56 protein-coding genes and 2 tRNA genes (2 of these 58 cut by a window edge) are annotated in these 54,888 nt (G+C 67.9%); 25 read left to right on the top strand and 33 right to left on the bottom strand.

Going from position 1 to position 54,888, the window contains the following annotated elements; translation table 11 throughout:
* The 11 genes from GH815_RS04805 to GH815_RS04755 all read left to right on the top strand — a co-directional run.
* Positions 1-129, top strand: partial view of a sulfite exporter TauE/SafE family protein gene (locus GH815_RS04805; RefSeq protein ID WP_153747608.1) — the 3' end only. It extends 696 nt beyond the left edge of the window; 129 of the gene's 825 nt are visible here — the last part of the coding sequence; its start codon lies off the left edge, out of view; the stop codon is at positions 127-129.
* An 83-nt stretch (positions 130-212) separates the two neighbouring features.
* Positions 213-989 carry an enoyl-CoA hydratase-related protein gene (locus GH815_RS04800; RefSeq protein ID WP_153747629.1) on the top strand — a complete coding sequence of 259 codons (777 nt, stop codon included), beginning with the start codon at positions 213-215 and terminating at the stop codon, positions 987-989.
* Positions 990-1,229: 240 nt separating this feature from the next.
* Positions 1,230-1,559 (top strand): STAS domain-containing protein, encoded by a 330-nt coding sequence (locus GH815_RS04795; RefSeq protein ID WP_153747607.1) that lies wholly within the window; start codon positions 1,230-1,232, stop codon positions 1,557-1,559.
* 3 nt (positions 1,560-1,562) lie between these two features.
* A complete protein-coding gene (locus GH815_RS04790; protein WP_153747606.1) occupies positions 1,563-1,931 on the top strand; it encodes a response regulator in 369 nt (122 codons plus the stop codon).
* Positions 1,928-3,865, top strand: a complete 1,938-nt coding sequence (locus GH815_RS04785) for a chemotaxis protein CheA (RefSeq protein ID WP_153747605.1) — start codon at positions 1,928-1,930, stop codon at positions 3,863-3,865. Before GH815_RS04790 ends, GH815_RS04785 begins: the two co-directional genes overlap by 4 nt.
* Positions 3,865-4,335, top strand: coding sequence for a chemotaxis protein CheW (locus GH815_RS04780; protein WP_153747604.1), 471 nt, complete (start codon positions 3,865-3,867; stop codon positions 4,333-4,335). Before GH815_RS04785 ends, GH815_RS04780 begins: the two co-directional genes overlap by 1 nt.
* Before the next feature lie 2 nt (positions 4,336-4,337).
* Positions 4,338-5,978, top strand: a complete 1,641-nt coding sequence (locus GH815_RS04775) for a methyl-accepting chemotaxis protein (RefSeq protein WP_153747603.1) — start codon at positions 4,338-4,340, stop codon at positions 5,976-5,978.
* Positions 5,975-6,451 carry a chemotaxis protein CheW gene (locus GH815_RS04770; RefSeq protein ID WP_153747602.1) on the top strand — a complete coding sequence of 159 codons (477 nt, stop codon included), beginning with the start codon at positions 5,975-5,977 and terminating at the stop codon, positions 6,449-6,451. Before GH815_RS04775 ends, GH815_RS04770 begins: the two co-directional genes overlap by 4 nt.
* Before the next feature lie 17 nt (positions 6,452-6,468).
* The gene (locus tag GH815_RS04765) at positions 6,469-7,359 is read left to right on the top strand and encodes a CheR family methyltransferase (RefSeq protein WP_153747601.1); all 891 of its coding nucleotides are present in this window, start codon (positions 6,469-6,471) and stop codon (positions 7,357-7,359) included.
* A 1-nt stretch (position 7,360) separates the two neighbouring features.
* Positions 7,361-8,485 carry a protein-glutamate methylesterase/protein-glutamine glutaminase gene (locus tag GH815_RS04760; protein ID WP_153747600.1) on the top strand — a complete coding sequence of 375 codons (1,125 nt, stop codon included), beginning with the start codon at positions 7,361-7,363 and terminating at the stop codon, positions 8,483-8,485.
* Positions 8,482-10,140: a hypothetical protein gene (locus GH815_RS04755; protein ID WP_153747599.1), complete on the top strand. Its 1,659-nt coding sequence runs from the start codon at positions 8,482-8,484 to the stop codon at positions 10,138-10,140. Before GH815_RS04760 ends, GH815_RS04755 begins: the two co-directional genes overlap by 4 nt.
* A 41-nt stretch (positions 10,141-10,181) precedes the next feature.
* On the opposite strand, the gene gltA is transcribed toward GH815_RS04755, so the two are convergent.
* Both gltA and gltX read right to left on the bottom strand, forming a co-directional pair.
* Positions 10,182-11,477, bottom strand: coding sequence for a citrate synthase (gene gltA / locus GH815_RS04750; RefSeq protein WP_153747598.1), 1,296 nt, complete (start codon positions 11,475-11,477; stop codon positions 10,182-10,184).
* 81 nt (positions 11,478-11,558) lie between these two features.
* Positions 11,559-12,965 carry a glutamate--tRNA ligase gene (gene gltX, locus GH815_RS04745; RefSeq protein WP_153747597.1) on the bottom strand — a complete coding sequence of 469 codons (1,407 nt, stop codon included), beginning with the start codon at positions 12,963-12,965 and terminating at the stop codon, positions 11,559-11,561.
* Between the two features lie 83 nt (positions 12,966-13,048).
* Here gltX and GH815_RS04740 point away from each other — a divergent pair, with 83 nt between their 5' ends.
* Positions 13,049-15,073 carry a ComEC/Rec2 family competence protein gene (locus tag GH815_RS04740; protein WP_343030661.1) on the top strand — a complete coding sequence of 675 codons (2,025 nt, stop codon included), beginning with the start codon at positions 13,049-13,051 and terminating at the stop codon, positions 15,071-15,073.
* Positions 15,074-15,080: 7 nt separating this feature from the next.
* Here the strand turns inward: GH815_RS04740 and lexA are convergent, their stop codons facing one another.
* From lexA to GH815_RS04710, 6 genes are all read right to left on the bottom strand, one after another.
* Entirely contained in the window at positions 15,081-15,773 is a 693-nt protein-coding gene (lexA, locus tag GH815_RS04735; RefSeq protein ID WP_153747595.1) for a transcriptional repressor LexA, read from the bottom strand.
* 86 nt (positions 15,774-15,859) lie between these two features.
* Positions 15,860-17,032: a molybdopterin molybdotransferase MoeA gene (locus tag GH815_RS04730; RefSeq protein ID WP_153747594.1), complete on the bottom strand. Its 1,173-nt coding sequence runs from the start codon at positions 17,030-17,032 to the stop codon at positions 15,860-15,862.
* A complete protein-coding gene (gene moaC / locus GH815_RS04725) occupies positions 17,029-17,508 on the bottom strand; it encodes a cyclic pyranopterin monophosphate synthase MoaC (protein ID WP_153747593.1) in 480 nt (159 codons plus the stop codon). The genes GH815_RS04730 and moaC overlap by 4 nt, the downstream gene beginning before the upstream one ends.
* Entirely contained in the window at positions 17,508-18,317 is an 810-nt protein-coding gene (gene trpC / locus GH815_RS04720; protein ID WP_153747592.1) for an indole-3-glycerol phosphate synthase TrpC, read from the bottom strand. Before trpC ends, moaC begins: the two co-directional genes overlap by 1 nt.
* A complete protein-coding gene (trpD, locus tag GH815_RS04715; protein WP_153747591.1) occupies positions 18,314-19,333 on the bottom strand; it encodes an anthranilate phosphoribosyltransferase in 1,020 nt (339 codons plus the stop codon). The genes trpC and trpD overlap by 4 nt, the downstream gene beginning before the upstream one ends.
* Positions 19,330-19,911, bottom strand: a complete 582-nt coding sequence (locus GH815_RS04710; RefSeq protein ID WP_153747590.1) for an anthranilate synthase component II — start codon at positions 19,909-19,911, stop codon at positions 19,330-19,332. The genes trpD and GH815_RS04710 overlap by 4 nt, the downstream gene beginning before the upstream one ends.
* 154 nt (positions 19,912-20,065) lie before the next feature.
* On the opposite strand from GH815_RS04710, the gene GH815_RS04705 reads away from it, so the two are divergent.
* On the top strand, positions 20,066-21,685 hold the full coding sequence (locus GH815_RS04705) for a divergent polysaccharide deacetylase family protein (RefSeq protein WP_153747589.1): 1,620 nt from the start codon (positions 20,066-20,068) through the stop codon (positions 21,683-21,685).
* A gap of 6 nt (positions 21,686-21,691) precedes the next feature.
* Here the strand turns inward: GH815_RS04705 and GH815_RS04700 are convergent, their stop codons facing one another.
* The 6 genes from GH815_RS04700 to gyrA form a co-directional block, all read right to left on the bottom strand.
* A complete protein-coding gene (locus GH815_RS04700; RefSeq protein WP_153747588.1) occupies positions 21,692-22,435 on the bottom strand; it encodes a proteasome-type protease in 744 nt (247 codons plus the stop codon).
* A gap of 23 nt (positions 22,436-22,458) precedes the next feature.
* The gene (locus GH815_RS04695) at positions 22,459-23,256 is read right to left on the bottom strand and encodes a transglutaminase family protein (RefSeq protein WP_153747587.1); all 798 of its coding nucleotides are present in this window, start codon (positions 23,254-23,256) and stop codon (positions 22,459-22,461) included.
* 5 nt (positions 23,257-23,261) lie between these two features.
* Entirely contained in the window at positions 23,262-24,203 is a 942-nt protein-coding gene (locus GH815_RS04690; RefSeq protein ID WP_153747586.1) for an alpha-E domain-containing protein, read from the bottom strand.
* Between the two features lie 5 nt (positions 24,204-24,208).
* Entirely contained in the window at positions 24,209-25,630 is a 1,422-nt protein-coding gene (locus GH815_RS04685; protein WP_153747585.1) for a circularly permuted type 2 ATP-grasp protein, read from the bottom strand.
* 143 nt (positions 25,631-25,773) lie between these two features.
* Positions 25,774-25,950 carry a hypothetical protein gene (locus tag GH815_RS04680; RefSeq protein ID WP_153747584.1) on the bottom strand — a complete coding sequence of 59 codons (177 nt, stop codon included), beginning with the start codon at positions 25,948-25,950 and terminating at the stop codon, positions 25,774-25,776.
* Between the two features lie 25 nt (positions 25,951-25,975).
* Positions 25,976-28,726: a DNA gyrase subunit A gene (gyrA, locus tag GH815_RS04675; protein WP_343030660.1), complete on the bottom strand. Its 2,751-nt coding sequence runs from the start codon at positions 28,724-28,726 to the stop codon at positions 25,976-25,978.
* 193 nt (positions 28,727-28,919) lie between these two features.
* Here gyrA and GH815_RS04670 point away from each other — a divergent pair, with 193 nt between their 5' ends.
* Positions 28,920-29,189, top strand: coding sequence for an usg protein (locus GH815_RS04670; RefSeq protein ID WP_343030659.1), 270 nt, complete (start codon positions 28,920-28,922; stop codon positions 29,187-29,189).
* Positions 29,190-29,200: 11 nt separating this feature from the next.
* Here the strand turns inward: GH815_RS04670 and GH815_RS04665 are convergent, their stop codons facing one another.
* Both GH815_RS04665 and GH815_RS04660 read right to left on the bottom strand, forming a co-directional pair.
* On the bottom strand, positions 29,201-29,671 hold the full coding sequence (locus GH815_RS04665) for a disulfide bond formation protein B (protein WP_246176316.1): 471 nt from the start codon (positions 29,669-29,671) through the stop codon (positions 29,201-29,203).
* A gap of 14 nt (positions 29,672-29,685) precedes the next feature.
* Positions 29,686-30,264, bottom strand: a complete 579-nt coding sequence (locus tag GH815_RS04660; protein WP_153747582.1) for a YqaA family protein — start codon at positions 30,262-30,264, stop codon at positions 29,686-29,688.
* 122 nt (positions 30,265-30,386) lie between these two features.
* Between GH815_RS04660 and GH815_RS04655 the strand changes: the two genes are divergently transcribed.
* Positions 30,387-30,470: transfer RNA gene (locus tag GH815_RS04655), tRNA-Leu, on the top strand.
* A 206-nt stretch (positions 30,471-30,676) separates the two neighbouring features.
* On the opposite strand, the gene GH815_RS04650 is transcribed toward GH815_RS04655, so the two are convergent.
* From GH815_RS04650 to GH815_RS04635, 4 genes are all read right to left on the bottom strand, one after another.
* Positions 30,677-31,861, bottom strand: coding sequence for a vWA domain-containing protein (locus tag GH815_RS04650; RefSeq protein WP_153747581.1), 1,185 nt, complete (start codon positions 31,859-31,861; stop codon positions 30,677-30,679).
* A gap of 42 nt (positions 31,862-31,903) precedes the next feature.
* Complete coding sequence (locus GH815_RS04645; protein WP_153747580.1) at positions 31,904-33,268, bottom strand: DUF2927 domain-containing protein; 1,365 nt, start codon at positions 33,266-33,268, stop codon at positions 31,904-31,906.
* Positions 33,268-33,720 carry a GNAT family N-acetyltransferase gene (locus GH815_RS04640; RefSeq protein ID WP_246176315.1) on the bottom strand — a complete coding sequence of 151 codons (453 nt, stop codon included), beginning with the start codon at positions 33,718-33,720 and terminating at the stop codon, positions 33,268-33,270. Before GH815_RS04640 ends, GH815_RS04645 begins: the two co-directional genes overlap by 1 nt.
* A gap of 123 nt (positions 33,721-33,843) precedes the next feature.
* Positions 33,844-34,680 (bottom strand): AAA family ATPase, encoded by an 837-nt coding sequence (locus GH815_RS04635; protein ID WP_153747579.1) that lies wholly within the window; start codon positions 34,678-34,680, stop codon positions 33,844-33,846.
* A 189-nt stretch (positions 34,681-34,869) separates the two neighbouring features.
* Here GH815_RS04635 and dksA point away from each other — a divergent pair, with 189 nt between their 5' ends.
* Both dksA and GH815_RS04625 read left to right on the top strand, forming a co-directional pair.
* Positions 34,870-35,292, top strand: coding sequence for an RNA polymerase-binding protein DksA (gene dksA, locus GH815_RS04630; protein WP_153747625.1), 423 nt, complete (start codon positions 34,870-34,872; stop codon positions 35,290-35,292).
* A gap of 20 nt (positions 35,293-35,312) precedes the next feature.
* Complete coding sequence (locus tag GH815_RS04625) at positions 35,313-36,509, top strand: FAD-dependent monooxygenase (protein WP_153747578.1); 1,197 nt, start codon at positions 35,313-35,315, stop codon at positions 36,507-36,509.
* Positions 36,510-36,647: 138 nt separating this feature from the next.
* On the opposite strand, the gene xth is transcribed toward GH815_RS04625, so the two are convergent.
* From xth to GH815_RS04605, 4 genes are all read right to left on the bottom strand, one after another.
* On the bottom strand, positions 36,648-37,427 hold the full coding sequence (xth, locus tag GH815_RS04620; RefSeq protein WP_153747577.1) for an exodeoxyribonuclease III: 780 nt from the start codon (positions 37,425-37,427) through the stop codon (positions 36,648-36,650).
* A gap of 82 nt (positions 37,428-37,509) precedes the next feature.
* Positions 37,510-38,154, bottom strand: a complete 645-nt coding sequence (locus tag GH815_RS04615; RefSeq protein WP_153747576.1) for a cytochrome b/b6 domain-containing protein — start codon at positions 38,152-38,154, stop codon at positions 37,510-37,512.
* A 3-nt stretch (positions 38,155-38,157) separates the two neighbouring features.
* Entirely contained in the window at positions 38,158-38,616 is a 459-nt protein-coding gene (locus GH815_RS04610) for a c-type cytochrome (protein ID WP_153747575.1), read from the bottom strand.
* Positions 38,617-38,811: 195 nt separating this feature from the next.
* The gene (locus GH815_RS04605; RefSeq protein ID WP_153747624.1) at positions 38,812-39,135 is read right to left on the bottom strand and encodes a HesB/IscA family protein; all 324 of its coding nucleotides are present in this window, start codon (positions 39,133-39,135) and stop codon (positions 38,812-38,814) included.
* Between the two features lie 86 nt (positions 39,136-39,221).
* Between GH815_RS04605 and GH815_RS04600 the strand changes: the two genes are divergently transcribed.
* The 7 genes from GH815_RS04600 to GH815_RS04570 all read left to right on the top strand — a co-directional run bounded on the left by GH815_RS04600 (position 39,222) and on the right by GH815_RS04570 (position 45,887).
* On the top strand, positions 39,222-40,400 hold the full coding sequence (locus GH815_RS04600) for a deoxyguanosinetriphosphate triphosphohydrolase (protein WP_153747623.1): 1,179 nt from the start codon (positions 39,222-39,224) through the stop codon (positions 40,398-40,400).
* Between the two features lie 63 nt (positions 40,401-40,463).
* On the top strand, positions 40,464-42,209 hold the full coding sequence (gene argS / locus GH815_RS04595) for an arginine--tRNA ligase (RefSeq protein ID WP_153747574.1): 1,746 nt from the start codon (positions 40,464-40,466) through the stop codon (positions 42,207-42,209).
* A gap of 78 nt (positions 42,210-42,287) precedes the next feature.
* Positions 42,288-43,229, top strand: a complete 942-nt coding sequence (locus GH815_RS04590; RefSeq protein WP_153747573.1) for an SPOR domain-containing protein — start codon at positions 42,288-42,290, stop codon at positions 43,227-43,229.
* The gene (locus GH815_RS04585; RefSeq protein WP_153747622.1) at positions 43,229-44,242 is read left to right on the top strand and encodes a glycoside hydrolase family 3 N-terminal domain-containing protein; all 1,014 of its coding nucleotides are present in this window, start codon (positions 43,229-43,231) and stop codon (positions 44,240-44,242) included. The genes GH815_RS04590 and GH815_RS04585 overlap by 1 nt, the downstream gene beginning before the upstream one ends.
* The gene (locus GH815_RS04580) at positions 44,235-45,038 is read left to right on the top strand and encodes a segregation and condensation protein A (protein ID WP_153747572.1); all 804 of its coding nucleotides are present in this window, start codon (positions 44,235-44,237) and stop codon (positions 45,036-45,038) included. Before GH815_RS04585 ends, GH815_RS04580 begins: the two co-directional genes overlap by 8 nt.
* Positions 45,035-45,679: an SMC-Scp complex subunit ScpB gene (gene scpB / locus GH815_RS04575; RefSeq protein WP_153747571.1), complete on the top strand. Its 645-nt coding sequence runs from the start codon at positions 45,035-45,037 to the stop codon at positions 45,677-45,679. Before GH815_RS04580 ends, scpB begins: the two co-directional genes overlap by 4 nt.
* A 16-nt stretch (positions 45,680-45,695) precedes the next feature.
* The gene (locus GH815_RS04570) at positions 45,696-45,887 is read left to right on the top strand and encodes a hypothetical protein (RefSeq protein WP_153747570.1); all 192 of its coding nucleotides are present in this window, start codon (positions 45,696-45,698) and stop codon (positions 45,885-45,887) included.
* 10 nt (positions 45,888-45,897) lie between these two features.
* Here the strand turns inward: GH815_RS04570 and GH815_RS04565 are convergent, their stop codons facing one another.
* Positions 45,898-47,271, bottom strand: coding sequence for an aminotransferase (locus GH815_RS04565; protein WP_153747569.1), 1,374 nt, complete (start codon positions 47,269-47,271; stop codon positions 45,898-45,900).
* Between the two features lie 120 nt (positions 47,272-47,391).
* Here GH815_RS04565 and GH815_RS04560 point away from each other — a divergent pair, with 120 nt between their 5' ends.
* Positions 47,392-48,360, top strand: a complete 969-nt coding sequence (locus GH815_RS04560) for a LysR family transcriptional regulator (RefSeq protein ID WP_153747568.1) — start codon at positions 47,392-47,394, stop codon at positions 48,358-48,360.
* A gap of 5 nt (positions 48,361-48,365) precedes the next feature.
* On the opposite strand, the gene GH815_RS04555 is transcribed toward GH815_RS04560, so the two are convergent.
* The 8 genes from GH815_RS04555 to GH815_RS04520 all read right to left on the bottom strand — a co-directional run.
* Positions 48,366-49,451 carry a 2'-deoxycytidine 5'-triphosphate deaminase gene (locus GH815_RS04555; protein ID WP_153747567.1) on the bottom strand — a complete coding sequence of 362 codons (1,086 nt, stop codon included), beginning with the start codon at positions 49,449-49,451 and terminating at the stop codon, positions 48,366-48,368.
* A gap of 97 nt (positions 49,452-49,548) precedes the next feature.
* Positions 49,549-49,625 (bottom strand) — tRNA-Pro (locus GH815_RS04550).
* 55 nt (positions 49,626-49,680) lie between these two features.
* Entirely contained in the window at positions 49,681-50,730 is a 1,050-nt protein-coding gene (locus tag GH815_RS04545; RefSeq protein ID WP_153747566.1) for a MerR family transcriptional regulator, read from the bottom strand.
* A 12-nt stretch (positions 50,731-50,742) separates the two neighbouring features.
* On the bottom strand, positions 50,743-51,054 hold the full coding sequence (ihfA, locus tag GH815_RS04540; RefSeq protein ID WP_153747565.1) for an integration host factor subunit alpha: 312 nt from the start codon (positions 51,052-51,054) through the stop codon (positions 50,743-50,745).
* 107 nt (positions 51,055-51,161) lie between these two features.
* Positions 51,162-52,133 carry a beta-ketoacyl-ACP synthase III gene (locus GH815_RS04535; protein ID WP_153747564.1) on the bottom strand — a complete coding sequence of 324 codons (972 nt, stop codon included), beginning with the start codon at positions 52,131-52,133 and terminating at the stop codon, positions 51,162-51,164.
* A gap of 2 nt (positions 52,134-52,135) precedes the next feature.
* Positions 52,136-53,239, bottom strand: a complete 1,104-nt coding sequence (gene plsX, locus GH815_RS04530) for a phosphate acyltransferase PlsX (protein ID WP_153747563.1) — start codon at positions 53,237-53,239, stop codon at positions 52,136-52,138.
* A 31-nt stretch (positions 53,240-53,270) separates the two neighbouring features.
* Positions 53,271-53,480, bottom strand: coding sequence for a 50S ribosomal protein L32 (gene rpmF, locus GH815_RS04525; RefSeq protein WP_153747562.1), 210 nt, complete (start codon positions 53,478-53,480; stop codon positions 53,271-53,273).
* A 197-nt stretch (positions 53,481-53,677) separates the two neighbouring features.
* On the bottom strand, positions 53,678-54,888 hold the 3' portion of the coding sequence (locus tag GH815_RS04520) for an MFS transporter (protein ID WP_153747561.1). 16 nt of this gene lie beyond the right edge of the window; the window shows 1,211 of its 1,227 coding nt (coding positions 17-1,227); the start codon falls outside the window, past its right edge; it ends in the stop codon at positions 53,678-53,680.

Raw genomic sequence — 54,888 nt, 5'->3', positions numbered from 1 at the left:
ACGCTGCTGACAACGCCGCTGGGCGTGCGGCTTGCCCACCGGCTGGACCCCAAGCCCTTGCGCCGGGTCTTTGCGGTTTTTGCCATCGTGGTGGCGGGCAACATGCTGCGCAAGGCCGCTGGCTTCTGAGCGGGCCGCGCCGCTGCGTCCCGCTTTCCATCCCCGCCCGCCGCGCTAGTCTGGCGCCAGGGTGCAGCGTGAGGAAACCGGCCATGGTCTATGAGGTGATCGAGTACCGCGCGGCGGACGGGATCGGGGTGCTGACGCTGAACCGGCCCGAGGTGATGAACGCGCTGAACACAAGGATGCGGGCCGAGATCCTGGATGCCGTGCGCCACGCGCCCGAGGATGCCCGCGTTCTGGTCATCACCGGGGCAGGGCGGGCCTTTTGTTCGGGGCAGGATCTGGGCGACGGGGCCAATGTCGCCGATATCGACCTGGAACGCACCCTGCGCGACGAATACGAACCGATGCTGCGCGCGATCTTCGATTGCCCGATCCCGACCATTGCGGCGGTGAATGGCCCGGCGGCGGGGGCGGGGGCGAACCTTGCGCTGGCGGCGGATGTGGTGATCGCGTCCGAGGCGGCGATCTTTCTTCAGGCCTTTACCCGGATCGGGCTGATTCCCGATGCGGGCGGCACCTATTGGCTGCCGCGGCAGGTGGGGTTTGCGCGCGCGATGGGGGCGGCACTGTTCGCCGAGCCCGTGCCCGCGCGTCAGGCCGCCGATTGGGGCATGATCTGGGAGGCCGTGCCCGAAGATGGCTTTGCGACACATTGGCGCACCCGCGCGACCCAACTCGCGCAGGGGCCGACCGTGGCCTACGCCAAGCTCAAGCAGGCGATCCGCCAGTCCTATGCAAATGACCTTGAAGGACAATTGTCGCTTGAGGCGTCCTTGCAGGGCGCGTGCGGCGCGACCCGGGATTTCAAGGAGGGTGTCGTGGCCTTTCTGGAAAAGCGCCGCCCGCGCTTTGAAGGGCGCTGAGCAGCCCGGATCGCACCCGCCGGATCACGAAATGACCACGGGCGCGCCATTCTTTGCCTGAAACACTGCTGGATCATTCGTTTCGCGCCCCTGTCGGCGTGCCTGTCCTGTTGTCGCAAACAGGTCGCGACGCGGAAAGGTCGATCAAATCGACCACGTTTTCGCGCCGTTCCGGGGACGGCATTAGGACTGCGTTAATTTGCACTGCGTAGTCATCTTTGAATTGAAAAGGGGGTTTGCATGTCCTCTGAACTGCTGCACGAGCTATCTGGAATTGATCTAGGCCGCGCGGACGAAATTGCGCCGCTTCTGTCCGCAGAAATCGCAGCGGGCGGCGATTACCGGATCGTTACCTCGGACTGGGCGCGCTGCGATCTGGCCGGGATCGCGGTGCTGCTTTCGGCACTGGTCACCGCCGCACAGCGCGGCGCACGCCTGTCGGTGGTGATGCCGTCGGGCGGGCTGGTCGAGACAAGGATGCGCGCCTGCGGCATCGACCCCGCCCGGCACCTGCACTTCGACGGGACTTGCGCGACGGGCCTTCCCCTCGAACAGAGTCAAGGAGTTTGACGCATGTCCAAGACCATTCTCATCGTCGACGATTCGCCCTCGGTCCGGCAGATGGTGCGCAAGGCGCTGACCGGCGCGGGCTATCAGGTGATCGAGGCCGGCGATGGCGAACAGGCGTTGTCCGAACTTGACCGCGCCCGCCCCGATGCGATCCTGACCGACCAGAACATGCCGCGGATGGACGGGCTGACCTTCATCCGCACCTTCCGCACCCGCCCGGCCGCGCGCGGCGTGCCCATCGTGTTCCTGTCGACCGAAACCCGCGACGACCTGCGCCAGGAGGCCAAGGCCGCCGGTGCGCTGGGCTGGATGACCAAGCCCTTCGATCAGACACAGCTTCTGAGTGTCGTCAAAAGGATGGTGGGGGCATGACCGGGGACGACGATGCCGATGCCGTCTTCCTTGCCGAGGCGGCGGATCTTCAGGCCGGGATCGAGCGCAACCTGCTGAACCTTGCCGATGCGCCGGATGATCGCGCGCTGATCGACGCGCTGTTTCGCGACCTGCACACGCTCAAGGGATCGGGTGCGATGTTCGGCCATTCCGAACTGGCGCAGTTCCTGCATGGCTTCGAAACCGCGTTCGAGGGGTTGCGCGCGCCGGGTGGCCGGGCGGGCGAGGCGCTGATCCGTGTCGCGCTGACCGCCTGCGACCAGATCGGCGCGCTGCTGGCCGATCCGCTGGCCGCAAGCCCCGGCAATGCCCCCATCCTTGAGGCGCTGGCCGCTGCGCTTGGCGGCCAGGACGCTGCCGCAGCCCCCGCGGGCGAGGGGTGGCGCATCGTCTTCGGCCTTGGCCCCGATGCGCTGGGGCTCGGGCTGAACCTGCCCGCGCTGCTGGACGAGCTTGGGGATCTTGCGCCGGGACGGGTGCAGGTTGGCTGCGACCTGTCTGCCCTGCCGCCGCTTGACGCGCTGAGCCCGCAGGCGCCGCCGATCACATGGACCGTGCTGATCGCGGCCCCGGTAGAGCGCGCCGCGATCGACGAGGTGTTCCTGTTCCTTCAGGACCAGTTGAGCCTGACCATCGAGCCGCTGGGCGGCGTACCGGCCACGACCGCGCCAGATGCCGCGCCCGACGCCGCCCGCGCCAGCCCCGAAAAGCGCTCCGCCGGGCCGGGCGATCACACCACGATGCGCGTGGCCACCCAGCGGCTGGACGAGATCATGGACCGCGTGGGCGAACTGGTGATCGCCGAGTCGCGGCTGCATGACCTGTCGCTGGCACTGCGCGACCCCACGCTGATGGCGGTGGCCGAGGATATCCGCCGCCTGGCCGCGGGCATGCGCGAAACCACGATGTCGATCCGCATGGTGCCCATCGGCAACCTGTTCGGCCGCTTTCGCCGGCTGGTGCATGACCTGTCCCAGCAACTGGGCAAGCCCATCGAATTCGTCTCGACCGGCGGCGAGACCGAGTTGGACAAGACGGTGATCGAGGTTCTGACCGACCCGCTGGTGCATATCCTGCGCAACGCCGCCGATCACGGGCTGGAAACGGGCGAGGACCGGGTTGCCGCGGGCAAGTCGCGCTCTGGCACGATCACGCTGAGCGCGACCCATGCCGGGGCCGAGGTGCATATCCGCATCCATGACGACGGTCGCGGGCTGAACGATGACCGCCTGCGCGCCCGCGCCATCGAGCGCGAATTGCTGCCGCCGGGCTCGACCGTCACCGGCCCCGATCTGTACCGGCTGATCTTTGAACCCGGCTTCTCGACCGCCGCCACGGTGACCGAGCTTTCGGGCCGCGGCGTGGGCATGGACGTGGTGCGCAGCGCCATCCAGGGCCTGCGCGGGCAGATCGATGTGGACAGCGAACCGGGCCATGGCACCACCGTCACGCTGCGCCTGCCGCTGACGCTGGCCATTGCCGACGGGCTTCTGGTCGAGGTGGGGGGCGAGCGGTACTCGATCCCGGTCTCGGCGGTCGAGGAATGCGTGGAACTGCCGCCCGATCTGGTCGCGAGCGAGGGCCGCTCGAACTTTCTCGATATCCGCGGCGATCTGGTGCCCTTCCTGCGGCTGGCCGATGTGTTCCAGACGCCGGGTCCGCGGTCGCAGTTCCAGAAGGTCGTGATCGTTGCCGGGACGAATGGCCGGGTGGGGCTGGTGGTCGACCGGATCGTGTCTAACGCCCAGACCGTCATCAAGCAGCTTTCGCGCGTTCATGCCGGACTGAAATCGTTCTCGGGCGCCACGATCCTTGGCGATGGCAAGGTCGCGCTGATCCTGGATGTCGGGCACCTGATCTCGCTGGGCCGGACGCTCGAGGACCGGACCCGCCTCATGGAAGGAGCCGCCTGATGCAGGTCGTGACCCTGACCCTTTCGGGCGAGACGCTGGCCGTTCCGACCCGGATGCTGCACGAAATCCTGGAACCCGTGCCGGTGACGCGGGTGCCGCGCGCCGGGCGCTTTGCCTCGGGGCTTGTCAATGTCCGCGGGGCGGTGATCCCGCTGACCGATCTGCGCGTCGCGCTGGGGATGAAACAGGCCGAGCCCGACGAACATACCCGCATGCTGGTGCTGGACGTGCCCGTGGCGGGCGAGGCGACCACGGTCGCGGTCATCGCCGACCGGGTGCTTGACGTGACCGAAATCGACGATGCCGCGGTGGGCGACATCCCCGAGGTGGGCATGAAATGGCCCCCCGAATTCCTGTCCGGCATCGCCCGAACCGATACCGGTTTCGTGATCCTGCCGGATCTGGAGCGGATCTATGCCGCCTCGCTTTCCAATGCCCCCGGCACCCCCCAATTCGAGAAGGACCTCTGAAAATGCGCCTTACGATCAAAGTCAAACTCGCCGCCGCCTTTGCGGCGCTTGTCGCGATGTCGGCGGTCGGCATCGGGCTTTTGCTGATGGATCTGTCGAACCTGAACAGCCGTCTGGACGGGATCGTCCAGAACGAGGCCAAGCGCATCGAACTGACCCAGACCATCGTCGCCGAGCAGTTGCGCGTGCAGCGCAACGTGCGGGAATACCTGCTGTCGGACGATGCCGCCGTCAGGGAGCAGATCAAGGCCGCCCTGACCCGCGGGCGCGAGGCGCATGGCAGATATGTCGAAGAATACCGCGCGCTTGCCACCGCAGAGGGCCGCGCCGATGCCGATTCCTATCTGGGTGCCTACGCCACGCTCAGCGGGATCTCGGGCCGCGCCATGGAGCTGTCCGATGCAGGCCAGCAACAGGATGCCTACCGGCTGGTGGCCGGCGAGGGGCAGCAGATCTGGCATCAGATGGAGGCGATCCTGGACAGCATGTTGCAGCGCAACCTTTCGATGATGGGCGTTTCCGTCGCCGCGGCGCGCGGCGAGTATGAAAGCGCCCGCCTGCTGGCCCTGACGCTTCTGGCGGTGGCGACGCTGCTCGGTACCGGCATCGCGACCTGGATCCTCGTCTCGATCGGCCGCGGGCTGAACCGTGCCAATGTGCTGGCCCGCGCGGTGGCCGATGGCGACCTGACCCAGACCGCCGAGGCGCGCGGCAATGACGAGATCACCGATCTGCTGGGCGCGCTGAACCGGATGGCGGAAAAGCTGCGCTCGGTCGTGACCGAGGTCAACGGCGCCGCGCGCAATGTTTCGTCGGGGGCCGAACAGATGGCCGCGACCTCGGAAGAACTGAGCCAGGGGGCGACCGAACAGGCGTCCTCGACCGAGGAGGCGTCTGCCTCGATGGAGCAGATGGCCTCGAATATCGAAAAGAACGCCGAGAACGCCAACGAGACCGAGAAGACCGCGCGCAAGGCCGCCGTCGATGCCCGCGAAAGCGGCGCGGCGGTCCGCCAGGCGGTCGAGGCGATGCAGACCATCGCCGAAAAGATCATGGTGGTGCAGGAGATCGCGCGCCAGACCGACCTGCTGGCGCTGAACGCCGCGGTCGAGGCCGCGCGCGCGGGCGAACATGGCCGCGGCTTTGCGGTCGTCGCCTCCGAGGTGCGCAAGCTGGCCGAACGCAGCCAGAGTGCCGCGGGCGAGATCTCGTCGCTGTCGGCCAGCACGGTCAAGTCGGCCGAGATGGCGGGCGAGATGCTGGCCAGCCTCGTGCCCGATATAGAGCGGACCTCGCAGCTTGTCACCGAGATCTCGCGCTCGAACCAGGAACAGGCGACCGGCGCGAGCCAGGTCAACATGGCGATCCAGCAACTCGACAAGGTCGCGCAGGAAAACACCTCGGCCTCCGAAGAGTTGTCGGCCACCGCCGAGGAACTGGCCAGCCAGGCCGAGCAGCTGCAATCCGCGATCGGCTATTTCCGGGTGACCGACGCCAAGGCTCCAGCGCGTGCGCCCGCGCCCGCCCGCAAGGCGCCCGCGAAGAAATCCAAGCCGATGGGCTTCGATTTCGATCTGGGCAAGGAAGGCGACGAGCTGGACGCGCAGTTCATGCGCGACTGGAAGAAAGAGAGCGCGGCATGACCGGGATCGGCCAGGTCGTGACCCTGGGCGTCGGGGACGAGCGGTTCGCCGTTCCCGTCGGCCGGGTGCAGGAAATCCTCGACCGGCGGCGGATCACGCGCATTCCCAACGCGCCCGCGCATGTCATGGGCGTGATCGACGTGCGCGGCGCGGGCGTGTCGGTGGTGGATCTGCGTGCGGTTCTGGGCCTGCCGCGTGCGGCGGATGACGACGCGACGCGCATTGTCGTGCTCTGGGTCGAGACCGGCGAGCGGCGCGCGCAGGTCGCGCTGCGTACCGACCGGGTCTTTGAGGTGGCGGCGTTCGACAATGACCGCGTCGAGCCGGTGCCCGAAGCCGATCTTCTGCACTGGGACCACCGTCTGGTCCGGGGCATCGGACGGCGCGAGGGCGAATTCGTCACGCTGCTCGACCTGGACCGGCTGTTTCTGGCCTATCCCATGGCGGCCCCCGCCAGCCACGCGGTGGCCTGATCCGAAGGATGGCAGACATGGCCGAAACCCTGAACCCCGAACGCCCCGCCCCCGAGGCAGCCCCCCTGCGCCCGCAGGCCGGGGCCGGGGACGATGCCTTCGGACGCTTCGCGGCCTTTGTCGAGGCCGAGATCGGGGTCCGTCTGCCGCCGTCCAAGCGCATGATGGTGGCCGGGCGGTTGCGCCGGCGGATGACCGAACTGGGCCATGCCACGCTGGACGACTATATCCGCCACCTGTTCCGCGATGGCGCGCTGGAGGCCGAGCGCACCGAGATCTTTGACGCGGTGACCACGAACAAGACCGACTTCTTCCGCGAGCCCGCGCATTTCCGCCACCTTTCGGACAGCGCGCTGCCCGAGGCGATCGCGCGGCGGCGCGACGGTCGCCAGCCGGTCAAGCTGTGGTCCGCCGCCGCCTCGACCGGGGCCGAGGCCTGGACGATGGCGATCTGCGCGGCCGAACATGCCCGCGTCAGCGGCCCGTTCAACTGGGCGATCCTGGCCACCGACATCAATACAAGGGTGATCCGCGACGCCCGCCGCGCCGTCTATCCCGATACGATGCTGGCCCCGGTGCCTCCCGACCTGCGCGCGCGCTGGATGATGCGCGGCTGCGACGACCAGAGCGGACAGTGGCGCATCGTGCCCGAACTGCGCCGCCACGTCTGTTTCGCGCAACTGAACCTGCTTGATGCAAGCTATCCGCTGGAACGCGATATCGACATCGTCTTTCTGCGCAACGTGCTGATCTATTTCTCGGCCGAGGATCAGGCCCGGATCGTCGGGCATGTGGCGGGTCATCTGGTGCCCGGCGGCATCCTGTATCTGGGCCATTCCGAATCGATGATCGCGCAAGGCGCGGCGCTGGTCCAGATCGCACCGGCGACCTTCAGAAGGGTGGACTGACATGACCGGCTCGGCCCCGAAAGACCCCGTTCGCGTGCTCGTCATTGACGACAGCGCCTCGATCCGGATCGCCTTCAAGAAGCTGATCGCCGAGGATCCGGGGCTTGAGATGATCGGGGCCGCGGCCGATCCGTTCCAGGCCGCCGAGATGATGCGCGAGCGGCTGCCCGATGTGCTGCTGCTGGATCTTCAGATGCCGCGGATGGACGGGCTGACCTTCCTGAAAAAGATCATGTCCCAGCGCCCGATGCCGGTTGTCGTGATCTCGTCCTTTACCGAGGCGGGCTCGCGCGAGTCGCTTCGGGCGCTGGAACTGGGCGCGGCCGAGGTGCTGGCCAAGCCCCGCATCGCCACGGCCGAGGACCGGCGCGAGGCGGCGATCCGGCTTTGTGACGCGATCCACGCGGCCTATCAGTCCGGTTCGGGCAGGCGCGGCGCGCGGCGTGATGCGGCGCGGCTGCGGGTTCTGGCCCCCGGGGAACGGTTCAGCGCCGATGTGATCCTGCCGCCCGCGCCTGCGCCGCGGGGTTTTGCGGGGCCGCCGGTGATCGCGATCGGCGCCTCGACCGGCGGCACCGAGGCGGTGCGCGAGGTTCTGGAAAAGCTGCCCGTCGGGCTGCCGCCGATCGCCGTGGTGCAGCACATGCCCGAACATTTCACCCGCGCCTTTGCCGACCGGCTGAACACGCTTTGCGCCATTTCCGTCAAGGAGGCCGAGGATGGCGACGTGCTGGTTCCGGGGCAGGCGGTGATCGCGCCCGGCGACCGGCACCTGGTCTTGCGCCGCGTGGGCAAGGGGTATCGCGCCGAACTGCGCAGCGGCCCCTGCGTGTCGCGCCACCGGCCATCGGTCGATGTGCTGTTCCGCTCGGTCGCGCAGGCGGCGGGGCAGGGCGGGCTTGGCGTGCTGCTGACCGGGATGGGCGATGACGGCGCCGCCGGAATGGCCGAGATGCGCGCCGCGGGTGCCTGGACCATCGCCCAGGACGAGGCATCCTGCGTGGTCTATGGCATGCCCCGGGCGGCCGAGGAACTGGGTGCGGTCTGCCAGAGCCTGGCCCTGGACCGGATCGCGCGCGAGATCACCGCGCGCATGGGGCGCGACGAACGACAGGTGGCTTCATGACCGCGCCGCTGTTTCATCCGCTTCGCCCTGCGCCGCCCCGGTCCGATGGCGCGGCGCTTGACCTGCTGCGGGCCGAGCTTGAGCGGGTGTTCCTTGCGGCGGGCGAAACGCTGATGTCGATGGAGGCGCGGTGCTCCGAACTGCGCGCGCCCCTTGGCGAACTGGTCGAACATGCCCCCGTCGTGATCGAGGCGGTGGATCTGTACGCCCGGCAGCTTGCGCAATCGGTGCATGGCCTTGACGATGTTCTGGGCCGGAGCAATGTCGATATCGACGGGCTGCGCCAGCGGGTCGATGCGCTGAACGGCTCTGTCGCGATTGTCGTGCGCACCATCAAGATGATGCAGTTCGTGGCGACCAATGCCCGTATTCAGGTGTTCTCGCTGCGTCCGCGCCATGCCCGGCTTGAAAGTTTCGCCGACAATGCCCGCGCGCTGCTTGACCGCTGCTGCGTGATCCTGGCCGAGGTGCAGAAGATCAGCGACGAGGTTTCTGCCCAGTTGCGGGTGCTGGCCCGGCGCCGCCTGCCCGATCTGCGCGCCGAGGTGGCGGGCCTGCGGCCGGGATTCGAGGCGCTGGGCGGCGCGGTCGCGGTGTTTCGCGACGACCGCCGCAACGAAACCGCGTTCGGCCGCCCGCTTGCGGCCCATCTCGACCGGCTTCAGCAGGAATTCGACGATGTCATCGTCCGGCTTCAGACCGGGGACCGGGCCAGTCAGCGGATCGACCATGCCGGCCAGATCCTTGCGCGTGCCGATGCCGAGGCTGCGGCGCTGGTCGGGCTCGCCGATGCGCAGCTTGCCGGGGCTTTCATGGATCTGCGCGATGAAACCGCGACGATCACCGCGACGCTGGCCGACAGCGTCCACCAGTTCGAGGAGATCGCAGGCACCGGCAGCGGCGCATCGGTGAACGAACGGCTGCATGCCTTTGCGCTGCTGGTGGCCGAGGTCGAGCGGGCGCGCGATGCGGTGCATGCAATCCGCGGCCGCCGCGAAGTGATGCTTGACACGGCCGGGGCGGTGCTTGAACGAATGGCCGATCTCAGGCGGGTTCTGGGCGATGTCTCGTCGCTGGCCGAGGATCTGCGGCTTGTCGGCACCAATGCGGTTCTCGCCTGTGCCGAGCTTGGCGACGAGGGCGAGGCGCTCAAGGAAATCGCCAGCCAGTTGCGGCTGCTGGCCTCTGATTCCGCTGCGCAACTGCGGCAGGTCCGCGATGCGCTGGCCGCCAATGACGCGCGCACCTCTGATTTGATCGGCGACATTCAGGACGGCGCCGCGCGGACCATTGCCGAGGTCGAGGGCGCCGGAGAGGGATTGGCGCGCGATCTGGACCGGGTATGTCAGGCCGGGAAGGTTGTGACCGAACGCACCGGCGCGCTTGCCGCCTCGCTGCGGGCCACGGTGCCCGGCACCTGCGAGGCGATGCAGGCGCAGGTTGCGCGGCTTGCCGGGTTGGTCGGTCCGACCGATGCCGACCCCGCGCCGCCCGTTGCCGGCCCGGAATTCGACGCGATCCTGGATGCGATCTGGGCGGGCTATTCGATGGATGCCGAGCGTGACATCCATCGCGCGTTCTGCCTTGCCCACGGGCTTGACCTGCCGCCCGATGTCAGCGCCGGACCGGCCGAAGAACTGGACATCTTCTTCTGAGGCGCGGCGCCGGGGTGGGCGCCGCGCGGGTTCACCACCGCTCAGCGGTCCTCGACATCGACATAATCGCGCCGCGTCGGCCCGGTATAAAGCTGGCGGGGACGGCCGATCCGCATGTTCGGGTCGGCGATCATTTCCTTCCACTGCGAAATCCAGCCCACCGTGCGGCTGACCGCAAAGATCGGGGTGAACATCGAGGTGGGGAAGCCCATCGCGTCAAGGATGATGCCCGAGTAGAAATCGACATTGGGATAGAGCTTCTTCGAGACGAAATACTCGTCCTCGAGCGCGATCTTTTCCAGTTCCTTGGCGACCTTCAGCGTCTCGTTGTTCTCGATGCCCAGAAGGTCCAGCACCTCGTCGGCGGATTGCTTCATCACCTTGGCGCGCGGGTCGAAATTCTTGTAGACCCGGTGGCCGAAGCCCATCAGCCGGAACGGATCGTCCTTGTCCTTGGCGCGCTTGATGTATTCGGGGATGCGCTCGACCGTGCCGATCTCGCGCAGCATTTCCAGACAGGCCTGGTTCGCGCCGCCATGGGCCGGACCCCACAGACAGGCGATCCCGGCCGCGATGCAGGCGAAGGGGTTCGCCCCCGAGCTTGAGGCCAGCCGCACCGTCGAGGTGGAGGCGTTCTGTTCGTGATCGGCATGCAGCGTCAGGATCCGGTCCATCGCGCGGGTCAGGATCGGGTCGACCTCGTATTCCTCGCAGGGCACGGCAAAGCACATGCGCAGGAAGTTCGAGGCATAGTCCAGATCGTTGCGCGGATAGACGAAGGGCTGGCCGACGGAATACTTGTAGGCCATCGCCGCGATGGTCGGCACCTTGGCGATCAGCCGGATCGAGGCGACCTCGCGCTGCCAGGGATCGTTCACATCGGTCGAGTCGTGGTAGAAGGCCGACATCGCGCCCACCACGCCCACCATGACCGCCATCGGGTGCGCGTCGCGCCGGAAGCCGGTGAAGAAGCGGTGCATCTGTTCATGCACCATCGTATGCCGCGTCACCCGGCTTTCGAAATCCTCAAGCTGGGCGGCGGTGGGCAGTTCGCCGTACAGCAGCAGGAAGCAGACTTCGAGGTAATGCGATTTCTCGGCCAGTTGGTCGATCGGATAGCCCCGGTGCAGCAATTCGCCCAGATCGCCGTCGATGAAGGTGATCGAGCTTTCGCAGGACGAGGTCGAGGTAAAGCTGGGATCGTGGGTGAACACCCCCATCTGGCCGTAGAGCTTGCCGATATCCACCACATCGGGGCCAGCGGTCGGGCTGAGCACCGGCAGGTCGATCGACTTGCCGTCCAGCGTCAGTGTCGCGGTTTTCTTGCCGTCTGCCATGAAGTCCCTCTCCTGTCGCGCGCGGGCCGCTTGGCGCGGCTCCGGCATTGTCCCTGGGGGTGGCAGGCGGCCGTTCGCGGCTCAGCAACCCCCGGCATCGGCCAGCCGGGCAAGCGTTTCCTCCCGGCCGATGACCAGCATCATGTCGAACACGCTGGGCGATACACTGCGCCCCGCGAGTGCTGCGCGCAGCGGAGCGGCGAGCTTGCCGAGACTGGTTCCGTGGGCCTCGGCCACCTGCTTGACCGCCGCTTCCAGCGCGTCGCGTTCCCAGCTAGCACTTCGCAGATGCGGCGTCAATTCCGCCAGTATACCACGGGATACATCATCCAGCGCCTGCGCCGCCTTTTCGTCCGGCACAAGCGGCCGAGTGGCCAGCACGAAATGCGCCTTTTCAATCAGTTGCGGAAAGGTCTTTGCACCGGATTTCAACAGGGGCAGGGCGCGCGCCAGACCGTCCCGTTGCGGTTCCGTCAGGGCGGGCTGGGCGGTGGCGGCCAGAAACGCCTCCAATTCGTGCAGCAGCGCAGCGTCCGGCATGGCGGCGATATGCTGGCCCGACAGGTTTTCCAGTTTCCTGAAGTCGAGCCGGGCGGGCGAGCGGCCGATTCCCTCCAGCCCGAACCAGCCCTGCGCCTGGGCATCGGTGAAGAATTCGTCATCGCCATGCGACCAGCCCAGCCGGGCCAGGTAGTTGCGCATCGCCGCCGCCGGGTAGCCCATCGCGCAATATTCCTCGACCCCCAGCGCGCCGTGGCGCTTGGACAGCTTCTTGCCGTCGGGTCCGTGGATCAGCGGGATATGCGCCCAGACCGGCACCGGCCAGCCCATCGCGTGATAGATCTGCATCTGGCGCGCGGCATTGTTCAGGTGGTCGTCGCCCCGGATCACATGGGTCACGCCCATGTCGTGATCGTCCACCACCACCGCCAGCATGTAGGTCGGCGTGCCGTCCGAGCGCAGCATCACCATGTCGTCAAGCTGGTCATTGCCGATGGTCACGCGGCCCTGCACCGCGTCCTCGATCACGGTCACGCCCTCGCGCGGGGCCTTGAGCCGGATCACGAAGGGCGCATCGGGATGGGTTGCGGGGTCGGCATCGCGCCAGGGGCTCTGGAACAGGGTCGAGCGGTTCTCGGCCCGGGCGGCCTCGCGGAAGGCCTCGATCTCGTCCTGGGTGGCGAAGCATTTATAGGCATTGCCCGAGGCCAGCATCTGATGCGCCACCTCGGCATGACGGGGGGCGCGCTCGAACTGGCTGATCGCCTCGCCATCCCAGTCGAGCCCGAGCCAGCGCAGCCCGGTCAGGATCGCCGCCGTCGCCTCGGGGGTCGAGCGGGCGCGGTCGGTATCCTCGATCCGGAGCAGAAACCGCCCGCCGTGGCCGCGCGCGAAAAGCCAGTTGAACAGCGCCGTCCGGGCACCGCCGATATGCAGGAAGCCCGTGGGCGACGGGGCGAAACGGGTGACGACCTGCGTCTCGGACATGCGCCTTAACCTTTTGTTCATCATGATGGAGATAGCGTTGCCGCCTGTCTAGGAGATCGGCCGGGAGAGGACAAGCATTGGGGGTGCTCGGCGCGCTCGAGGCCCGCAGGGGCCATCTGTTCCCCTGGGTGCCGGTGCTTCTGGCCCTTGGCATCGGGGCCTATTTCGCGCTGCCCACGGAACCCTCTGCCGCGATGCTGGCCGCCTTGGCGGGCGGTGGCGCGGTGCTGCTGCTGGCCGCGTGGAAGGGGCCGGAACGCTGGGGGCCGGTGCTGATCGCGCTGGCGCTGGTGGCCTTTGGCGTCGTGCTGGCGGCGGGGCGGACGCAGATGGTCGCGGCGCCCAAGCTGGATTACCGCTATTACGGCGTGGTCGAGGGGCGGGTGGTGGCGCTGGACCGCTCGATGTCGGACGCGCCGCGGATCACGCTGGATCAGGTCTGGCTGGAGCGCGTGCCCGCCCATCGCACGCCCGAACGGGTGCGCGTGTCGCTGCACGGGGCGGCGGGCATCACCGATCCCGCGCCCGGCACGCGGATCGCGATGATGGCGCATCTGTCGCCGCCCTCGGCCCCGGCCGAGCCCGGCGGCTTCGACTTTCGCCGCCATGCCTGGTTCGAGCGGCTGGGCGCGGTGGGCTATGCGCGCAGCCCGGCGGTGGCGCTTGATCCGCCCGAGGGGGGGCTGACGCTTGTGGTGCAGCGGGCGCGGATGGCGCTGTCGGGCACGCTGCGCGCGCGTATCCCGGGCGATCAGGGGGCCTTTGCCGCCGCGATCCTGACCGGCGACCGTTCGGCGATTTCGCGTGCGTCATTGCAGGCGCTGCGGGATTCGAACCTTGCGCATCTTCTGGCGATCTCGGGGCTGCATATGGGGCTGCTGACCGGGGTGGTGTTCGGCGTGCTGCGCTTCGGCTTCGCGTTGATCCCGCCGCTTGCCCTGCGCCTGCCGACGAAAAAGCTGGCCGCAATCGGCGCGCTGGCGGCGGGGGCGGTCTATCTGGCGTTGTCGGGCGGCAATGTCGCGACCGAACGGGCCTATGTGATGGTGGCGGTGGTGCTGGTCGCGGTCCTGGCCAACCGGCGCGCACTGACGCTGCGGGCGGTGGCGGTGGCGGCGCTGATCATCCTGGCGATGGCGCCCGAAAGCCTGACCCAGGCCGGGTTCCAGATGTCCTTTGCCGCGACCACGGCGCTGATCGCGATCTTTGGCGCCCTGCGCGAGTGGCCGCAGGATCGCTGGCGCCCGCCGCGCTGGCTGAACGGCGTGCTGGTGGTGGTGATCTCGTCGGGGGTTGCCGGTTTCGCAACCGCGCCTTTCGGGGCGGCGCATTTCAACCAGATGTCGCAATACGGGCTTCTGGCCAACGTGATCTCGGTGCCGCTGATGGGGCTGCTGGTGATCCCGGCGGCCGTGGCCGCGGCCTGTCTGGCGCCCTTCGGGCTGGCGGGGCTGGCGCTGGAGCCGATGCGCTGGGGCATCGCCTGGATCCTTGGCGTCGCCAACTGGGTTGCGGGGCTGGAGGGCGCGGTCTGGCCGGTGGTGACGCCGGGGCCTGCGGTGCTGCCGATGATCGCGCTCGGCGCGCTTTGGGTGATCCTGTGGTCGGGCCGGGCGCGGCTGGCGGGGCTTGTGCCGATCCTGCTGGCGCTGGTGCTGTGGGTTCAGACCGAACGCCCCGCGCTGCTGATCGCCGAAAGCGGCGGGCTTGTGGGCGCGCTGGGGCCCGAGGGGCGGGCGCTGTCGAAACCCGGCGGCGATGGATTCGTCGCGGGGTCGTGGCTGGAAAACGATGGCGACCGGGTCACGCAGGAAATGGCCTTTGCGCGGCCGGGGCTGGCGGGCGAACGCGGGCTTCAGGTGGCCGAGGTGGCGGGCGAGCGGTTCATCCTGATTACCGGCCGCGGCTGGGCCGACAAGGTCGCGCCGGCCTGCGCCGAAGGCTGGGTGATCGTGCCGCAGAATGTCCGCGATGCGCCCGAGGGATGCCGCCTGCTGGATCAAGGGGCGCTGGCACGATCCGGCACGCTGGCGGTCTATCCCGGCCCGGACGGCCCGCGCCTTGTGCCCACGCGGCCCGAACGGGGCAGCCGCCCATGGACGCGGTAGCGGCGGCTCAGTAGCTGCGGATCAGCCCGACCAGACGGCCCTGCACCTTGACCCGGTCCGAGGGCAGGATGCGGGTTTCATGGGCCGGGTTCGCGGCCTCGAGCGCGATCATGTCGCCCCGGCGGCGAAAGCGTTTCAGCGTCGCCTCCTGATCGTCGACCAGCGCGACCACGATCTCGCCATTCTCGGCGGTGGTCTGTTCGCGGATCACCACGACATCGCCATCGTTGATCCCCGCCTCGATCATCGAATCGCCCTTGACCTCAAGCGCGTAATGCCGCCCGCGGCCCGTCAGCATGCTGCCCGGCACCGCGACATGATGCGAGACATGGGAAATCGCCTCGATCGGCGTACCGGCCGCGATCCGGCCCATCAGCGGCACCTCGAGCGCGCCTGCGGATTCCACATCCATCGCACCGGGCAGCGGGGCGGGCGGCGGGCCGTCGCCCTCGATCACCATGGGGCGGAAGCCCCTGGCCTCCAGCGCCTCGGGCAGACGGACAATCTCGATCGCGCGGGCGCGGTGGGCCAGACGGCGGATGAAGCCGCGTTCCTCAAGCGCCGTGATCAGCCGGTGGATCCCCGATTTCGAGCGCAGATCCAGCGCCTCTTTCATCTCGTCGAAAGAGGGGGGCACGCCGTCGCGCTGCATCCGCTTGTGGATGAATTCCAGCAGGTCGAGTTGCTTGCGGGTCAGCATGGGACATCCTCGCCATGGGCCTGTTCCCCCATGTTCTAGGCATGTTCCCGTTTTGTGTCAAGTTCGCCCGGCGCAATGCGGCCCGGTCAGAGCGGCAGATAACCCACCTTTTCGCCCGCACGGCGGGGTCCGTCGCCCGGGGGGCGCACGATCAGTGCGTCGGCCTCGGAAAGGATCGTCAGAAGCGCGCTGTCCTGCCGGTCGAAGGGGGCAAGCCCGTCCGCGGTGATCCGGGCGCGCATGTAATGTTCGCGCGGGCCGTTGGCGTCCAGATCGCAGGCCAGCCGCCCGGTCAGGCGCGGGGCGGGGGCGGCGGGCAGGCCCTGCATCACGCGCAGCGCGGGCAGCAGGAACAGATGCGCGCAGACCAGCGCCGAGACCGGGTTGCCGGGCAGTCCGATCATCGCCGCCTTGCCCATCCGGCCTGCCATCAGCGGCTTGCCCGGCCGCATCGCGACCTTGTAGAAGGATTGTTCCATGCCCAGACCGGCCGCCACCTTGCCGACAAGGTCGTGATCGCCCACCGAGGCGCCGCCGATGGTCACGATCAGATCGGCCCCCTCGGCCAGCCCGAAGACGGTTTGCAGCGAGGCTTCGGTATCGCGCGCGATCGGCAGAAGCCGCCCGATGCCGCCCTCGGCCTCGACCATGGCCTTGAGCCCGAAGCCGTTGGACGCGACGATCTGGTCGGGACCCGGCGCCTCGCCCGGCATCACCAGCTCGTCGCCGGTGGCGATGATCGCGACATCGGGGCGGCGGTGGACGGGCAGGGCGGGCAGGTTCATCGCGGCGGCCAGCGCCAGATCGGCAGACCGCAACCGGCGCGGCGCAGGTATCGTGTCGCCCAGCGTGAAATCGGCGCCCGCGGGGCGGATGTTGGTGCCGCGGTCCAGCCGTTCGCCCAGCGTGATCCGGTCGCCCGCGCGCGTGACATCCTCCTGGATCACCACGCGCGCGGCACCGCGCGGCACCGGGGCGCCGGTGAAGATGCGCACCGCCTGCCCGCGGCCAAGCGTGCCGCCAAAGCCTTCGCCCGCGCGCGACAGGCCGATCACGTCCAGAACGGCGCCGGGCCGGGCATCGGCTTCGGCAATCGCGTAGCCATCCATGGCCGAGGTGTCGAAGGGCGGCTGGGTCAGGCGGGCGGCGACCGGGCGGGCCAGCACGCGGCCCGCAGCCTGCGCCAGCGGCACATCCTCGACCGGCAGGGGGGCGACCAGGGCGCAGACCCGGGCAAGGGCCTCCTCGACCGTGATCATGCGCCGGCCTCGTAGCGGCCCGACTTGCCGCCCTCCTTGAGCGTCAGGCGGATGCCGCCGATCTCCATGCCCTTTTCGGCGGCCTTGAGCATGTCGTAGATCGTCAGCGCCGCGACCGAGACGGCGGTCAGCGCCTCCATCTCGACGCCGGTCTGGCCGGTGGTGCGCACGGTCGCGGCGATGCGGATGCCGGGCAGCGCGGGGTCGGGGGTCAGGTCGAGCGCGACATTGGTCACCGGCAGCGGATGGCAGAGCGGGATAAGTGCTGCGGTCTGCTTGGCGCCCATGATGCCCGCCAGCCGCGCCACGCCCAGAACATCCCCCTTGTTCGCCCGGCCTTCGCAAACGATATCAAGCGTTTCCGGCGCCATCCTTATCCATCCCTCGGCCATTGCCAGCCGTGCGGTCACGGGCTTGCCGGACACATCGACCATATGCGCCCGGCCCTCGGCGTCGAAATGGGTAAGACCCGCCATCAATGCGCGCCCATCGCCGGATTGGCCAACAGCGCCCGGGTGGCGGCGGTGACATCGGGCTGGCGCATCAGGCTTTCGCCGATCAGGAAGCTGCGCACGCCATAGCGCGCCATCTCGGCCAGATCCTCGGGGCTGTTCAGCCCGGATTCGCTGACGATCTGGCGCCCCTCGGGCACGCGGCGCACAAGTTGACGCGTTGTATCAAGACTTGTCTCGAACGTGTTGAGATTGCGGTTGTTTATGCCGATAAGTCCGGATTTCAGCACGCAGGCCCGGTCAAGCTCTGGGGCGTCATGCACCTCGATCAGCGCATCCATGCCCCACTCGGTCGCGGCAGCTTCCAGTTCGGCGGCCTGGGCGTCCGAGACGCTGGCCATGATGATCAGGATGCAATCCGCCCCCAGCGCGCGCGCCTCGGCGACCTGGTAGGTGTCATACATGAAATCCTTGCGCAGACAGGGCAGGCCGACCGCCGCACGCGCCGCTTCCAGATACGCCTTGGCACCCTGGAAGGACGGCGTGTCGGTCAGCACCGAAAGACAGGTCGCGCCGCCCGCCTCATAGGCCCGGGCCAGTGCGGGCGGGTCGAAATCCTCGCGGATCAAGCCCTTGGACGGGCTGGCCTTCTTGATTTCGGCGATCAGCCCATAGCCGCGCTGCGCCGCCCGGTGCAGGGCCGCCGCAAAGGGGCGGACGGGAGGCGCGGCCTTTGCCGCGGCCTCGACCTCGGAGAGCGGATGCGCGGCCTTGTCGGCGGCGATTTCCTCCAGCTTGTAGGCCTTTATGCGGTCGAGGATGGTCTGGCTCATGCCGTCTCCGATGTGATCTGGGCAAGTCCGCGCACCTTGGCTTTCGCGGCGCCGGAATCTATGCTTTCGGATGCCATTTCAACGCCTTCGCGCAGGGTCTTTGCGTGGCTTGCGACGACCAGCGCGGCGGCGGCGTTCAGCAGCACCGCGTCGCGATAGGCGGACGGTTCGCCGTCCAGCAGCGCGCCGAAGGCGCGGGCGTTGTGTTCGGGGGTGCCGCCGAGGATCGCCTCGAAGGGGTGTTCGGGCAGGCCGGCCTCCTCGGGGTGCAGCTCGCGTTCGGTCACTGCGCCGCCCTCAAGCATCGCGACATGGGAAATGCCCGAAATCGCAAGCTCGTCGGTGCCGTCGCTGCCATGGACCAGCCAGGCCGCTTCGGAGCCCAGCGCCGCCAGCGTCTCGGCCATCGGGCGGATCAGCGTGCGGGAAAAGGCGCCGGTCAGTTGCCGCTTGACCCCCGCGGGGTTGGTCAGCGGGCCGAGGATGTTGAAGATCGTGCGCGTGCCAAGCTCGGCGCGGGTCGGGCCGACATGCGCCATTGCCGGGTGGTGCATGGGCGCCATCATGAAGCCGATGCCGACCTCTTTCAAAGCCTTTTCAACAATTTCCGGCCCGATCATCACGTTGATGCCAAGCTGGCTCAGCGCATCTGCCGCGCCCGATTTCGAACTGAGATTGCGGTTGCCATGCTTGGCCACGGGCACGCCCGCCCCCGCCACGACAAAGGCCGCCGCGGTCGAGATGTTCAGCGTGCCCTTGCCGTCGCCGCCGGTGCCGACGATGTCCATCGCGCCCTCGGGGGCGGTCACCTTGCGGCATTTGGCGCGCATCACGGCGGCGGCGGCGGCGAATTCGTCCACCGTTTCGCCGCGCGTTCGCAGCGCCATCAGAAGCCCGCCGATCTGGCTGGGCGTCGCCTCGCCGTCGAACAGGGCCTGAAACGCGATCCGCGCCTCGTCCCGGGTCAGCGGGCGGTCGGCGGCAATGCCGATCAGCGGTTTCAGCGCATCGCTCATGCGGGCTCCTTCACGGTTTGCAGGAAGTTCCTGAGCAGCGCATGGCCATGTTCCGAGGCTATGCTTTCGGGGTGGAACTGCACGCCATGGATCGGCAGCGTGCGGTGGCGCAGGCCCATGATCGTGCCGTCCGCCAGCCAGGCATTGGCCACAAGGCAATCGGGCAGGGTTTCGCGTTCGACGATCAGCGAATGATAGCGCGTGGCCTGGAATGGCGAGGGCAGCCCGGCAAAGACGCCGGTGGCGTCATGCTCGATCCGGCCCATCTTGCCATGCACGATCTCGCCGGCGCGCACCACGCGGCCGCCGAACGCCTCGCCGATGGTCTGGTGGCCGAGGCAGACGCCCATCAGCGGCGTTGCGGTCTCGGCCGCGGCTTTCGTGAGCGCGAGGCAAATCCCCGCCTGTGCCGGATCGCAGGGGCCGGGCGAGAGCACGATGGCCGAGGGGTTCAGCGCCATCGCCTGCTGCACATCCATCGCATCGTTGCGCACCACCGTCGCCTCGGCGCCCAGTTCGCCCAGGTAATGCACGAGGTTCCAGGTGAAGCTGTCGTAATTGTCGATCAGAAGAAGCATGGTCGCGCCACAAGCGAAAGGGGGTGAACCCGGGTGCGGGTCGGGCTATACATGCTCAGAGCGGTGCGCCCCGGTCAAGGGGCGGCGGCGCGGGCAAATCCCCGCGCGAGGCAGAAGGCAAGAAGCGGCAAGCCGCATACCGAAGGAGTGCAGCATGGGCAGGGGGCTGTTCGGCGGGATCGTCTGGGGGATCGTGGTCACCGGGCTGGTTCTGGTCGTGGCGGTGCTGGTCGTTCCACCGCCCGCAGGCACGCGGCCGTCCGGACCGGATGCGCCAGCCATGCCCGGGCTTGCCAGCCGGCCCGAGGCGCCGCCCTCGCAGACGCTTGCGCCCGCCGACATGCCCGAGCCCTTGCCCCGGCCGGTGCTGGACCGGCCCGCCATCGTGGCCGCGCCGGGAACCGCGCCTGCCACCGATATCGAATTGCCGCCCGGATCCGAGTTCAACCGCCGCCCCCCCGACCAGGAGGCCAGCCTGCCCGAGACCGATACCGGTCTGCCCGGCGCGCCCCCGGTGCGCGGCCCCGAGCCCGGCGGTGCCCCGGTCGAGGCGCCGCAGCTTGACACCGCGCCCATCGCCGCGCCTGCGCCGGTGACGACGGGCCCCGACGGGCTGGCGCCCCCGCTTTCGGCCGAGGCGCCGCCCGATCTGGCGGCGGATGAGCCTGTCCTGCCATCGCCTGCGGCCACTGGGCCGGTCGCGCTGCGCCCGACGCCGCTGCCCGCCGCGCCGTCCCGGGAGGCTGCGGCAGACGGTCCGGCGGCAGAGGGGGCCGCGATCCCGGCCGAACCCGAGGATCGCGTGGCCGCAGAACGGCCCGCCCCCGCAGAGACCGAAGCGGCCATCGCGGCGCAGGCACCCGAAGCGGCGCTGCCGCGCGTGCGCCCGTTGCCCGCCGCGCCCGAAGCCCCGGCCGAGGGCAGCGGCATGGCCGCTATGCCCGAGACCGCCCCGGTGGGCGCGCTGCGCCTGCCTGCGCCCGAAGGCGGGATCGCGCTGCCCGGCCCCCGCATCGGCCAGCCCGCTGCGCAGGCCCCCGAGCCCGAGGCCCCGGCGGAAGACGTGGCCGAGGTTCCAACCGCCGCCCCGCGCGAGGGGCTTGGTGCGCTGGCCCGCAACGCGGTGGCGTTCCAGCCCGCGCCGGGGCGTCCGCTGTTCTCGGTGATCCTGATCGACGCGGGCGAACAGGGGCTTGAGCGCGCGGCGTTGACGACCTTTTCCTTCCCGGTGACCTTTGCGGTCGATCCGGCCCGCCCCGATGCCGAGGAGGCGATCGCCGCCTATCGCGCCGCGGGCTACGAGGTGGTGGTTCTGGCCACGGGGCTGCCGCCCGGTGCGACGCCCGCCGATCTGGAGGTCACGCTGGCCGCGCATCAGGCGCCGCTTGAGCGGGCAGTGGCGGTGATGGATGTGGCCGGGGCCGGGTTTCAGGATGACCGGGCGCTGACAGCGCAGATGGTGGCCTTTGCCGGGGAAACCGGGCATGGGCTGGTCAGCTATGACCGCGGGCTGAACAGCGCGGCGCGGCTGGCGGGACAGGCGGGGGTGCCGCAGGCGACCGTGTTCCGCCTGATCGACGAGGCCCGCCCGAACGCGCCGACGATCCGCCGGATGCTTGACCGCGCGGTGTTCAAGGCGCGGCAGGATGGCCATGTCGTGATGGTCGGGCATAGCTACGCCGACACGGTGACCGCGCTTTATTCCTGGGCGCTGGAGGCCGAGGCCCAGGCGGTGACGCTGGCGCCGATCTCGGCGGTGCTGCGCCGCCGCTGAGCCCGCCTAGACCTGCGGGCAGGGGTCGAAATCGGGCAGGCTGTCCAGCGCGGTCTTGAGCGCCTCGCCCCAGCCTGCCGAGATCGCCTGATAATAGGGCGCGTCCGCCGCGATGCGGATCTTGGGCTCCAGCATCAGGCTGTCGGCCTTGTAGAGTTGCAGATCGAAGGGCGGGCCGACCGAGAGGTTGGCCTTGACCGTGCTGTCGAAGCTGACCAGCAACAGCTTGACCGCCCGTTCGAAGTTCATCGTCCGGTCGAAGGCGCGCACCAGGATCGGGCGGCCATATTTCGTCTCGCCGATCTGGAAGAAGGGCGTGTCGCTGCCGGCCTCGATGAAATTGCCCTCGGGATAGATCAGGAACAGCCGCACCGGGCCGCCCTTGATCTGGCCCGCCAGGATCAGCGTGGCGTTGAAGGTGGTGTCGGCGCGCTGCCCGGCATCGGCATGGCTTGCAATCACGGTGCGCAACGTGTCCGCCACCAGCCGCGCGGCCTGGAACATCGAGGGCACCTCGTAGATCGAGGGGTCGCGCTCGCCATGGGCCTTGGTGCGCTCGTCCAGCAGGCTGACCACGGCCTGGGTGGTGGCCAGGTTGCCCGCGGTCATCAGGATCAGCACGCGGTCGCCCGGCACCTCCCAGGTAAAGAGCTTGCGGAAGGTCGAGATGTTGTCCATCCCCGCATTGGTGCGGGTATCGGCCATCATCACCAGCCCGCAATCCAGCATCATCCCGACGCAATAGGTCATTGCCCGTCCCGTTTCCTGCCCAGCTATTGCTGCGCGACTTCGATTTCGACCGACAGCGCCTCGCCCGCGCCGCCGATCCGCGTGCCGGTTACGGGTGCCGCCTCGGCATAGTCAAGCCCGGTGGCGACGCGCACATAGCGGATATCGGGCGAGATGCCGTTCGACACGTCGAACCCGACCCAGCCCAGCCCCTCGACATGGGCTTCGGCCCAGGCATGCATCGCGTCCTGACCGTCGCGGTCGTCCATGCGCAGATAGCCCGAGACATAGCGTGCCGGAAAGCCCATTTCGCGGGCGCAGGCGATGAAGACATGGGCGTGGTCCTGACAGACCCCGCGGCCCTCGGCCACGGCTTCCTCGGCGGTCCAGTCGGGATGCGAGATGCCGGTCTCGTAGGCGACGGCGCCCAGGATCCGCCGCGACAGCCCGTGCAGCCGGTCAAGATCGGTGCCGCCCTCGACCTCGCGCAGAAGCGCCCGGCAGCCCGTGCCCGCCCGCGTGCGCGCCGTCGCCCGGCGGTAAAGCCAGAGCGGCGCGGGGCCGCGATGGGGGCCGACGACGCCATGGGTCTCGGCGATCTCGACCTCGCCTTCGGAGCGCACGGTCAGTTCGGTTGCGTCGCGCTCGAAGCTGATGAGTTCGACGACATTGTGGTGGTGATCCTCGAAGGACAGTTCCTTGCGGCCACCCTCGACCGAGGTTTCCCAGCGCAGGACAGTCTGCTGGCGGCTGGTCTTGGGCGTCTTGCGCAATTGCTGCAAGCCGTAGGTCACCGGGTTCTCGAAGCGGTAGCGGGTGGTGTGGCTGATCCTCAGGCGCATCGCACTCACTCGTAGAACCGGTAGTCGATTTCGATCTGATGTCCCAGCGCGGCCAGCGCGGCAAGGATGTCCTGAAGGTATTCATGCAGCCCGTACTCGAAGATCGAGTCGATGTCATGCGACATGAACCGGCGCATCAGCGTATCCACCTGGGCGTGGCAGGGATGGCGCAGCCCGTAATCCGAGGCGAGATATTCCAGATTGTCGCGGATCTTGGTGATCGAGAAGCGCAGGCTGCGCGGCATCCGCCGGTCGAGGATCAGGAAGCGGGCGATATCCACGGAACAGGCCTGGTTGCCATGGACCATGCGAAAGCCGCCCCGCGCCGAGACCGCGCGCAGGATCGTTTCCCATTGCACGTTGTCGATGGAACTGCCGACAGAATTCACCGAGGGCAGCAGGACGTAATATTTCACGTCGAGAATGCGCGCGATGTTGTCGGCGCGTTCCAGATAGGTGCCGATCCGGGCAAAGTTGAAGATGTCGTTGCGCAGCATCGTGCCCTGCGTCGTGCCGCGGACAAGGGCGGTGTGCTGCTTGATCATGTCGATCACGGCGGGCAGGTCGCGTTCGTTGACCTTGCGGGCCAGCCGTTCGCGCACCTGCATGTAGCAGCGGTTCATCGCCTCCCACACGTCATGGGTCAGCGCGGTGCGCACCAGCCGCGCGTTCTGGCGTGCCGCCGAGATCGCCGACAGCACCGAGGACGGGTTGTCCCTGGCGCGCAGCATCCAGTCGATCGCGGCCTCCTTGGTGACCTCGTCATGGCGTTCGAGAAAGCCGTCTGCGACGCCCGCGGTCTGCATGATCGACAGCCATTCGCCATCCGAGCTTTCCAGCCGGGTCAGCGCGATGCGCTGGCCGGTCTCGACCAGGCGCGAGGTGTTCTCGGCCCGTTCGAGAGAACGATACATCCAGAACAGGCCATTTGCGGTCTTGCCCAGCATGCGGCTCAGTCCTCCAGCACCCAGGTATCCTTGGTGCCGCCCCCTTGCGAGGAATTCACCACAAGCGATCCCTTCTTCAGCGCCACCCGCGTCAGCCCGCCGGGCGTGATGTTGATGCCGTTCGGGCCGACCAGCACGAAGGGGCGCAGATCCACATGGCGCGGCGCCAGCCCGTTGCGGGTAAAGATCGGCACGGTCGACAGCGACAGCGTGGGCTGGGCGATGTAGTTGCCCGGCCGCGCCATCAGCTTCTTGCGGAACTCGGCCAGATCCTTGCGCGTGGCCGCAGGCCCGATCAGCATGCCGTAACCGCCCGAGCCATGCACCTCCTTGACCACCAGTTCGGAGAGGTGATCCAGCACATAGGCCAGCGCATCGGGTTCGGCGCAGCGCCAGGTCGGCACGTTTTCCAGAAGCGCCTTTTCGCCGGTGTAGAATTCGACGATCTCGGGCATGTAGCTGTAGATCGCCTTGTCATCGGCGATGCCGGTTCCGGGCGCGTTGGCGATGGTGATCCGGCCCGCGCGATAGACATCCATGATGCCGGGAATGCCCAGAGCCGAGTCGGGGTTGAAGTTCAGCGGATCGAGGTAATCGTCATCGACCCGGCGATAGAGCACGTCGATGGGCTGATAGCCCTGTGTCGTGCGCATCGCGACCTTGCCATCGACCACGCGCAGATCGTTCCCCTCGACCAGTTCGACGCCCATCTGGTCGGCAAGGAAGGCATGTTCGAAATAGGCCGAGTTGTAGATCCCCGGCGTCAGCACCGCCACGGTGGGGCTGTCCGAGCCATTGGGCGCGCAGGAGGCCAGCGAACGGCGCAGATCCGCGGGATAGGACTGCACCGGCTGCACCCGGTTCTGCGAGAACAGCTCGGGGAACATTTGCAGCATCGTCTCGCGGTTTTCCAGCATGTAGCTGACGCCGCTGGGCGTGCGGGCATTGTCCTCGAGCACATAGAACTGGTCGTCGCCGGTGCGCACCAGGTCGATGCCGACGATATGGGTATAGATGCCGCCCGGCGGTTCCACCCCGATCATCTGCGGCAGGAAGGCGTCGTTGCGCGAGATCGCCTGTTCGGGGATGCGGCCCGCCTTCACGATTTCCTGGCGGTGATAGATGTCGTGCAGGAAGGCGTTGATCGCGCGCACCCGCTGTTCGATGCCGCGGCTCAGCCGCTGCCATTCGCGCCCCGAGATGATGCGCGGGATGATGTCGAAGGGGATCAGCCGTTCCTCGGCCTCGGCCCGGCCATAGACGTTGAAGGTGATGCCGGTCAGCCGGAACACCTCCTCGGCCTCGCGCTGCTTGGCGCGCAGGCGGGCTATGTCCTCGCCCTCGAACCAGTTCTGAAAGCGTTGGTAGGGGGGGCGCAGTTCTGCGTCCCGGCCCCACATCTCGTCGAAGAATTGTTTCTCGCTCATGCCCTCACGCTAGGCAGGCGCTTGGGCGGCCGCAATATGCAAGCCGCCGGGCAGGGGCGCGATTCCGGGCAGGTGCCTGTTTTTTGGGCAAGCATGCCGGGTGAAGCGGGGCAGGGCCGGGACAAGACCGCAGCCGGACCGCATCAGCGCATCTTCCGTGTCTCGTTGATCCAGTCGACCATGACGGCGTCAAGCTGGCGCAGGATCTCGACCGCCGCTTCGGTGTCGCCCTGATGGACCAGCGCATCCAGCGCCATGTGAACGCCGCGATGCATCTGCTGCACCCCGTCAAGCGCCTCGCGATTGGCGACCTTGTGCATCCCTGCCGTCCCCCGTCCGGTCCCGCTAGTCGGCATCCCCGCCGCGGTCATCCTCGCCCTGTTCGGCGATCCAGGCGACCGAGACGACTTCTTCGCCGCGGGCGGTGTTGAACACCCGCACGCCGCCCGCGCTGCGCGAGCGGAACGAGATATCCTCGACCGGGCAGCGGATCGACTGGCCGGTGGAGGTGACCAGCATGATCTGGTTGTCGATCTCGACCGGGAAGCAGGCGACCAGCCTGCCGCCGCGCATCCCCTTGTCGATGGCCTGCACGCCTTGGCCGCCACGGCCGCGCACCGGGTAATCGTGGCTCGACGACAGCTTGCCGGTGCCGCCCGCGGTGATCGTCAGGATCAGATCCTCGGCCGCCGACATTTCCGCATAGCGTTCGGGCGAAAGCTGGCCCTCGGCAACGGCTTCCTCGTCGTCGTCGGTGTCCTCCTCCTCGGTGACACCGGCCATCAGGCGGCGCTGCTTGAGAAAGGCGGTGCGTTCCTCGGGCGTGGCCTCGAAATGGCGGATCACGGCCATCGACACGACGCTGTCGCCATCGCCCAGCCGCACGCCCCGCACGCCGGTCGAATCCCGGCCCTTGAAGATGCGGACATCGGTGGTGGAAAAGCGGATCGCGCGGCCCAGCGCCGTGACCAGCATCACGTCGTCATCCTCGGTCGCGATGCGGGCATTCACCAGCGCGACGCCCTCGGGCAGCTTCATCGCGATCTTGCCGTTGCGCATGACATTGGTGAAATCGCCAAGCTGGTTGCGCCGGACATCGCCCTCGGTGGTGGCAAAGACGATCTGAAGGTCGTCCCATTCCGCTTCGGGCCGGTCCACCGGCATGATCGCCGCGACCGAAACGCCGGTGGCGATCGGCAGGATGTTGACGATGGCCTTGCCCTTGGCGGTGCGCCCGCCCTGCGGCAGGCGCCAGCATTTCAGCTTGTACACCATCCCGTCGGTGGTGAAGAACAAGAGCGGTGTATGGGTGTTGGCCACGAAAAGGGTGGTGACCACATCCTCTTCCTTGGTCTGCATCCCCGACATGCCCTTGCCGCCGCGGCGCTGGGCGCGGAACTCGGCCAGAGGCGTGCGCTTGATATAGCCGGACTGGGTGACCGTCACGACCATGTCCTCGCGCTCGATCAGATCCTCGTCCTCCATGTCGCCGGACCAGTCGGCGATCTCGGTGCGGCGGGGAACGGCGAACTGGTCGCGGACCTCTTTCAGCTCGGTCGAGATGATCTCCATGATCCGCTCGCGCGAGCCGAGGATGTCGAGGTAATCCTTGATCCTTGCTGCCAGATCTTCGAGTTCGTCGGTGACTTCCTTGACGCCAAGCTGGGTCAGGCGTTGCAGCCGCAGATCGAGGATCGCGCGGGCCTGGGTCTCGGACAGGTTATAGGTGCCGTCCTCGTTCATCTTGTGCGTCGGATCGTCGATCAGCCGGATATAGCCAGCGATATCGGCCGCGGGCCAGCGCCGTTCCATCAGGCGCGCGCGGGCTTCGGCGGCATCGCTTGATGCCCGGATCGTGGCCACCACCTCGTCCACATTCGAGACCGCCACCGCCAGACCGCACAGGATATGGCTGCGCTCGCGCGCCTTGTTCAGCTCATAGGCCGTGCGCCGCGCCACGACTTCCTCGCGGAAGTCGATGAAGGCGGTCAGGAACTGGCGCAGCGTCAGCGTTTCGGGCCGACCGCCGTTCAGCGCCAGCATGTTGCAGCCGAACGAGGTCTGCATCGGCGTGAAGCGGAAAAGCTGGTTCAGCACGACATCGGGTGTCGCGTCGCGTTTCAGTTCGATCACCACGCGCACGCCGACCCGGTCGGATTCGTCCTGCACATGGGCGATGCCCTCGATCCGCTTGTCGCGCGCGGCCTCGGCGATCTTCTCGATCATCGTGGCCTTGTTCACCTGATAGGGGATCTCGTCCACGACGATGGCAAAGCGGTCCTTGCGGATTTCCTCGATCCGGGTCCTGGCGCGGATGATGACCGAGCCGCGCCCCTCCAGATAGGCCTTGCGCGCGCCCGAGCGGCCGAGGATCTGCGCGCCGGTCGGGAAATCGGGGGCGGGGACATACTCCATCAACTGTTCGGTCGACAGATCCGGGTTCGCGATCAGCGCCAGCGTGGCATCGACCACCTCGCCCAGATTGTGCGGCGGGATGTTGGTCGCCATGCCGACCGCGATGCCGCCCGCGCCGTTGACCAGCATGTTCGGAAAGCGCGCGGGCAGGACGGTGGGTTCCAGATCCTTGCCGTCATAGTTCGGCTGGAAATCGACCGTGTCCTTGTCGATATCGAGCAGCAGCGCCTGCGCCGCCTTGGCCATCCGCACCTCGGTATAGCGCATGGCCGCGGCGTTATCGCCATCCATCGAGCCGAAATTGCCCTGCCCATCCAGAAGCGGCAGCGACATCGAGAAATCCTGCGCCATCCGCACCAGCGCGTCATAGATCGCGCTGTCGCCATGGGGGTGGTATTTCCCCATCACGTCGCCCACGGGGCGGGCCGACTTGCGATAGGGCTTGTCATGCGTGTTGCCGGTCTCGTGCATCGCGTAAAGGATGCGCCGGTGCACAGGTTTCAGGCCGTCGCGCAGATCCGGGATCGCGCGGCTGACGATCACGCTCATCGCGTAATCGAGATAGGAGGTCTGCATCTCCTGCTCGATCGCGACGGTGGGGCCGTCATGGGGCGCGCGGACCACTTCGGTTGCGGCGCCGTTTTCGTCTTGGTTTTCAGGGGTTTCCGGCGTGTCGCTCACGTCAGTATCCGCCCTTTCGTGGCGATGCTACATCTTGTTGAGGGTACTTTATCAGAACCTTCATGTTGGGTGCAATGCTCGTCCCGTCCGGCCGTTGGCAGCCGCGGGACAGTAGTGCCAACGTTTTGTTTTCATTGAAAATAAACAGCGATTCGGCATCATCGAACCGTTAACGCAACAGGAGGTTCGAAACGTGCGCCCGACCGAGACTGAGCTGATGCTGAAGGGCTATGGCTTGACCACGGCCGAGTTCTTTTACCGCATGCCGGATTACCGCAACGTGCTGAACACGTTCATCTGGCAGGATTACGACATCGCCCCGGATCACCCGCGGCTGTTCAGGTTCATCGAATTCTGGCAGGACAGCATCGAGGGACCGCTGCATTCGGTGCGCTTCACCCATCGCAAGATGATCTCGCCGGGGGAATGGCGCAATGTGGTGGGCGAGTTCACGCTGCACTGAACGCGCGGCGCTCAGCGTCGGCTGAGCGCCAGTCCCCAGATCCAGAGCCCGGCAAAGACCAGCGAGACCATGGCATTGTAGCTGGCCATCGACAGGCCGAACATTTCCCATTGGACCTGGTCGCACAGCACGACCGGCCGGACCAGTGTCGGGTCCAGCATCTGCTCGGGCGTCAGCGCCTGAAAGCCCCCCGCATCGCCGGTGCAGGTGGCAGGGCCCGGCCACCATTTCCGCTCGACCCCGGTATGATAGACCCCAAGCCCGGCCGAAACCGCCATCGTCACCGCGCCGGCCAGCGCCAGCATCCGCCCGCCCACCGCGATTGCCGCGATGCCCAGAAGCGGTGCGATCATGTGCGGCCAGCGTTGCCACAGGCACAGGGTGCAGGGTTGCAGGCCGACGACATACTGGAACCAGTAGCCCGCCAGCAGGATCGACAGCGAGCCCGCCGCAGCAAGGAATATCGCCCGGTTGCGTGTCATTCTCAGCATCGTCGTCATAGATATCTCACCGCGTAGAAGCCGCCGATCAGCAGCAGCACGAACAGCGTGAACAGAAGACCCATGTAGCGCTCGATGAAGGCGCGGATCGGCACGCCGAATTTCCACAAGAGCGCCGCCAGCACGAAGAAGCGTATCCCCCGGGCGATCACGCTGGCCACGATGAAGACCCCCAGATCGAGCGAGGTCAAGCCCGACAGGATGGTGATGACCTTGTAGGGAAAGGGCGTGATCCCCGCCACCAGCACCGCCCAGGCACCGTATTCGTTGTAACGTTCGGAAAACGCGTCGAAATAGGCATCCTTGCCGTAGAATTCCAGAACCGGGCGACCCAGTGTCTCGAAAAAGCCCCAGCCGATCACATAGCCCAGAAGCCCGCCCAGCACCGACCCCGCCAGCGCGACAGCGGCAATCAGCCAGGCGCGCGAGGGGCGGGCCAGGATCATCGGGATCATCAGCACATCGGGCGGGATCGGGAAGACCGAGCTTTCCACGAAGGCCACCACGAACAGCGCGAACAGCGCATGCGGGCGGTCGGCCAGGGCCATGGTCCAGGCGTAAAGGCGGCGAAGCATCGTCGGGCTGTCCTTGGTTCGGTCCGCGCCCAGAAGCCACGGGGGCCGTGCCGCGTCAAGACGACCGCGCCGCGCGCTGCACCGATTGACCCGCGCGCGGCGGCAGGCTAGAGCGGGGCGTGGCCCGAGTGGCGGAATGGTAGACGCAGGGGATTCAAAATCCTCCGCCGCAAGGCGTGCGAGTTCGACTCTCGCCTCGGGCACCACTTTGAATCAGCGCGGGAAATCTGCCGCGCCCTGACACCCACGGCGACGCGGCGGACAAGCGTTCCCAAGCCCGTTCCCACTTTCACGTTCCGATCCCGTTCCGTTACGTGGCATCGCGTCAGGTCGCGTGGGCGATCCAGCCGCCTCTCGTTCGCAGCCGGGTGCGTTCCGGCCCTCGACTGGCCGGGAGGAATGCAGGCGGGGACTAGCGGCCCAGCGCCTTCATGCCGCGCTCGATGCCTTCCAGTGTCATCGGCACCATTGCGCCCTGGAATATCTCGCGGATCATCTCGATCGACTGGGTGTATTGCCAGTGGCGTTCCGGAACCGGGTTGATCCACAGGTGATGGGGCCATTGCGCACGGGCACGCTCAAGCCAGACGCGGCCGGGTTCGGCGTTCCAGTGTTCGTTCGCGCCGCCGGCAAAGGCGATCTCGTAGGGGCTCATGCTGGCATCGCCGACGAAGATGCACTTGTAGTCGGGCCCGTAGGTGCGCAGCACCTCGGCGGTGGGGATCACCTCGGACCAGCGGCGGCGATTGTCGCGCCAGACGCCTTCGTAAAGGCAGTTGTGGAAATAGTAATGTTCCAGGTGCTTGAACTCGGAGCGGGCGGCCGAGAACAGTTCCTCGACCACCTGCACATGATCGTCCATCGACCCGCCGATATCGAGAAACAGGATCACCTTGACCGCATTGTGCCGCTCGGGGCGGGTGCGCACGTCGAGATAGCCGTGATCGGCGGTGGCGCGGATGGTTTCCTCGAGATCCAGTTCGTGATGCGCGCCGGCGCGTGCCCAGCGGCGCAGCCGTTTCAGCGCCACCTTGATGTTGCGCGTGCCCAGTTCCACCGAATCGTCGAGATTGCGGAACTCGCGCCGGTCCCAGACCTTGACCGCCTTGCGGTGGCGCGAGACGTCCTGGCCGATGCGCACGCCTTCGGGATTGTAGCCCCAGGCGCCGAAGGGCGAGGTTCCGGCGGTGCCGATCCACTTGTTGCCGCCCTGATGGCGGCCCTGCTGTTCCTTCAGCCGCTCCTTCAGCGCCTCCATAAGCTTGTCGAAGCCGCCCAACGCCTCGATCTCGGCGCGTTCCTCGTCTGACAGGTGCTTTTCGGCGAGCTTGCGCAGCCAGTCCTCGGGCAGATCCAGCGCGTCCAGCACATCGTCCGGGCCGATTTCCTCGAGCCCTGAAAAGCTTTCGGCAAAGGCGCGGTCGAAGCGGTCCAGAAGGCGTTCGTCCTTTACCATCACGGTGCGGGCCAGGTAATAGAACCCCTCGACGTCATAGGTCACCAGTCCCGCCTTCATGCCTTCGAGAAAGCCCAGATATTCCCGCAGGGAGACGGGAATTCCGGCGGCGCGCAGCGACTGGAAGAACGGCAGGAACATGGGCCACAGGATAGGGCGGCGGCGGCGCGCAGGGAAGGGGGCTCAGCTGCGCCGCGCGCGGTTCAGCGCGGCGATCTCCTCGGTCCGGCTGCGCACCTCGTCATCGCTGCCAAAGCCGTAGCGCCCCCAGCCCAGCGCCTCCTGGCGGATGCTGCGCGCCTCGCCCGGGCGGTCCAGCGCGTCGAGCGCCTCGGCCTTGATCAGCAGCAGCGTTGCCAGAAGGGCGGCGTTCTGGCCGCGCGTCGCCGCGGCGATGTTGCCGTTCGCCAGATCGAGTGCCGCACGCGGCTGGCCTGCCGACAGCGCAAAGGCGGCCAGGTGCATGCCCACATGGGCAAGGTGGATCCGGGTTTCGGGGCGGGACGCATAGATCTCGCCCGCCTGAAGGAAGGCGGCCAGCGCCAGTTCGGGGTGCTCGCCCAGCGACAACCGGCCCAGCGCGAACAGGCTGAAGGCAAGCCGCCCGTCCTGCCAGCCGCGGGCGCGTGCGATGGTCACGGCGCGTTCGGCGGCGACACGGCGGCGCGGCGCCGAGGTGCCCGCCCCAAGCGCGGTCTCGATTGCCTCGATCCAGTCGCGCGAGGTCGGGGCCAGCGGCGCGCCCGGCCGCCCCTCGCCGCGCGGGTTCATCCGCGCCAGCAGCCCGGGCAGGATCTGCGCAACCTGGGCGCGCGTCATGCCCGAGCGCAGTTCCGGCGCGTAGTAGAGCCGCAGGATCAGCATGTCGAACCCGGTCAGGACCGTGTGGAAATTGTCGTCGTTGAACACCGAATCGGGCAGCCGGTACATGTCGTTGAGCGGCCCCAGCGCCTGGGCCAGTTCCTCGTGCAGGCAGTCGCGGACCTCTTGCGGGCTGACATCGCCGGGCAGGAAGATCGCCACCCGGTCGCGGGTGATCAGCGTGGTCCAGTCCACTTCGGGGCTGCGGCGGACGCGGCGATATTCCTCCCAGCCGGACACGCGCGGCGCGACGAAACAGGCGGCCTGCGGCACCATGCGTTGCAGCCGGGCACGCGGCATCACCTCGATCGTGATCTCGGCGGGCTGGTCTGCGGCGACGCGGGTGATGTCGATGCCCGCCTCGCGCCGGAGCCGCGAGATCAGCGCGGCCAGATCGGGGCCCAGGCTGGGCGGCGGGTTGCCGGTCACGCGCACCCTGACCGGCCCCTCGAAACGCGACATCACCGCCAGCGGCCGGCCGCTTTCCATGCGGAAGGACAGGTCCAGGAAATCCTGCGCGATCTGCGCGTTCGAGCGCGTGGGCGGATCGGCCGGGCGGACCGGAAAGCTTTTCATCGGCGGCAGCCCTGCCGAAAGCGACGGCGCCCGGCCCGGCATTTCCGAGACCGGCGCGGCACAACCGGCAAGCGCCAGGCAGGCGGCCAGCGCAAGGGCGACGCGGCGCATCAGCGGGGGGCCCGCTGATACTTGATGAAGGGCGTCAACTGCCCGATCCGGTCATAAAGCGCGCGCGCGGGCGCATTGTCGGCCGCGGTCGTCCAGTAGACCGTGGGCACGTCGCGCGAATCCGCCACCGCATAGACTGCCCGGATCAGCGCCTGCCCAAGACCGCGACCGCGGGCCTGCGGATCGACGAACAGATCCTGAAGATAGCACACGCCCTCGGGTTTCCAGCAATGGCGGTGAAAGATGAAATGCGCGAGCCCCGAGGGCCGCCCGCCGATCAGCGCCAGGCGGCAGCCCATGTCCGGATCGCCCCCGTGCAACAGCCGCGCAAAGGTCATCTCGTAGACATCGGGGCTGACCGAGGTCTCGTAGAAGTCCAGGTAACTGCCCCAGAGCCGCCGCCACTCGGGCATGTCCTCGGGGCGGAGCGGGCGGATCGTGACGTCGGACAAGGGGTGGGCCTTTCGCAAGCGAGGCGGGTTTCGGCCCGCGCCCCATCTTGGGCGAGCGCGCGGCCCGGCACAAGGGCGCCCGCAACCGACAGGTGTTCAATGCCTGCGTCGTGGCGGTCCGGCTCAGCCCCGCCGCGCCATGAAGGCCAGCCGCTCGAACAGTTGCACGTCCTGCTCGTTCTTCAGCAGCGCGCCATGCAGCCGGGGCAGGGCGCTGCGCCCGTCGCGGCGCAGATCCTCGGGCTTCAGATCCTCGGCCAGCAGCAGCTTGAGCCAGTCCAGCACCTCGGAGGTAGAGGGCCGTTTCTTCAGCCCGTCCATGTCGCGGATCTCGTAGAACTGGGTCAGCGCGGCATGCAGCAGATCCTGCTTGATGCCGGGGTGATGGACCTCGACGATGCGCTTCATCGTCTCGATGTCGGGGAAACGGATATAGTGGAAGAAACAGCGCCGCAGGAACGCGTCGGGCAGTTCCTTTTCGTTGTTCGAGGTGATGATGACGACAGGGCGGTGACGCGCCGTCACCGTCTCGCCGGTCTCGTAGACGTGAAATTCCATCCGGTCGAGTTCCTGCAACAGGTCGTTCGGGAACTCGATATCCGCCTTGTCGATCTCGTCGATCAGCAGGACGATCCTGTGGGGCGCATCGAAGGCCTGCCACAGCTTGCCGCGCCGGATGTAATTGGCGATGTCATGCACCCGTTCGTCGCCAAGCTGGCTGTCGCGCAGCCGACTCACCGCGTCGTATTCGTATAGCCCCTGCTGGGCACGGGTCGTCGATTTTATGTGCCATTCGATAAGCGGCATGCCCAGGGATTGGGCAACCTGGCGGGCAAGCTCGGTCTTGCCGGTGCCCGGTTCGCCCTTGACCAGAAGCGGCCGTTCCAGCGCCACGGCGGCATTCACCGCAACCGCAAGATCCGCCGAGGCCACATAACTGTCCGTCGAGTTGAACGCCATCACAAGACCCCATGCGAACCAGCCAATCGCCCCGGACCTTAGCGCCCCTTCACAAACAGGCAAGCGCCATATAAGAGGCCACAACGCTAGTGACACCGCGCGGCGATCGGGCTATAGCCAGCCGCGTGACGTGCCGGGGGAGATATTTAGATGAACGAGTTTTCGCCCGGTCCAGACAAGGGAGCAGGGATGAAAGCCGAAGTGTTCTTGCCCGACGATTACCGTCCTGCGGAGGACGAACCCTTCATGAACGAGCGCCAGCTCGAATATTTCCGCCGCAAATTGAACGCCTGGAAGCACGACATTCTGAACGAAAGCCGCGAAACCCTCGAAGGGCTTCAGGATTCCAGCCGCAACATTCCCGATATCGCCGACCGCGCCAGCGAAGAGACCGACCGCGCCCTTGAACTCAGGACGCGCGATCGCCAGCGCAAGCTGGTGGCCAAGATCGACGCCGCGCTGCGCCGGATCGAGAATGGCGAATACGGCTATTGCGAGGAAACCGGCGAGCCGATCTCTCTCAAGCGGCTCGATGCCCGCCCGATCGCCACCCTGAGCCTCGAGGCGCAGGAACGCCACGAACGGCGCGAGCGCGTCCATCGCGACGACTGAGGCAAGGACGGGGAGGGCGCATGCCCCTGACTGGGCGCAAGGCAACGATCCTCGGGGCCGGCATTGCGGGCCTCGCGGTGGCGACAGCCTTGGCCCGGCGCGGCGCCGAGGTGGTGGTCCTGGAACGCGCCGACGCGATCCGCGAGGTCGGCGCGGGCCTTCAGATCAGCCCGAATGGCGTGACGGTGCTCAAGGCGCTTGGCCTGTTGCCGGAACTGAACGCGCTCGGGGTGCGGGGCCGGGCCGTGGTGCTGCGCGATTTCCGCGCGGGGCGCGAGGTGCTGCGCCTCGATCTGTCCTCGGCCACGGGCAGCTATCATTTCATCCATCGCGCCGACCTGATCGAGATGCTGGCGGGCGCGGCCCGGGCGGCGGGGGCGCAGATCCGGCTGTTGCAGGACATCACCGGGGTCCAGCTTGAATCCGATCGCGCGCTCTTGACCAGCGCCCAGGGCGCCCATGTCGCGACCGACCTGCTGATCGGTGCGGACGGGCTGCATTCGGTGGTGCGCGCCGCGCTGAACGGCGCCGCCGAGCCCGATTTCACCGGACAGGTCGCCTGGCGCGCGCTGGTGCCCGCCACCGGCCCGGTCGCGCCGGTCGCCCAGGTCTTCATGGGGCCCGGACGGCATCTGGTGCATTACCCGCTGCGCGGCGGCGAACTGATCAACATCGTCGCGGTCGAGGAGCGCACCTCCTGGGTCGACGAGGGCTGGAACCATGACGACGACCCCGACAACCTGCGCCGCGCCTTTGCCGAATTTGGCGCCGGGGTGCCCGACCTGCTGGCCCGGGTCAGCCATGTGAATCTCTGGGGCCTCTTTCGTCACCCTGTCGCCGCGTGCTGGCATGGCGGCCCCGCCGCGATCCTCGGCGATGCGGCGCATCCGACGCTGCCCTTCCTCGCCCAGGGCGCGAACATGGCGATCGAGGATGCCTGGGTGCTGGCCGCCTGCCTCGCACGCCATCCCGATACCGCAACCGCCTTTGCCGCCTATCAGGCCGAACGCCGCCCGCGCACGATGAAGATCGTCGAGATGGCCTCGCGAAACGCCCGCAACTACCATCTCAGTTCGCCGCCGCTGCGCGCGCTTGCCCATACGGCCCTGCGACTTGGCGGCGCGCTCGCCCCGGGCGGGGCGCTCAAGCGCTTCGACTGGGTCTATGCCCATGATGTCGCCGCCCGCTACCCCCTGACCGCCGCCCCGATGCCCTGACCCCGGCCGCTTCTTCTTGGCCGAAATACCCCCGCCGGAGGCACGCGGCCGCAAGGCCGCGCCACGCCCAACCCCGGACAAGCGGGGCGCGCAAGCGCCCTGCGCCGGACGGGGGCGGGAGCACCCCGTTGGCCCGGCTCAGGCGTCCAGCGTCACCCAGACCGGCACATGGTCCGACGGCTTGTCGTGGCCGCGCAGCTCCGCCTCGATCCGGCACTCGGTCATCAGATCGGCGGCTTGCGGGCTCAGCAGCAGATGGTCGATGCGGATGCCGTCATTGCGGTTCCATGCCCCGCCCTGATAATCCCAGAAAGAATAATGCCCGGGCCCCTGCTCCTGGGCGCGGAAGGCTTCGGTGTAGCCCAGGTTCACGATCCGGCGGAACGCCGCCCGCGTCCGGGGCAGGGCCAGCGCATCGGTGCGCCAGGCCTCGGGCCGCGCCGCGTCCTCGTCCTGCGGGATCACGTTGTAATCGCCCGCCAGGACCACCGGCTCCTCGCCCGCCAGCAGATCGCGCGCGCGTGCTTCCAGACGGGCCATCCAGGCCAGCTTGTACTCGTATTTCGGCCCCGGCGCCGGGTTGCCATTGGGCAGGTAGAGACAGCAGAGCCGCACCGCCCGCGCGCCGATCACCGTCGCCTCGATCCAGCGCGCCTGCTCGTCGCCCGGATCCCCCGGCAAGCCGCGGGTCACATCCTCCAGCGGCAGTTTCGACAGGATCGCGACGCCGTTGAAGCCCTTCTGGCCATGGGTCTCGACCCTGTAGCCGCGGTCTTCGAACAGCTCGCGCGGGAAGGCCTCGTCGACCGACTTGATCTCCTGCAACAGCGCCACATCGGGCGCCGCCTCGTCGAGCCAGGCGCTCAGCGCCTCGATCCGCGCCTTGATGCCGTTGATGTTGAACGTCGCGATCCGCATTCCGCCCCCCGGTCAGCCCGCTGTCCGCCGCCTGCCCGGGACTATCCCCGGACAGGCGCGCGATGTCCATAAGGGCAGCGGATCAGCCTGCCTTGCGCACCGTCTTGCGGCCGGTGATCATCGGGCGGACCAGATCCTCGCGCTTCCATTTGCGGTAGAACAGGATCGCCGCGACATGCAGGATCACCAGTCCCAGCACCGCCCAGCCCAGCGTGGCATGCCAGGCCAGTGCCGTGCGCGAGGTAGCCATGCTGACCTCGCGGGCCAGCGGGCCGGCATTGATGTAATCCTCGGGATCGGCGATCAGCCCCAGCCCGGCATGAACCGCCAGCAGGCCGAGCAGGATGAAGACGAACAGCCCGCCCAGCGGATTATGCCCGCGCCAGTAGCTGGGTTCGCGCCGGACCATGTGGACGACGTATTTCCCGATGGAAACCGGCCCATAAAGGAAATTGCCGAACCGCGCATGCTGCGGGCCGACGAACCCCCAGACCAGCCGGAAGGCCAGAAGCCCCAGCACCGCATAGCCGAACCAGAAATGCAGCGTCATCACATTGGGCCCGAACTTGCCCAGCCCCCAGGCGCCCACGACCGCGATTGCCAGCAGCCAGTGGTAGAGCCGCAGCAGCGGATCCCAGAGCCGGATGGTTTCGACCTCGTCGGGCGCGCCGTTGGTCCGGGCGGTGTTGCCGCCCGGACCGGCACCCAGGGTGCCCGTGTCCTTCATCGCTCAGAAGTCCCGGGCGCGGTAATTGTCGTGGCAGTCCTTGCAGGCGCCGCCCAGCCGTTGCACCGCGCCGCCGAGTTCCGCGCGGTCAAGCCCCGCGACCTCGGTCAGGTTCTCGACAGCCTGGACATAGGCCATGCCCTTTTCCTGCACCCCGGCGAAATCCTCCCAGATCTTGGGCAGGGCGCGGGTCTTGCCGGGCATGTCGGCATTCGAGGTGCCGGGCGCGTAGAGATGGCCCATGGAATAGGCGGTCAGCAGCTTGAGGTTGTCGGCATGGGTCTGGGCAACCGCGCCATCATATTCGGTTTCGCCCCGCGCCATCAAGGCCAGAACGCCCATGTTGGCGCCGAGAATGGCATAGAAGCCGCGGCGGGCATCGACCACTTCCTGAAGGTCGGCGGCCATGACAGAGGCCGGGATGGTGGCCAGGGCGGCGGTGATCAAAAGAACCTTGCGCATGAAACTCTCCTTGCTGGTGATCCGGGGATTTCCGGAGGCTGGGCTAACACGCGACCGGGATGCGGTCACGTCACAGTTGTATCTTGGGATGATCACAACAAGGTGCCATGGGGCGATCCGCCGCGTTTTCAGGCTTTCGGCACAGAATCAGGGCCATGCGCAGGGTCCGTGCAGGGATGCACAGATGCGTGCGGGTCACATCGCGAACGAGGTACCGCAGCCGCAGGAACTGGCCGCGTTCGGGTTTTCGATCACGAAACGCGCGCCGATCAGTTCCTCGGTGAAGTCGATCACCGCATTCGACAGGAAGGGCAGCGAGACCGGATCGACCACGACCCGCTCGCCCGCGCCTTCGAGCAGCAGATCCTCGTCGGCGGGATCGTCCAGCGTGATCGCGTATTGAAAGCCCGAACAGCCGCCGCCCTCGACGGCGATGCGCAGCGCCTTGCCCTGCGCCGCGGCGCCGATCTCGGCCAGTCGGGCAAAGGCGCGGTCGGTGACTTTCGGCGGCAGCGTCAATTCCATTGCGGATTCCCCTGTGTGCAAACGGCCTGAGCCTGAATATATGGGGTCGAGACATGCGAACAAGCAACGAGAGTTCCCGGATGCTGGCCCCCTTTGCCTGCGACCCCGCCCAGAGCCGCGGGCGCCTTTATCCCGAGCAGGAAAGCGCCTTTCGCTCGGCCTTTCAGCGCGACCGGGACCGGATCATCCATTCCTCGGCCTTCCGGCGGCTGATGCACAAGACGCAGGTCTTCGTGGTGCATGAGGGCGACAGCTTCCGCACCCGGCTGACCCATTCGATCGAGGTGGCGCAGGTCGCGCGCACCATCGCGGGCGTCCTGGGCCTGAACGGCGAACTGGCCGAGGCGGTGGCGCTGGCGCATGATCTGGGGCATACGCCCTTCGGCCATACCGGCGAGGATGCGCTGGCCGCGGCGATGGCCCCCTATGGCGGGTTCGACCACAACGCGCAGGCGATCCGCATCGTCACGCGGCTGGAACGCCACTATGCCGGGTTCGACGGGCTGAACCTGACATGGGAGGCGCTGGAGGGGATCGCCAAGCATAACGGGCCGGTGACGGGTGCGCTGCCCTATGCGCTGGCCGAATATGACGCGCGCCACGACCTTGAACTGCACACCCATGCCAGCGCCGAGGCGCAGGTGGCCGCGCTGGCCGATGACATCGCCTATAACAATCACGACCTGCATGACGGGCTGCGCGCGGGGCTTTTCACCGACGAGGATCTGGCCGCGCTGCCGATCCTTGCCGATTGCTATGCCGAGGTCGACCGCGCCTGGCCGCGGATCGACTGGAAACGCCGCCGCCACGAGGCGACGCGGCGCTTTTTCGGCGTGATGGTCGAGAACGTGATCGCCGAGGCCCGCCGCCTGCTGGCCGAGGCCGCCCCCGCCAGCGCCGCCGAGGTGCGTGGGCTGGGCCGCCCGGTGATCCGGTTCAGCGATCCGCTCTGGGCCGATCTGCGCCAGATCCGCGACTTCCTGTTCCGCCGGATGTATCGTGCGCCCAGCGTGATGGCGGTGCGGGCCGAGGTGACGCGCGTGGTCGAGGAACTGTTCCCGATCTATCTGGCCGATCCCGCCCATCTGCCCGCGAAATGGCGCGAGGATGTGGCCGCCGTGCCGGATGTGACGGCGCTGGCGCGGATCGTGGCCGATTACATCGCGGGCATGACCGACCGCTTCGCCTTGCAGGAACATGCCCGGCTGACCGGCAAGGTTGCCGCGCTGCCCGCCGCGTTTCATCAGGCGACGGGCTGAGCCGGGCCAGTTGACGCGCGCGCGCCCGGTGGTAAACCGCCCGGCAAGCCGAAAGGGATGGACATGAACCTCTTTACCGATCTTCGCGCGCTGGTGATCGACAGCCTGACCGCCATGGCCGCCGAGGGCGCGCTGCCCGCCGGGCTCGACTACGCGGCCGTCGCGGTCGAGCCGCCGCGCGATCCGGCGCATGGCGACATGGCCACCAATGCCGCGATGGTGCTGGCCAAGCCCGCCGGTCTGAAACCCCGCGACATCGCCGAGGCGCTGGCCGTCCGGCTGATGGCCGATCCGCGCGTGGCGCTGGCCGAGGTGGCGGGGCCGGGTTTTCTGAACCTGCGGCTTGCGCCCGGCGTCTGGCAGGGGCTTGTCGGGCGGGTTCTGGCCGAGGGGCGGGATTTCGGACGCTCGGCGATGGGGCAGGGTGCGCGGGTCAATGTCGAATATGTCTCGGCCAACCCCACCGGCCCGTTGCATGTGGGCCACACCCGCGGCGCGGTCTTTGGCGATGCGCTGGCGAACCTTCTGGACTATTCCGGCCATCAGGTGACGCGCGAATATTACATCAACGATGGCGGCGCGCAGGTCGATGTGCTGGCCCGGTCGGTCTATCTGCGCTATCTCGAAGCGCATGGCCAGCAGGTCGCGTTCGAGGACGGCACCTATCCCGGCGATTACCTGATCGAGGTCGGGCAGGCGCTGAAGGACAAGGTGGGCGCGGCCTATCTCGACCAGCCCGAAGCCGTCTGGCTGACAGAGGTGCGCGACTTTGCCACCGACCGGATGATGGACCTGATCCGCGCCGATCTGGCCGCGCTGGGCGTCGCGATGGATGTGTTCTATTCCGAGAAGTCGCTTTACGGCACCGGCCGGATCGAGGCCGCGATCGAGGCGCTGCGCGCAAAGGGGCTGATCTATCAGGGCGTGCTGGAACCACCCAAGGGCAAGACCCCCGAAGACTGGGAGCCGCGCGAGCAGACCCTTTTCAAGTCGACCGAACATGGCGATGACGTGGACCGGCCGATCATGAAATCGGACGGCGCATGGACCTATTTCGCGCCCGATATCGCCTATCATTTCGACAAGATTTCCAGAGGTTTCGACGCGCTTATTGATGTGTTCGGCGCGGATCACGGCGGCTATGTCAAGCGGATGAAGGCGGTCGTGTCGGCGCTGTCGGATGGCCGCGTGCCGCTCGACATCAGGCTGACGCAACTGGTCAAGCTTTACCAGAACGGCGAACCCTTCAAGATGTCCAAGCGCGCGGGCACCTTTGTCACGCTGCGCGATGTGGTCGATCAGGTGGGGCCGGACGTGACCCGGTTCCACATGCTGACGCGCAAGAACGACGCGCCGCTGGATTTCGACTTTGCCAAGGTGCTGGAACAGTCCAAGGACAATCCGGTCTTCTATGTCCAGTATGCCCATGCCCGCGTGTGCAGCGTGTTGCGCAAGGCGGCCGAGGCCGGGATTGCCGTCGATGACGCAGCCCTTGCCGCGGCCGATCTGACGAAGCTCGACCACGAGGCCGAGATCGCGGTGGCGAAAAAGCTGGCCGAATGGCCGCGTCTGGTCGAGATCGCCGCACGCACCCATGAACCGCACCGGGTCGCGTTCTACCTCTATGAGCTGGCCTCGGAGTTCCATGCGCTGTGGAACCGCGGCAACGATCTGCCTGCGCTGCGCTTCCTGCAAGAGGGCGACGCGGCCACAAGCCAGGCCAAAATCGCGCTGGCGCGCGCCACGGCCGTTGTGATTTCCGCCGGTCTTGCTATTCTCGGCGTCACTCCGGTCGAGGAAATGCGCTGAAAAACAAGGCGCAACCCGCCCGGGCCGAGACAGGCAAGAACCAGCCGGGGACATAGAGCCCCGGGAAACGAGGCGGCAATGGCAGAGATCGATTACGACGCATTCCGTGCGCCGGGGATGGGCGATGCCCGACCGGGGCTCAAGACCGCGCTGCACTGGGCTGGCGGCGCGCTGTCGCTTTCGCTGGTGGCGGGGCTCTGTGTCTGGGGCTACCAGATCCTCGTGCGCGATGTCAGCGGCGTGCCCGTTGTGCGCGCGCTCGAAGGGCCGATGCGGATCGCGCCCGAGGATCCGGGCGGCCGCCAGGCCGAGCATCAGGGGCTGGCGGTGAACCGCGTCGCCGCCGATGGCGAAGCCGCACCGCCCGCCGATACGCTGCACCTTGCCCCGCGCCCGCTGGCGCTTGCGCCCGAGGATCTGCCGCGCGCCGAACTGGCCCCGCACGAGTTGCCCCGGCAGGACTACGTCGCGCCATATGCCGATGCCGCCGCGCCCTATGCCGAGGAGACTGCCGAGCCGTCCCTGGACATGGCATCCGTGCCCGGTCTCGATGCCGAAGATGGGATGCTGGTTCCCTTCGAAGAGGCCGCGCCGGACGAGGTCGTTCCTCTGATGCAACTGCCTGCCGGCGCGCTCAGCCATTCGCCGCGCCCGCCTGCGCGTCCCGACGACATGGATCTGGCGACCCGCGTGGCCATCGAGGCGGCGCTTGCCTCGCTCGCGCCGCGCGCGGCGACCGAACTGGCCTCGACCGAGGTGGCGGCGGGGACTGCGCTTGTTCAGCTTGGCGCCTTTGACGAGGCCGACGAGGCGCGTCTGGCTTGGGAAGATCTGGCCGGTCAGGGCCGCTTTGCCGGGTTCTTCGAGCGCAAGTCTCGCGTCATCCAGGCCACCGAGGGCGGCGGGCGCATCTTCTACCGGCTGCGCGCCGCGGGCTTTGACGATATCGCCGATGCGCGCCGGTTCTGCGCCGCGCTGTTGGCCGAGGGGGCAGAGTGCATCCCGGTGGTAGCGCGCTGATGCAGCGGGCCGGGGCCTGTATCCTTGGCTGTTCCGGCCCGATCCTGACGGATGCCGAGCGGCGGTTCTTTGCCGGGGCGAATCCGCTTGGCTTCATCCTGTTTGCGCGCAATGTCCGCGACCCCGGCCAGTTGCGCGCGCTGACCGACAGCCTGCGCGATGCCGTGGGGCGTGCCGCGCCGATCCTGATCGACCAGGAGGGCGGCCGCGTCCAGCGCCTGACGGCGCCGCATTGGCGGCAATGGGACACCGCCGAGGCGCAGATTGCCGCGGTGGGGCCAGAGAATGCCGCGCGCGCGATGTATCTGCGCGCGCGGCTGATCGGGCAGGAACTGGCCCGCGCGGGCATCGACGTCAATTGCGCGCCGCTTGGCGATCTGGCGCGACCCGAAACCCACGCGATCCTCAAGGATCGCTGCTATGGGACCGATCCCGCCACGGTCGCCGGCATCGCCCGCGCGGTGGCCGACGGGCTGCTGGACGAGGGGGTGCTGCCGGTGCTGAAGCATATCCCCGGCCATGGCCGCGCCACGGTGGACAGCCATCTTGACCTGCCGCGCGTGACAACCCCGCTTTCCGAGCTTGAGGCCACCGATTTCGCCGCCTTCCGGGCGCTGTCGGACCTGCCTCTGGGGATGACGGCCCATGTGGTCTATGATGCGCTCGACGCCGGGGCGCCGGTCACCACCTCGCGCGCGGCGATCCGGTATGTGCGGGATGCGCTTGGCTTTCAGGGCCTCTTGATGAGCGATGACATCTCGATGCAGGCGCTGTCGGGCAGCATCGCCGCGCGCAGCGAGGCCAGTATCCGCGCGGGATGCGATGTGGTCTTGCATTGCAATGGCGACCTGGCCGAGATGGAACAGGTGGCCGAGGCCAGCGGCACGCTGACCGACGAGGCCGCGATACGGGCCGCGCGGGCGCTGGAATGCCGCCGCCCGCCGGTGCCGGGCGATGGACCGGCGCTGATGGCCGAACTTGACGCGATGCCGGGGCAAAGGCGCCATGCCTGAACAGGGGGCCGACAGTTTCACCGAGGGCCCCGCGCGGGACCCGGTGGCCGCGCGGCTTGCTGCCGAGGCGCTGATCGTGGATGTCGAGGGCTTCGAGGGGCCGCTTGACATGCTGCTGACGCTGGCCCGCAGCCAGAAGGTCGACCTGCGCCGCATCTCGGTGCTGCATCTGGCCGAGCAATACCTGGCCTTTGTCGAACAGGCCCGGACGCTGCGCATCGAGCTTGCGGCCGATTACCTGGTGATGGCGGCCTGGCTTGCCTATCTCAAGTCGCGCCTGCTGCTGCCGCCCGATCCCACCGACGAGGGGCCCTCGGGCGAGGATCTGGCCGCGCATCTGGCGTTCCAGCTTGAACGGCTCGAAGCGATGCGGGCGGTGGCGGCGCGGCTTCTGGGGCGTGACCAGAAGGGGCGCGACTTCTTCGTGCGCGGCATCCCAGAGGATGTGCAGCGGGTGCGCCGGGTGCAGTATACCGCAACGCTTCTGGATCTGATGCAGGCCTATGCAAGGATCCGCACCAAGGACGAGTTTCGTCCCTATGTCCTTGATCGCGATGCGCTTTACACGATGGAAGAGGCGCTGGAGCGGATGCGCGGGCTGCTGGGCTATGCGGGCGAATGGATCGATCTGTCAAGCTGGCTGCCCGAGGGCTGGCAGACCGACCCCGTGCGCCGCCGCACCGCCACCGCGGCGCATTTCGCCGCCAGCCTTGAACTGGCCAAACAGGGCCAGATCGAGATCCGACAGTCCGACACCTTTGCGCCCATCCATATCCGGCGGAAACCCCGCGCATGACCCGGACCCCGCCCGAGCAGGAGGAAAGCCTTTTCGAGGCGCCGCCCATCGGCGAGCAGGAGCGCATGGTCGAGGCGATCCTGTTCGCCTCGGCCGAGCCGCTGCGCGTGGCCGAACTGAACGCCCGGATGCCGCATGGCTGTGATGCCGCCGCCGCCCTTGCCCATCTTGCCCGCCGCTATGAAGGGCGCGGCGTGCGACTGGTGCGCGTGGGCGAGGGGTGGGCGTTTCGCACCGCGCCAGATCTGGGATTCCTGATGCAGAAGGAGACGGTCGAGCTGCGCAAGCTCAGCCGCGCCGCGATCGAGACGCTGGCGATCATCGCCTATCACCAGCCGGTGACGCGTGCCGAGATCGAGGAAATTCGCGGCGTCTCGGTCAGCCGGGGCACGGTCGACCAGTTGCTGGAACTGGACTGGATCCGCTTCGGTCGGCGGCGGATGACGCCGGGACGTCCCGTCACCTATGTCGTGACCGAGGAATTCCTTGACCATTTCGGGCTGGAAAGCGCGCGCGACCTGCCCGGGCTCAAGGAACTGCGCTCTGCGGGGCTGCTGGACAGCCGCCCGATGCCCGGCACCGAGACGGACGAGGATGCCGACGAGGGCCGGCAGGGCGACATGTTCGAGGACGAAAGCTGACGGGGAAGACGACAGGATGAAAACCGACCGGTTGATCGCCATGGCCACCCGCATCCTGATGCGGAAGCTGATGCACAAGGGCATCGACGCGGCCGCGCGCGTGTCGACGGGGGCCGATCCCGACCCGCGGGCGCAGGCACAGGCGCGCGAAACGGCGAAGCGCGCGCGTCAGGCGACGCGGCTGGCCAGGCGGATCGGCCGCTTCTAGGCTGCCCGGATCAGCCCGCGCCGATCTCGGAAAAGACGCGGGTCAGCGCGGCTTCGAGCTTGTCGAACATCTCGTCCATCTGCGCCTCGGTCAGGATGAAGGGCGGGCAGAGCACGATGGACTGGCCCAGCGGGCGGCAGATCAGCCCGTGATCGGTGCAGGTATTGGCGATGCGTTCGCTGACCGACAGCGTCGAAGGGAAGGGCGTCTTCGTCGGCTTGTCGGCCACCGCTTCCAGCGCCCCCATCAATCCCTTGCCGCGCCATTCGCCGATATGGGGATGTTCGGCCAGCCGGCTCAGCCCCGCCTCGAAGCGCGGGGTCAGGGCGCGGACATTGTCCAGAAGCCCCTCGTTCAGGATCACGTCGATCGCCTTCAGCGCGATGGCGCAGCCGACCGGATGGCCCGAGGCGGTGAAGCCATGCGGAAATTCCTCGACCGCCTCGGCGGCCGCCTGCAAGCGGTCGGACAGATCTGGGCCAAGGATCACGGCGCCCATCGGGAAATAGCCCGCCGTCAGCGCCTTGGAACTGATGATCGCATCGGGGATGAAATCGTAGCTCTGGCAGCCCCAGACCGCGCCCGTCCGGCCGAAGCCGCAGATCACCTCGTCCGCGATCAGGGGGATGTTGTGGCGTTTCAGGATCGGCTGGATTGCCTGGAAATAGCCCGCTGATGGCGGGATCACGCCGCCCGCGCCGATCACCGGCTCGGCAAAGAAGCCCGCGATGGTCTCGGCCCCCTCGCGCGCAATGACCTCATCCAGTTCGGCCGCCAGCCGGGCGGTAAAGGCGGCCTCGGTTTCATCGGGCCGCCCCTCGCGCCAGTAATGCGGGCAGGTCAGGTGGATGAAACCGGGCAGGGGCAGGCCGAACAGCGCGTTATACGCCTTGCCCGTCATCGAGGCAGCGGCGACCGTGACCCCGTGATAGCCGTTCCAGCGCGTCAGGATCTTGCGCCGCTCGGGCTGGCCCTCGGCACGGGCCAGGAACCACAGCATCTTGACCAGCGTATCGTTCGCCTCGGAGCCCGAATTGGTATAGAACACCTTGCCGCGGGCGAAGGGCGAGACCTCGATCAGCTTTTCGCTGAGCATCACGGTCTGGTCCGATACCCGCCCGAAAAAGGCGTGATAGCCCGGAAAGCGGTCATATTGCGCCTTGGCCGCGGCGGCGAGGCCGGGGTGATCGAAGCCCGCGACCATGTTCCAGAGCCCGGAATTGGCGTCCAGATAGCGCCGCCCCGCGACATCCACGACATAGGGCCCCTCGCCATGGGTCAGCACGACCGCGCCGCGTGCCTGCACCGAGGGCAGGTCGGTGAAACCGTAAAGCATATGCGCCCCGGCGCGGGCGTCCCAGCTGTTGGCGGCGGTGTCGGGCATGGGCAGATCCTTCGGCAATGTCGCGCCGACGCTATCGCCGCCCCCGGCCGGGTGCAATCGCGCGTTGCCTGTGCGCCCCCCGCGCCGTAGCGTCGGCGCCGAACCAGGGGGACCGCGACAATGGCCCAGAACCCGCCCGGCCGGATCACGCTTTGGGGCGCAGAGATCTTCGTTGCCGCCGCCGAGGAAGGCACGCTGTCGGCCGCGGCACGGCGGCTGGGGGCCAGTGTTTCGGCGGTGTCGCAGCAGCTTGCAGCGCTGGAAACCGCGCTGGGGGCGCCGCTTCTGGACCGGGGCGCCCGGCCGCTGGTGCCGACCCCGGCGGGCATGCTGTTCCTGCGCCGGGCGCGCGCGATGCTGGCCGAGGCCGATCAGGCCCGCGCCGAGATTGCAGCGCGCGATCTGTCGGGGCTGGCGCTGATGCGGCTGGGCATGATCGAGGATTTCGAGGCCGATGTGACGCCGCGGCTGTTATCCGAGATGGCGGGGGAGCTTACCCGCTCGCGGTTCCAGCTTGAGACCGGGCCAAGCCACCGGCTTCTGGGGCTGCTGGATGACCGCGCGCTTGACATGGTGGTGGCGGCCGATCCGGGGCAGGCGGCGGGCTGGATGGAACTGCATCCGCTGCTGGTCGAGCCCTTTGTGGTCGCCGCGCCGCGCGGTGCCGTGACGGCCGGGGGTGATACGCTTGCCCAGCTGAGGGCGCTGCCGCTGGTGCATTACACCCAGCGCCACCAGATGGGCCGCCAGATCGCCACGCATCTGGCCGCCGAGGCGCTGCACCCGCCCTGCCGGTTCGAGCTGGACAGCTATAACGCGATCCTTGCCATGGTCGCGGGCGGGGCGGGCTGGACGATCCTGACACCGCTGGGGCTGTTGCACGCAAGCCGGTTTCTGGATGCGGTCGAGGTGCTGCCGCTGCCGCTGGCGCCACTGTCGCGCCGGATCGCGCTGATCGCGCGGGCGGGGGTGCTGGGCGACATGCCGGGGCGGATGGCGGACCGGCTGCGCCCGCTGCTGCGTGCCGCGGTGGTCGAGGCGGCGGCGGCGCGCCTGCCCTGGCTGCGCGCGGATCTGCGGGTGCTGTAGGCCGCTCAGGGCGCGCGGAAATGCTTGGACAGCTTCAGCCCCTGGCCCTGGTAATTCGACGCGATCCCCGCCCCGTAAAGCGTTTCGGGCCGCGCGGCCATGCGTTCATAGACCAGCCGCCCCACGACCTGCCCGTGTTCCAGCACGAAGGGAACCTCGTGGCAGCGCACCTCGAGCACGCCTTTCGAGCCGGTGCCGCCTGCCGCGTCATGGCCGAAGCCGGGATCGAAGAAACCGGCGTAATGCACGCGGAACTCGCCCACCATGGCCAGATAGGGCGCCATCTCGGCGGCGTAATCGGGCGGGATATGCACCGACTCGCGGCTGACAAGGATGTAGAAGGCGCCAGGGTCGAGGATGATCCGGCCCTTGTCGGTGCGGATCTCCTCCCAGAACTCGGCCGGGTCATGGCCGCCGATCCGGTCCAGGTCGATCACATCGGCATGGGGCTTGGCGCGATAGCCGACCAGATCGCCATTGTCGGGCTCCAGACCGACCGAAAAACCCAGCCCCTCGGAAATCACCGCCGGTCCGCCTGCCACCAGCCCGACCGCGTCATGCAGCGCGCGCAGTTCCGGATCGCGCAGCACGGCCTGCCCGCGGCGAAAGCGGATCTGGTTCAGCCGCTGGCCCGGCCGGACCAGCACCGAGAAGGAGCGGGGGCAGATCTCGGCGTAGAGCGGGCCGTCATAGCCTGCGCGGATGCGGTCGAACTCGACCCCGCCATCGGTGATCGCGCGGGTCAGAAGGTCCAGCCGGCCGGTCGAGCTTTTGGCATTGGCGACGGCGTGGATGTCGGCGGGCAGGCGCAGCCGTTCCATCAGCGGCACGACATAGACGCAGCCCTTTTCCAGAACGGCGCCGGGCTTCAGGTCGATGCGGTGCATCTCGAAATCCGCAAGCCGCCCGGCCACCGTGCGTCCCGCCCCCGCCAGTACCGAGGCGCGCACCCGATAGGCCACATCGCCCAGCCGCAGATCGAGCGAGGCGGGCTGAACCTGACCCTCGGCCAGCGGCGCGTCCAGTTCGATCGCGCCGCTGTCGATCAGCGCGCGGATCTCCTGGGCGGGCAACACGCCGGTTCCGGTCATCGCATCCCCCTGATTGACGCCCCGTCGCGTGATGCAGGGCAGTCGCCTGAAACACCACCGCCCGCGGCCCGGAAGGGGCACGCGGGCGGTGTGATTTTGGTCGGGCTAGCAGGACTTGAACCTGCGACCTTCCGCCCCCCAGACGGACGCGCTACCAGACTGCGCCATAGCCCGACACGGGGGCGTTCTTAGCATGTCTGACGGTGGGGGCAAGCGGCAAAAACCCGTTTCAACCACGCAGATCGGTCCCGGACCCGCCAGAGGTGATCCGGTCGCCAAGCGCAGAAAGCCGGGCCAGCGCCTGCCGGGCCAGATCGGGGTCGGCGGCCAGCGCCTGACGCAGCGCCGGGGTGCGGATCAATGCGCGCGGCGGCGTTTCGACCGGGGTAAAATCCGGGTCGTCATCGTCGGGATCGGTCGCGGCAATTGCGGTGCCCAGCGGTTGCGGCGGGGCGGGCTCGGGTTCCGGTTCGGGAAGGGCGGCGGGTTCGGCTTCGAGCGTGAATTCTTCGGGTTCTGCCTCGGACTCGGGTTCTGTCCAGGCAGGGGCCTGCTCGAACACGGGTTCCGGCGCTGCCAGTTCCTCGGGTTCCTCAAGGGCCATCGCCGGTTCGGGCTCTGGCTCTGCCTGTGGCATGAAGACCGGTTCGGGCTCGGCCGGCGCGGGTTCAAGCGGCAGGGTAGCGGCGGGTTCGGCGTCCAGCGGCGGGCGGGCGTGGCGGCGGAAACTGGGGATCGCCGCCGCGTCGGGCTCGGCCGGTTCCGGCGCGGGCGGTGGTGCTGCGGCGGCCAGGTCGAGCCCCGGCAGGATCATCGCCTCGTCCGGTTCGGGCCGGGGGCGGCGGGTCAGCGGCACGATTTCTGCTGCCTCGGATTCGGCATCTTCCTGCATCGGCGCCTCGGGCGCGGGCCCGGAAAGCGACTCGGCTGGGGGCAGGGCGGTTGCCACCTCTGTCTTGGCGGGTTCCGCCTGGCCCTCGATCAGCAGCCCGTCCGCGCCTTCGTCTAGCGCGGGCGACAGCGACGAGACGAATTTCACCCCCTCCTCGCGCAGGATCTTCTGCACGCCGCGAATGGTCAGCCCGTCTTCGTGCAGAAGCTTCTTGATCCCGCCCAGCAGCATCATGTCGGCGGGGCGGTAATAGCGCCGCCCGCCCGCGCGTTTCACCGGCTTGATCTGGGAAAATCGGCTTTCCCAGAAGCGCAGAACATGCGCCGGCGTGTCGAGCCACGCCGCCACTTCGCTGATCGTGCGGAAGGCTTCCGGTGATTTTTCCATGAAATACGGACCTTAGTCCATCCGCTCGGCATTTCCCGCGGCGACGCGGTCCTTCATCAGATGCGAGGGCCGAAAGGTCAGCACCCGGCGCGGCAGGATAGGAACCTCTTCGCCGGTCTTGGGGTTGCGGCCGACCCTTGCGGCCTTTTCACGCACCGAGAAGGTGCCGAAGGACGAGATCTTGACCGTCTCGCCACGCACCAGCGCATCCGACATGTGCTGAAGGACGCTTTCCACCAGATCGGCGGATTCGTTGCGCGACAGGCCCACCTCGCGGAAGACGGCCTCGGTCAAATCCATACGTGTCAGCGTGTTGCCCGACATGGCGCCCCCTCCTGTGATACCGCAATCCCCGACTGCGCAAAACCTTAGAGAGAAACGGATTTCCGAGTCAATAACAACGGCTTGTGCGGCGGGTCTTGCACGCCGGGTTACCAGCGCAAAACCACCGCCCCCCAGGCGAGCCCGCCGCCGATCGCCTCGATCACGACAAGCTGGCCCGGCTGGATCCGGCCCTGCGCCTTGCCGACCGACAGCGCCAGCGGAATCGAGGCGGCCGAGGTGTTACCGTGGTCCTGCACGGTGACGATCACCCGATCCATCGGCAGTTGCATGCGCTGCGCGGTGGCCTTGATGATCCGCAGATTGGCCTGATGCGGCACCAGCCAGTCCACATCCGCGCCCGTCAGCCCCGCCTTTTCCAGCGCCGCATGGGCGGTATCGGCAAGCTTTTCGACGGCGTGGCGGAACACTTCCTTGCCCAGCATCCGCAGATAACCGGTGCTGCCCGTCGAGGTGCCGCCATCGACATAAAGGATGTCGCGATGCCGCCCGTCCGAATTCAGATCGACCGCCAGCACGCCGCGGTCATCCGAATTGCCCTCGCCCTGGCCTGCCTCGAGCAGCAGCGCACCCGCGCCATCGCCGAACAGGACACAGGTGCCGCGATCGGTCCAGTCGAGGATCCGGCTGAAGCTTTCGGCGCCGATCACCAGCACGCGGCGCGCCATGCCGGTGGCGATCAGCGCATTCGCATTGGCCAACGCAAAGACGAAGCCCGCACAGACCGCCTGCACATCGAAGGCAAAGCCGCGGGTCATGCCGAGGCCCGCCTGCACCATCGTTGCGGCGGAGGGGAAGGTCAGATCGGCGGTCGAGGTCGCCAGTATGATCGCGTCCACCTCGTCGGGGGCCAGCCCCGCATCCGCCAGCGCCGCGCGTGCCGCGCGGATCGCCATGTCCGAGGTCGTCTCGGTCTCGGCGGCGAAATGGCGCCGCTCGATCCCCGAGCGGCTGCGAATCCACTCGTCCGAGGTGTCGAGACTGGCCTCGAACTCGGCATTCTCGACCACGCGCGCGGGCAGGTAATGCCCGACACCCCTGACAATGGCCCGTGTCACCATGATTACCGCTCGCCTCCGGCCACGTCCCTGAATGCCTCGGGCGCTGGCCCAGAGGCGGTTGCCACCCGGGCCGCAAGCCGTTCGGTAAAGCCCGATTGCGCCAGTTCCCAGGCCAGCTTCACCGCCGCAGCAACCCCGGTGGCATCGGATGAGCCGTGCGATTTCACAACCGTTCCGTTTAGCCCCAGGAAGACCCCGCCATTCACCCGGCGCGGGTCGATCCGCTTCTTGAACCGCCTGAGCGAGGTCAACGCCAGAAGTGCCGCGATCCGCGACAGGGGCGTTGCGGCGAACGCCTCGCGCAGGAAATCGCCGATCAGCCGGGCGGTGCCCTCGCCGGTCTTGAGCGCGACATTGCCGGTGAAGCCGTCGGTCACGATCACATCGACATGGTCCGAGGGGATGTCGCCGCCCTCGACGAAGCCCACGAAGTCGAACTGCCCGGCCTCGGTCGCGGCTTCGATCAGGTCATGGGCGGCTTTGAGCTCGGCCCGGCCCTTGTTCTCCTCGGTGCCGACATTCAGGATGCCGACCCGTGGCCGCACCAGCCCCAACCCGTTGCGCGCATAGGACGAGCCCATCAGCGCGTATTGCAGCAGGTCATGTTCGTCGGCACGGACATCGGCGCCGACATCCAGCATCACGTTGAACCCCTGCGGATTGCGCGAGGGCCACAGACAGGCAATGGCAGGCCGGTTCACGCCGGGCAGCTTGCGCAGCCGCATGATCGACAACAGCATCAGCGCGCCGGTATTGCCGCAGGAGACACAGACCGGCGCCTCGCCATTGCGCACGCTGTCGATGGCCGACCACATCGAGGTCGCCTGGCCATGGCGCATGACCTGGCTGGGCTTGGCCTCCATCGTCACCACATCGGCAGCGTCGCGGATTTCGACCCGGCCTTCGAGAACGCGCTTGCGCGCGAGCAACGGTTCAAGCTCACCCCGCCGGCCATGCAGGATGAAGCGGATCTCGGGGTTCTTGGTCGCGGCCTTGACCAGGCCGGCGACGACAGCAGAGGGGCCGCGATCCCCACCCATCGCATCGACCGAAATGACGGTCCGCGGGGCGCTGGCGCGCGGCTCCTGACAGTGATCCTTGATCATGTGCGACGCGGCGGACGTGCGGCCGGGGGCCTTAGGCCGCGTCGTCTTCGTCCAGGTCGAATTCCTGGGCCTGCGCAACCACTTCGCGGTCGTCGTAATGGCCACAGGCCGAGCAGACGTGATGCGGGCGCTTCAGCTCGCCGCAATTCGAGCATTCGGCCGGGTTGCCCGGCACCAGCGCATCGTGGGACCGGCGCATGTTGCGACGCGACCGCGTGACTTTATTCTGAGGGACAGCCATGTCTCAACCTCGATCCTTCTGGGCCTGCGCCCGGTGTTCTTTCCTGGGAAAGCGCGTCTTTTGGCGCGTGGCCGCGCGGCGTAACCCATCGTGTCAGCGAGGCCGGGAACATACTGCGATTCTGACCGGGCGCAAGTCTTTTTCTGGCGCCGCCCCGGCAGCCCCTGACGTGGGGGAAGGCGCGTGCGCGGCCGGGCTCAGCGCTCCGCCGCGGGCCGCAGCGCCAGCCAGATCAGGGCCGCGCCCGCCAGCGCGAGGAAGGGCACCATCAGCAGGTTGACCGCCGCCCAGCCCTCGGCCGCCGAGCCGCCCGCGCAGTTCATTAGCCCGCCAGAGCCCAGCGAGGCCACCGTCACCCCGCCGAACACCAGCATGTCGTTCAACCCCTGAACCGCGCCCCGCTCCTCGGGGCCATGGGCGCGCGCCAGCATGGCGGTCGCCCCGATGAAGCCGAAATTCCAGCCGATGCCCAGAAGGACCATCGCGGCAAAGAACTGCTCCAGCTCGACACCGGTCAGCGCCACCCCGCCCGCCAGAGCCAGGATCGCCAGACCCGCCGCCACGACGGGGCGGGCGCCGAACCGCGCGATCAGATGGCCGGTGAAGAAGCTCGGGACATACATCGCCAGCACATGCGCGGTGACGATATCCGCCGCGATCCCGGTATCGAAGCCGCAGCCCACCACAGCCAGAGGCGCCGAGGTCATCACCAGGTTCATCAGCGCATAGGACACCATCGCGCAGATGATCGCAACGGCGATGACCGGGTCACGCAACAGCTCGGCCCGGCCGCGCCCGCCCGGCTGGCCGGGCACGCGCCGGGGCGGCGCGGGAATGTCGAGGAAGGCGAACAGAACCGGCCCGGCAAGGTTGATCGCGATCACCGCCAGATAGCTGCCGAGAAAGGGCACGACCATCGCCTCGGCGGTGACCTTGACCAGTTGCGGGCCGAGGATCGCCGCGACCAGCCCGCCCGCCAGCACATAGGAGATCGCCTTGGGCTGGAAATCGCCCACGGCGGTATCGGCGGCGGCAAAGCGGTAGAAACCCTGGGCCGACAGGTAGATGCCGGTCAGGAACGAGCCTGCGAGGAACAGCGCGAACGACCCCTCGACCAGCCCCGCCGCGCCAACGGCACCGCCCGCCGCGCCGCCCAGCGTGCCCACCAGGAACCCCGCGCGCCGCCCGTAGCGCTGCATCAGGCTCGACAGCGGCGCCGCGCTGAGCATCGAGCCGAGCACGATCAGCGAGATCGGCAAGGTGGCCCAGCAGGGATTGGGCGCCAGTGTCTGCCCGGCAAGCCCGCCGATGGTGAAGATCATCGGCATCTGCGCGCCGATCAGCGCCTGCGCCGCGACCAGCACGGCAACATTGCGCCGGGCGCGGGTCCGGGAGGATGGCGGGGACA

This window comes from Rhodovulum strictum, from assembly GCF_009649175.1.
Lineage (GTDB): Bacteria > Pseudomonadota > Alphaproteobacteria > Rhodobacterales > Rhodobacteraceae > Rhodovulum > Rhodovulum strictum.
This window is presented reverse-complemented; position numbering and strand designations above follow the sequence as displayed.

What these genes read in the sequence shown, in the direction of transcription:
- GH815_RS04800 (WP_153747629.1), top strand. Translation starts at nt 213, where the DNA reads ATGGTCTATGAGGTGATCGAGTACCGCGCGGCGGACGGGATCGGGGTG.
- GH815_RS04795 (WP_153747607.1), top strand. Translation starts at nt 1,230, where the DNA reads ATGTCCTCTGAACTGCTGCACGAGCTATCTGGAATTGATCTAGGCCGC.
- GH815_RS04790 (WP_153747606.1), top strand. Translation starts at nt 1,563, where the DNA reads ATGTCCAAGACCATTCTCATCGTCGACGATTCGCCCTCGGTCCGGCAG.
- GH815_RS04785 (WP_153747605.1), top strand. Translation starts at nt 1,928, where the DNA reads ATGACCGGGGACGACGATGCCGATGCCGTCTTCCTTGCCGAGGCGGCG.
- GH815_RS04780 (WP_153747604.1), top strand. Translation starts at nt 3,865, where the DNA reads ATGCAGGTCGTGACCCTGACCCTTTCGGGCGAGACGCTGGCCGTTCCG.
- GH815_RS04775 (WP_153747603.1), top strand. Translation starts at nt 4,338, where the DNA reads ATGCGCCTTACGATCAAAGTCAAACTCGCCGCCGCCTTTGCGGCGCTT.
- GH815_RS04770 (WP_153747602.1), top strand. Translation starts at nt 5,975, where the DNA reads ATGACCGGGATCGGCCAGGTCGTGACCCTGGGCGTCGGGGACGAGCGG.
- GH815_RS04765 (WP_153747601.1), top strand. Translation starts at nt 6,469, where the DNA reads ATGGCCGAAACCCTGAACCCCGAACGCCCCGCCCCCGAGGCAGCCCCC.
- GH815_RS04760 (WP_153747600.1), top strand. Translation starts at nt 7,361, where the DNA reads ATGACCGGCTCGGCCCCGAAAGACCCCGTTCGCGTGCTCGTCATTGAC.
- GH815_RS04755 (WP_153747599.1), top strand. Translation starts at nt 8,482, where the DNA reads ATGACCGCGCCGCTGTTTCATCCGCTTCGCCCTGCGCCGCCCCGGTCC.
- gltA (WP_153747598.1), bottom strand. Translation starts at nt 11,477, where the DNA reads ATGGCAGACGGCAAGAAAACCGCGACACTGACGCTGGACGGCAAGTCG.
- gltX (WP_153747597.1), bottom strand. Translation starts at nt 12,965, where the DNA reads ATGTCCGAGACGCAGGTCGTCACCCGTTTCGCCCCGTCGCCCACGGGC.
- lexA (WP_153747595.1), bottom strand. Translation starts at nt 15,773, where the DNA reads ATGCTGACCCGCAAGCAACTCGACCTGCTGGAATTCATCCACAAGCGG.
- GH815_RS04730 (WP_153747594.1), bottom strand. Translation starts at nt 17,032, where the DNA reads ATGATCACGGTCGAGGAGGCCCTTGCCCGGGTCTGCGCCCTGGTCGCC.
- moaC (WP_153747593.1), bottom strand. Translation starts at nt 17,508, where the DNA reads ATGGCGGGTCTTACCCATTTCGACGCCGAGGGCCGGGCGCATATGGTC.
- trpC (WP_153747592.1), bottom strand. Translation starts at nt 18,317, where the DNA reads ATGAGCCAGACCATCCTCGACCGCATAAAGGCCTACAAGCTGGAGGAA.
- trpD (WP_153747591.1), bottom strand. Translation starts at nt 19,333, where the DNA reads ATGAGCGATGCGCTGAAACCGCTGATCGGCATTGCCGCCGACCGCCCG.
- GH815_RS04710 (WP_153747590.1), bottom strand. Translation starts at nt 19,911, where the DNA reads ATGCTTCTTCTGATCGACAATTACGACAGCTTCACCTGGAACCTCGTG.
- GH815_RS04705 (WP_153747589.1), top strand. Translation starts at nt 20,066, where the DNA reads ATGGGCAGGGGGCTGTTCGGCGGGATCGTCTGGGGGATCGTGGTCACC.
- GH815_RS04700 (WP_153747588.1), bottom strand. Translation starts at nt 22,435, where the DNA reads ATGACCTATTGCGTCGGGATGATGCTGGATTGCGGGCTGGTGATGATG.
- GH815_RS04695 (WP_153747587.1), bottom strand. Translation starts at nt 23,256, where the DNA reads ATGCGCCTGAGGATCAGCCACACCACCCGCTACCGCTTCGAGAACCCG.
- GH815_RS04690 (WP_153747586.1), bottom strand. Translation starts at nt 24,203, where the DNA reads ATGCTGGGCAAGACCGCAAATGGCCTGTTCTGGATGTATCGTTCTCTC.
- GH815_RS04685 (WP_153747585.1), bottom strand. Translation starts at nt 25,630, where the DNA reads ATGAGCGAGAAACAATTCTTCGACGAGATGTGGGGCCGGGACGCAGAA.
- GH815_RS04680 (WP_153747584.1), bottom strand. Translation starts at nt 25,950, where the DNA reads ATGCACAAGGTCGCCAATCGCGAGGCGCTTGACGGGGTGCAGCAGATG.
- GH815_RS04665 (WP_246176316.1), bottom strand. Translation starts at nt 29,671, where the DNA reads ATGACACGCAACCGGGCGATATTCCTTGCTGCGGCGGGCTCGCTGTCG.
- GH815_RS04660 (WP_153747582.1), bottom strand. Translation starts at nt 30,264, where the DNA reads ATGCTTCGCCGCCTTTACGCCTGGACCATGGCCCTGGCCGACCGCCCG.
- GH815_RS04650 (WP_153747581.1), bottom strand. Translation starts at nt 31,861, where the DNA reads ATGTTCCTGCCGTTCTTCCAGTCGCTGCGCGCCGCCGGAATTCCCGTC.
- GH815_RS04645 (WP_153747580.1), bottom strand. Translation starts at nt 33,268, where the DNA reads ATGCGCCGCGTCGCCCTTGCGCTGGCCGCCTGCCTGGCGCTTGCCGGT.
- GH815_RS04635 (WP_153747579.1), bottom strand. Translation starts at nt 34,680, where the DNA reads ATGGCGTTCAACTCGACGGACAGTTATGTGGCCTCGGCGGATCTTGCG.
- dksA (WP_153747625.1), top strand. Translation starts at nt 34,870, where the DNA reads ATGAAAGCCGAAGTGTTCTTGCCCGACGATTACCGTCCTGCGGAGGAC.
- GH815_RS04625 (WP_153747578.1), top strand. Translation starts at nt 35,313, where the DNA reads ATGCCCCTGACTGGGCGCAAGGCAACGATCCTCGGGGCCGGCATTGCG.
- xth (WP_153747577.1), bottom strand. Translation starts at nt 37,427, where the DNA reads ATGCGGATCGCGACGTTCAACATCAACGGCATCAAGGCGCGGATCGAG.
- GH815_RS04615 (WP_153747576.1), bottom strand. Translation starts at nt 38,154, where the DNA reads ATGAAGGACACGGGCACCCTGGGTGCCGGTCCGGGCGGCAACACCGCC.
- GH815_RS04610 (WP_153747575.1), bottom strand. Translation starts at nt 38,616, where the DNA reads ATGCGCAAGGTTCTTTTGATCACCGCCGCCCTGGCCACCATCCCGGCC.
- GH815_RS04600 (WP_153747623.1), top strand. Translation starts at nt 39,222, where the DNA reads ATGCTGGCCCCCTTTGCCTGCGACCCCGCCCAGAGCCGCGGGCGCCTT.
- argS (WP_153747574.1), top strand. Translation starts at nt 40,464, where the DNA reads ATGAACCTCTTTACCGATCTTCGCGCGCTGGTGATCGACAGCCTGACC.
- GH815_RS04590 (WP_153747573.1), top strand. Translation starts at nt 42,288, where the DNA reads ATGGCAGAGATCGATTACGACGCATTCCGTGCGCCGGGGATGGGCGAT.
- GH815_RS04585 (WP_153747622.1), top strand. Translation starts at nt 43,229, where the DNA reads ATGCAGCGGGCCGGGGCCTGTATCCTTGGCTGTTCCGGCCCGATCCTG.
- GH815_RS04580 (WP_153747572.1), top strand. Translation starts at nt 44,235, where the DNA reads ATGCCTGAACAGGGGGCCGACAGTTTCACCGAGGGCCCCGCGCGGGAC.
- scpB (WP_153747571.1), top strand. Translation starts at nt 45,035, where the DNA reads ATGACCCGGACCCCGCCCGAGCAGGAGGAAAGCCTTTTCGAGGCGCCG.
- GH815_RS04570 (WP_153747570.1), top strand. Translation starts at nt 45,696, where the DNA reads ATGAAAACCGACCGGTTGATCGCCATGGCCACCCGCATCCTGATGCGG.
- GH815_RS04565 (WP_153747569.1), bottom strand. Translation starts at nt 47,271, where the DNA reads ATGCCCGACACCGCCGCCAACAGCTGGGACGCCCGCGCCGGGGCGCAT.
- GH815_RS04560 (WP_153747568.1), top strand. Translation starts at nt 47,392, where the DNA reads ATGGCCCAGAACCCGCCCGGCCGGATCACGCTTTGGGGCGCAGAGATC.
- GH815_RS04555 (WP_153747567.1), bottom strand. Translation starts at nt 49,451, where the DNA reads ATGACCGGAACCGGCGTGTTGCCCGCCCAGGAGATCCGCGCGCTGATC.
- GH815_RS04545 (WP_153747566.1), bottom strand. Translation starts at nt 50,730, where the DNA reads ATGGAAAAATCACCGGAAGCCTTCCGCACGATCAGCGAAGTGGCGGCG.
- ihfA (WP_153747565.1), bottom strand. Translation starts at nt 51,054, where the DNA reads ATGTCGGGCAACACGCTGACACGTATGGATTTGACCGAGGCCGTCTTC.
- GH815_RS04535 (WP_153747564.1), bottom strand. Translation starts at nt 52,133, where the DNA reads ATGGTGACACGGGCCATTGTCAGGGGTGTCGGGCATTACCTGCCCGCG.
- plsX (WP_153747563.1), bottom strand. Translation starts at nt 53,239, where the DNA reads ATGATCAAGGATCACTGTCAGGAGCCGCGCGCCAGCGCCCCGCGGACC.
- rpmF (WP_153747562.1), bottom strand. Translation starts at nt 53,480, where the DNA reads ATGGCTGTCCCTCAGAATAAAGTCACGCGGTCGCGTCGCAACATGCGC.